Below are 56,617 nucleotides of genomic sequence, written 5' to 3'. Positions count from 1 at the left end.
TGGCAAATACACCAATGTGTATAAAAAGGACTGGCACTTCAACTGGGGACCGGGCAAGACCGTCGGTATCCAGAATGTGTTTGTCGCGCAAAAAGGCTATGGCCCGACCCTGGTGTTCGGCGACAGCGATGGCGACGCCTGGATGATGAAGGACTTTGCCGATACACGCCTGGGGGTGATCATCAACCGCCAGCAAAAAGGCCTGATTGGGGAGAACAGCCAGCAGGCGGCCGCCACCCTGGGCCGTTCGGACGCCCGCTTTGTGCTGCAAGGCCGGGACGAGCACACCGGCTGCTTCAACGCCGATGAAAAAACCTTGCGCTACGGCCACACCGAGGCTCGCTTACTCGCCTGAGCTCCGGCTGATTTGATGCCCGGCCCTGCGGCCAGGCATCAAGACCTCGATTACTTCGCCTGCTCCTCCGAAAACATCCGCACAACCTGCTGCGGAAACGGAATATCGATCCCCTTGGCCTTCAGACGGTCGCGCACCTGCTCATTGAACATGAACATGACATCCCAGTAATCCGGGGTATTGACCCACAACCGCAGGGACACCGTAATCGAGTGCGCTCCCAGCGTAGCGACCACCACCACCGGCGCCGGATCGGCCAACACCCGCCCATCCTTCGCCATCTCCAGCAGCACCTCGCGGGCCTCCTGCAGATTCGCCTGGAAGTCCACGCCGACATCGAACACCACCTTGCGGGTGGCCTGACGGTTGATGTTGGTGATGATGCCGTTCGACAGATTGCCGTTGGGCACGATCACCGTCTGGTTGTCACCGGTGCGCAGGATGGTGTGGAAAATCTGGATACTGTCGACCGTCCCGGTAATCCCTTGCGCGGTAATGGTGTCACCGATACGAAACGGCCGGAACAGCAGGATCAACACCCCACCGGCAAAGTTCGCCAGGCTGCCCTGCAAGGCCAAACCGATGGCCAGACCCGCGGCACCGATGGCCGCGACAAAGGAAGTAGTCTCCACACCGATCATCGAGGCCACGCTGACAATCAGCAGCACCTTGAGAATGATGTTCGCCAGGCTGCTGATAAACCCCTGCAACGTCTGGTCGGCATTGCGCAGCGCCAGCAACCGGCCCACACGGTGGGTCAGGTTGTTGATCAACCACCAACCGATGCACAGGGTGACGATGGCCAGCAGCACACGGCTGCCGTATTGCATGATCATCGGGATCCAGGCCTCGGAGGCCTTCACCAGGTGATCCACTTGTGCGTTCAAATCCATTGTTCTCTCCGGTTACCATGCGATGAGCCGGCGAAACGATGCCTGCCGCGCAGGGCGACCCACCGTTTCACCGTGGCTGGGCCCTCCGACGCCGATAACTCCCAGAGGTTCCCTGACAGCCTAGATCAGTCGCGGAAATTGTTGAATTGCAGCGGCACATCGAATTCCTTGGCCCGCAGGTTGGCAATCGCCTCCTGCAGATCGTCACGCTTCTTGCCGGTAACCCGTACCTGCTCGCCCTGGATGGCGGCCTGGACCTTGAGCTTGGCGTCCTTGATGTGCGCGACGATTTTCTTCGCGGTGTCCTTGTCGATACCTTCCTTGAAGGTCGCTTCCTGCTTCATCAGCTTGCCGGAGGCGTAGGCGTCCTTGATTTCCAGGCATTTGACGTCGATCTTGCGCTTGACCAGGGACATGCGCAGGATCTCCAGCATGGCTTCGAGCTGGAACTCGGCTTCGGCGGTCAAGGTGATGGTCTGCTCCTTGTCCTTGAACTCGAAGGAGCCTTTGCCCTTGAGGTCATAACGACGGTCCAGTTCCTTGACGGCGTTCTCGACGGCGTTGGTGACTTCGTGCTTGTCCAGTTCGGATACCACGTCGAACGACGGCATCGTATTTCTCCAAAATAAAATCGGCGCCGCTCAATACCGATGGAGCGCGCCTGGTTTGACGGTTAAAATCCGCGAGCATTATAGCGGTTCTTCCCACTCATTCACTTGTGAGTCACCCATGCCGAACCCGGATCTGAGCATTTTGCTGGTGAGTGATGAGAATCTGGCCAGCAGTACGCTGGGCAGCAGCCTCCAGCGCGCGGGTTATCAGGACATCCGTCAGGCCAATGACGGCGTCCTGGCACTGGAGCAACTCGACCAGCGGGCCGCCGGCCTGCTGATCTGCGCGGGAAGCGCAGGTCTGGCGCTTGCCGCCAAGGTCCGACAAAGGGACGAGATGAACGATCACAACACCTACGTGATCCTTATCAGCGACCAATCGCCCTCGATCCTGCTGGACGAGACCTCGGACAACGACATCGACGACCTGCTCGCCCCGGCCGATGTCGAGCGCCATCTGCTGACCCGGGTGCTCGCCGCCGACCGCCTGTGCAACACCTTGCAGCGTCTGCGCCAGGAAAACCGCCTGTTGCGCCAGAACATCGCCAGCCTCGAACAGCGCAATCTGGTGGACTCCCTGACCGGCCTGGGCAATGCCCGCTACCTGCGCCAGAAGCTCAGCGACAGCCTGCGCCAGGTCCAGGCCCGCGGCGGAGCCATCTGCTACCTGCTGATCGGGATCGAACAGGCCGAGTCGCTGCAACGCCAATATGGCAACGACCTCTACGACGAGCTGCTGCAAGCCATCGCCCGCCGCCTGCAACAACTGGTGCGGCCACTGGATGTACTGGCGCGCCTGGACGAGCGGCATTTCGTCCTGATGACCTTGCCGGCCGACCTGCAGGAATGCGCCCCGAGCAGCTTCAAGCGCCTGCATGAAGGCCTGAACCTCAAGACCTTCATGACCAACGCAGGTCCCATCGAGCTCAAGGCCGGCATCAGCCTGATCGGCCTGGACAGCAAGTGCTTCCCGCTGGACCCGCAAACCCTGTTCGATGAGTCCGAGCACCTGTTGCTCGAGTCCTATGCCGGCGGCGTGGTCAGCGCCAAACGCCTGCCGGCGCGTAGCTGATGAGCACCCACTGGCATGTACTGGGCGCCGGTAGCCTGGGTAGCCTGTGGGCCACCCGGTTGGCCAGGGCCGGCCTGCCGGTGACATTGATTCTGCGCGATGCGGCGCGGCTGGCGGCGTACGAAGCGGCAGGCGGCCTGACCCTGGTCGAACAGGGTCGGGAACAACGTTTTGCGATTCCGGCCGAAACCCTCGACAGCCCTGCGCCCATCCAGCGCCTGCTGGTCGCGTGCAAGGCCTACGATGCCGAGGCCGCAGTCACCCGCCTCGCGCCGCGAATCGCCCCCGGCGCAGAGCTGGTGTTGTTGCAAAACGGCCTCGGCAGCCAGGACGCGGTCGCGGCCCGCGCACCCCACGCCCGCTGTCTGTTCGCCTCCAGCACCGAGGGCGCCTTTCGCGACGGCGACTGGCGCGTGGTGTTCGCCGGTCACGGTTTCACCTGGCTGGGGGACGTTGCCCATCCGCAACCACCGTACTGGCTCGATGACCTGACACTGGCCGGCATTCCCCACGAATGGAACACCCAGATCCTCACCCGACTCTGGCGCAAGCTGGCGCTCAACTGCGCCATCAATCCGCTGACGGTGCTCTACGATTGCCGCAACGGCGGCTTGCTGGAACACCATTGTGAAGTCGCCACCCTCTGCGCCGAACTGACCGAACTGCTCGAATGCTGCGGCCAGCCGGCCGCCGCCCTGGACCTGCAGAGCGAAGTGGAACGGGTGATCCAGGCCACCGCGGCGAACTACTCCTCCATGCATCAGGACGTCACCCAGGGGCGGCGTACCGAGATCGGCTACCTGCTGGGTTATGCCTGCGCGGCGGCGGCCCGCCATCACCGCAGCCTGCCGCACCTGAGCCGCCTGTATAACCGGCTGGTGGCCCACCTGATGGCAAAGGGCGTGCCCAGCACCTGAGACATAAGCCGTCCCGCGCAAAAGACCGGGCCCAAGCGACGGTTTGATACACTTATGGACGGCACGGCAGTCGAACCCCGCCCGCCGCCATTCGCCTCTCGAAACAGGACAACCGATGCCTCTGCGCCAGCGCCTCGAAAACCTGCCGGTCGGCCAAAAACTTCTCGCCGCCCTACTGGTCCTGCTGACCACCGTATTACTGGTCGCCAACCTGACGTTCATCAGCGCCGCCTACTGGATCTCCCAGGAGAGCATGGCACCCCAGGCCTTGCAGACCATCGGCCGACTGATATCGAGCCCGAACCTGATCAGCCAGGCCCTCGACTCGCCGGAAGCCGCCGAAGCCCTGCTCAAGGAACTCGACAGTTACTCGCCGCTGCGCGCCGCCGCGATCTATGACGGTCCGGGCAATCGCATGGCGCAGCTGCAACACGGCGATCACCTGAAACTGCCGGAGCGCTTTCGCCATATCGAAGCCTGGCGCCTGACCGAGTTTCGCAGCAACCAGGTCATCGAGATGCCGCGCCCGGGCTCGGCGCCCGGACACCTGTTGCTGGTGGCCAGCAGCGAACTGCCGGTGGCGTTCTACACCGGCACCCTGACCGCCAGCCTCGGCATCCTGACCTTCAGTATCCTGCTGTGGCTGATCATCGCCCGCCAGATCAAGCGCCTGATTACCCGACCGATCCACGAACTCGAAGAGCTGTCGCGCCAGGTCACCCGGGAAGAGAACTACTCATTGCGGGCCTCGCGCGGCAACCACGACGAAATCGGCAGCCTGGCCGAAGCCTTCAATACCATGCTGTCGCGCATCGAGGCCCGGGAGCAGCAGCTCAAGCGCGCCCGCGATGACGCCCAGGGCGCCTACGACCAGGCCCAGGGTCTGGCCGAGGAAACCCGCCACACCAACCGCAAGCTGGAACTCGAAGTCCAGGTGCGCAGCAAGATCGAGAAAAAGCTCACGGGCTTCCAGAACTACCTCAACAGCATCATCGACTCCATGCCCTCGGCCCTGATCGCCCTGGACGAGCAACTCTATGTCACCCAGTGGAACCAGGAAGCCAGCGCCCTCTCCGGCACGCCGCTGGACGAAGCGCTGAACCAGCCGATCTTCCTCGCCTTCGAACCGCTCAAGCCGTTCCTGCCGCAGCTCAAGGAAACCGTCGAGCAACACAGCGTGGCGAAGATCGAGCGGGTGACCTGGATCAAGGACGACGAAGCCCGCCACTATGCCCTGACCTTCTACCCGCTGATGGGCGGCGCCGGACGAGGCGTGGTGATTCGCATCGACGATATCTCCCAGCGCCTGTCGCTGGAGGAAATGATGGTGCAATCGGAAAAAATGCTCTCGGTCGGCGGTTTGGCCGCGGGCATGGCCCACGAAATCAACAACCCCCTGGGGGCCATCCTGCACAACGTGCAGAACATCCGCCGACGCCTGTCCAAGGAGCTGCCGAAGAACCTCGAATACGCGCAACAGGCCGGCATCGACCTGGACACCGTCAACCGCTACCTGCAAAGCCGCGAAGTGCCGCAACTGCTCGACGGCATCCAGCAGGCCGGCGCGCGGGCGGCGAAGATCGTTACCCATATGCTCAGCTTCAGCCGGCGCAGCAACCGTGAAATGGCCCCTTGCGACCTGCCGGCGCTGATCGACCAGGCGGTGGAAATCGCCGGCAACGACTTCGACCTGACCATCGGCTTCGACTTCAAGGGCCAGGCGATCATCCGCCAGTTCGACCCGCAACTGGGCCCGGTCCCGGGCACCGCCAACGAGTTGGAGCAGGTGCTGTTGAACCTGCTGAAAAACGCTGCCCAGGCCATCCACCAACGCGAGGACGAACGCGAACCCGGGCGTATTACCCTGCGCACCCGCCTGAATCCACCTTGGGCAGAGATCCAGGTCGAGGACAACGGTGTCGGCATGCCGGAGCATATCCGCAAACGCACCTTCGAACCCTTCTTCACCACCAAGGAAATCGGCCAGGGCACCGGGTTGGGTCTGTCGGTGTCCTACTTCATCATCACCAATAACCATAAAGGCCAGATGGAAGTGCAATCGGCGCCGGGCGCGGGCACCTGCGTGACCCTGCGCCTGCCGTTGGCCGGTAGCCAGGCGGCGCTTCCCGAACTGAGCAAAGCGGAGTCTTGAGCATGGGTTTTCGTCTGTCGAAGATTTACACACGCACCGGCGATGCCGGGGAAACGGGACTGGGCGATGGACGTCGGGTGCCGAAGGACCATCCGCGGATCGAAGCCATCGGCGAGGTCGATATGCTCAACAGCCAGCTGGGACTGCTATTGGCCGGGTTGGCGGAACTGGTGGTGATTCATCCGGAGTTGAATGAGCTGATCGAAGTGCTGGCACCGGTTCAACATCGGTTGTTCGATCTGGGCGGTGAACTGGCGATGCCGACCTACCAGGCCCTCGATGCGGCCGAGATCCAGCGCCTGGAAACCGCCATTGATCGCTGGAACGAAGAATTGGGCCCACTGGAAAACTTCATCCTGCCGGGTGGCTCGATGCTGATTGCCCAGGCCCATATCTGCCGCAGCCAGGCCCGTAGCGCCGAGCGGCGTTGCCAGCAGTTGAATGCCGTTGAACCTTTGGGAGGGGTTGGCCTGGCTTACATCAATCGGCTGTCGGACTTGCTGTTTGTGGCGGCAAGGGTAATTGCACGGCGCGAGAAGATTGCCGAGATATTGTGGGAGGCGGCGAAGAAGCCGGTCTCCCACTGATCTAGAGCCTTGCTTATTGCGGCCAGAACGCCCGAATACCGGCCACGCCCTGTGCGCCGGTTTCCCAGGCACGCTGCAATTCGTTCGGCCCAACCCCGCCCAGCAGATACACCGGCTTGTTGAAGCCCGAGATCAACTGCCCGGCCAGCTCCCAGCCCAGCGGTTGCGCCTCCGGATGGGTCTGCGTCGGTTGCACCGGCGACAGCGTGACAAAGTCCACGCCCATCTGTTCGGCCAAGGCCAGCTCTTCAGCGTTATGGCACGAAGCGGCCAACCAGCGCTCCGCCGGCAACGGCCGCCCGGCACTGGCGTACTTGCGCAACTGCGCGGACGTCATGTGCCAGCCCGCCGACGGGAAATCCCCCAGCCACTCGAAAGGCCCCTTGAGCATCAGCTGTGCCTTGCCCGCACACAACCCCACCGCGTCCACCGCCAGGTCGCGGTACTTCGGGTCATAACCGTTGGGCGCCCGCAGCTGAACCAGCTTGATCCCACCGGCAATCGCCTTCTGGATCCCCTTGAGCAACTGCGGAGTCTCCAGGCCATCGGGAGTAATCAGATACTCCGCCGACAAACGGGCGGCGGCGACAATCGGCTGGTTGGCCGCCGGAAACTCGTAGTCCGCCAGCTCCCGCGCACTGACCCAAGCCAGCGGCTGGCCCTCGGCACCGTGGGGGTCGCCGGTAAAAGCCGAAACCTCCCAGACATCCAGCAAGACCTGCTTGTCCGGATAATCGTGCCGCACCTTGATCAACGGTCGGGCAGCACTGACCACGATGCCCAGCTCTTCCTGAAGCTCGCGGGCCAGGGCCACCTGGACGGCTTCGCCGTCCTCGACCTTGCCGCCGGGAAACTCCCAGAGACCGCCCTGGTGCTGGGTATCCGCCCGACGGGCAATCAGGATGCGACCGTCAACACCCCGGATGACCGCCGCCGCCACATGAACGCGTTTCACGTTGAAACCTCCTGCTCGAACCTGTGGATCAGGTGCGGTATTCCGCGTTGATCTTCACGTACTCGTGGGACAGGTCGGTGGTCCAGATGGTTTCACTGCACTGGCCGCGACCCAATTCGATACGAATGGTGATTTCTTCCCGAGCCATGACCGCCGAGCCCTGCTCTTCGGTGTAGCTCGCCGCACGAGCGCCACGGCTGGCGATGCAGACTTCGCCGAGGAACACGTCGATCTTGCTCACATCCAGGTCCGGCACACCGGCGCGGCCGACGGCGGCTAGGATACGGCCCCAGTTCGGATCGGAGGCAAACAGCGCGGTCTTGATCAGTGGCGAATGCGCCACGGTGTAACCGACATCCAGGCATTCCTGGTGATTGCCGCCGCCGTTGACTTCGACGGTGACGAACTTGGTGGCGCCTTCGCCGTCACGAACAATGGCCTGGGCCACATCCATGCACACTTCGAACACGGCCTTTTTCAGCGCGTCGAACAACGGCCCGCGAGCCTCGGTGATTTCCGGCAGCCCGGCCTGGCCGGTGGCGATCAGCATGCAGCAGTCGTTGGTCGAGGTGTCGCCGTCGATGGTGATGCGGTTGAACGACTTGTTCGCACCGTCCAGCATCAGGCTGTGCAGAACCTCACGGGAGACCTTGGCGTCGGTGGCGATGTAGCCGAGCATGGTCGCCATGTTCGGACGGATCATCCCCGCGCCCTTGCTGATCCCGGTGACGGTAATGGTCACGCCGTCATGCTGGAACTGGCGGCTGGCGCCCTTGGGCAGGGTGTCAGTGGTCATGATGCCGGTGGCGGCAGCGGCCCAGTTATCCACGGACAGGTCATCCAGGGCCGCCTGCAAGGCGCCTTCGATTTTCTCTACCGGCAACGGCTCGCCGATCACCCCGGTGGAGTACGGCAGCACGGCGCTTTCATCGACACCGGTCAGCTCGGCCAGCTTGGCGCAGGTCCGCGCGGCGGCGGCCAGGCCCGGCTCACCGGTTCCGGCGTTGGCATTGCCGGTGTTGGTCAACAGATAACGCACGTTGCCCTGGACGCGCTGCTTGGCCAGGATCACGGGTGCCGCGCAAAACGCGTTGAGGGTAAACACCCCCGCCACCGTGGAACCTTCGGCGCAGCGCATCACCACCACATCCTTGCGCCCAGGGCGCTTGATACCGGCCGAGGCGATACCGAGTTCAAAACCGGCAACCGGGTGCAACGTAGGCAAAGGACCAAGACCAACAGCCATGAATGCGCTCCTTTTAATGTGATATCTGCACTGCCGTCACAAGGGCAGTGTTTCAAATGGAAAAACGCCGCGACGGCTAATGCCGGTCGCGGCGCAGGTATTTCAGTATCCGGTAAAGACCTTAGCTGATCTGACCGTGGCAGTGCTTGTACTTCTTGCCCGAACCGCAGTAGCACAGTTCGTTACGGCCCAGCTTCTGCTCGTTGCGCACCGGCGCGGTGGCCAGGGCGACATCGACTTCTTCACCGAGGATTTCCGGCGCATCCAGGCCTGGGGCTTCAGCGTGCTCGAACTGCATGCGCTGGGCCAGGGCTTCGGCTTCCTGACGCAGGCGCGCTTCTTCTTCGATCGGATCTTCGCGACGCACCTGGACGTGGGAGAGGACACGAATCGAATCGCGCTTGATCGAGTCCAGCAGCTCGGAGAACAGGGTGAACGACTCGCGCTTGTATTCCTGCTTCGGGTTCTTCTGCGCATAACCACGCAGGTGGATGCCGTGGCGCAGATGATCCATGGTCGACAGGTGGTCTTTCCACAGGTCGTCGAGCACACGCAGCACGATCTGCTTCTCGAAGGTGCGCAGCGCTTCGGCACTGGCCTGCTCTTCTTTTTCGTTGTACGCCAGCAGCAGCTCGCTGAGCAGCTTCTCGCGCAGGGTCTCTTCGTACAGGTGATCGTCCTCGTCGAGCCACTGCTGGATTGGCAGTTGCACGCCGAAATCGTTCTGCAGGGCCGCTTCCAGACCCGCCACGTCCCACTGTTCTGGCAGCGACTGTGGAGGAATATGGGCGCTGACGGTGGCGTTGAGCACGTCCTGACGGAAGTCGGCGATGGTTTCACCGATATTGTCGGCGGCCAGCAACGTGTTGCGCATGTGATAGATCACTTTACGCTGTTCGTTGTTGACGTCGTCGAACTCGAGCAGTTGCTTGCGAATGTCGAAGTTGCGGCCTTCGACCTTGCGCTGGGCCTTTTCGATGGCGTTGGTCACCATGCGGTGCTCGATCGCCTCGCCTGGCTGCATGCCCAGGGCCTTCATGAAGTTCTTCACCCGGTCCGAGGCGAAGATACGCATCAGGCTGTCTTCCAGGGACAGGTAGAAACGGCTGGAACCGGCGTCGCCCTGACGACCGGCGCGACCGCGCAGCTGGTTGTCGATACGACGGGATTCGTGACGCTCGGAAGCGATCACCTGCAAGCCGCCCGACTCGAGCACCTGCTGGTGGCGTTTCTGCCAGTCGGCCTTGATCTGGGCGATCTGCTCAGGCGTCGGGTTTTCCAGGGCCGCCACTTCGACTTCCCAGTTACCGCCCAACAGGATGTCGGTACCGCGACCGGCCATGTTGGTGGCGATGGTCAGGGCGCCAGGGCGACCGGCCTGGGCGATGATTTCCGCTTCCTTCTCGTGGAACTTGGCGTTCAGGACCTTGTGCTCGATGTTCTCCTTATTGAGCAGGCTGGACATGTGCTCGGAGGTCTCGATGGTCGCCGTACCCACCAGCACCGGACGGCCCTGGGCCAGGGACTCCTTGATGTCGGTGATGATCGCCGCGTACTTCTCTTCGGCAGTGAGGAACACCAGGTCGTTGTAGTCCTTGCGCGCCAATGGCTTGTTCGGCGGGATGACCGTCACTTGCAGGCCGTAGATCTGGTGGAACTCGAATGCTTCGGTGTCCGCGGTACCGGTCATGCCGGACAGCTTGGTGTACAGGCGGAAGTAGTTCTGGAAGGTGGTCGAGGCCAAGGTCTGGCTTTCAGCCTGGATATTCAGGTTTTCCTTGGCCTCGATGGCCTGGTGCAGGCCCTCGGACAGGCGACGGCCGGGCATGGTCCGGCCGGTGTGTTCGTCCACCAGGACAACCTGGCCTTCCTGGACGATGTATTCGACGTTGCGGTTGAACAGCTTGTGGGCACGCAGGCCGGCATACACGTGGGTCAACAGGCCCAGGTTGTGCGCCGAATAGAGGCTCTCGCCCTCGGCCAGCAGGCCGACCTGGGTCAGCATCTCTTCGATGAACTGGTGACCGGCTTCGTTGAGCTCGACCTGACGGGTCTTCTCGTCGACGGTGAAGTGGCCTTCCTTGGTCACCACGCCTTCCACTTCCTCGACGTGCAGCTGGAGGCGCGGGATCAGCTTGTTGATCTCGGTGTACAACCGCGAGCTGTCTTCGGCCTGGCCGGAGATGATCAGCGGGGTGCGGGCTTCGTCGATCAGGATGGAGTCGACTTCGTCGATCACGGCAAAGTTCAGCTCGCGCTGGAACTTCTCTTCCATGCTGAACGCCATGTTGTCGCGCAGGTAGTCGAAACCGAATTCGTTGTTGGTGCCATAGGTGATGTCGGCGGCATAGGCGGCACGCTTCTCTTCCGGCGGCTGGAACGGCGTGACCACGCCGACCGTCAGGCCGAGGAATTCATAAAGCGGGCGCATCCAGTTGGCGTCGCGGCGGGCCAGGTAGTCGTTCACCGTGACCACGTGCACACCTTTGCCGGACAGCGCGTTGAGGTAAACGCCCAGGGTCGCCACCAGGGTTTTACCCTCGCCGGTGCGCATTTCCGCGATCATGCCTTCGTGCAAGGTCATGCCGCCGATCAACTGCACGTCGAAGTGGCGCATGCCCATGACCCGCTTGCCGGCTTCGCGGGCGACCGCAAAGGCTTCGGGCAGGAGTGTGTCGAGGGTCTCACCTTGGGCTATGCGGGCCTTGAACTCTCCGGTCTTGGCACGCAACTGCTCGTCCGAAAGGGCCACCATTTGCTCTTCGAAGGCATTGACGATCTGTACCGTCTTGAGCATGCGTTTGACTTCACGCTCGTTCTTGCTTCCAAAAAGTTTCTTTAACAAAGGCGCAAACATATCGGCAGGTTCTTCCACACATAGGGATGGAGGGCGGCCCCGTGAGTCGCCCGAGCAGCCCTCATGGCCGCATGCGAACGAGTATTCTACCCGGAAACGATGGTGAGGAAAGTGGCGTTAATCCACGATGCTGGCACAGCGCTGTGACGGGGCCACTCTAAAATAAGGTCTTTTTCCCGAACTTCAAGCCATCGAGTGCAGACGTTAACCGCGGACTTTAGGGCCAAAGACGATTCACATCAATGGCCGCGGGCAGAGCGGGCGCTTCTGCTACCATGGCGACTCTGTTTCTTCAGGTGTCTGAACCATGGCATTTCGCCCCCTCACGGCCCGGGCTCCCGCCGCCCTGCTTCGCGAAGCCAAGCCGCTGAAAGCCATTTTCGGCCATGCCCAACGCCTTGCGCATTTGCAGCGCCTGGTGGAAAGCCAACTGCAACCCGCCGCCCGCGAGCACTGCCACGTGGCGTCGTGGCGCGAAGGCAGCCTGTTGCTGATCGTCACCGACGGGCACTGGGCGACCCGCCTGCGCTACCAGCAAAAACGCCTGCAACGGCAATTACAGGCGTTCGAGGTGTTCGAGAGCCTGACCCGCATCCTGTTCAAGGTGCAGCCGCCGACCGTGCCCCAGGGCGCGGTGGGCCACACCATGGATTTGTCGGTGAGCGCAGCGCAAACCATCCAGGACACCGCCGACGGCATCAGCGACCCGAACCTGCGCGCCGCCCTGGAGCGCCTGGCCAGCCACGCCAAGCCCAAGACCTGAACCGGCGGCCTCGCCGCCTCCCCGACGACCTGATCGCCTGTTCCTGGAGGGCTTCAGCGCGCTCCATCCCGAGAAACCCGCCAGGGCTATCCGTCCGGCGGGACGCAGTTGCCCTGGTTAATCTTTGCGCCGACTCAGTCGATAGCAAGAGGACAACCCAGAAAACAATCAAAACAACAATCCGGCTTTCCCCCAAGAAGAGCCCCCAAGGAGCAGAGGAACAGCTTAGGTTCAACGCTGCCCAGCGCGCACCACCGGCCATCGCCTACCTGGACACCCAAAACTTCAGCGGACCTTGAACGCCATGAACAAAAACCTCAAATTCAGTCACAAGATCCTGCTGGCCGCGTCGCTGATCGTACTCGCGGCCTTTGCGCTCTTCACGCTGTACAACGATTACCTGCAACGCAATGCAATCCGCGATGACCTCAACAGTTATCTACATGAGATGGGGGGCGTCACCGCCAACAATATCCAGACCTGGCTGACCGGCCGCAGCCTGCTGATCGAAAACCTGTCCCAGTCGGTCGCCCTCAATGCCGACCCGGCCAACGTCTCCAACCTGCTGGAACAGAAGGCCATCACCTCGACCTTCATGGGCGCCTACCTGGGCAACAAGGACGGCAGCTTCATGATCCGTCCGGACAGCAAGATGCCCGACGGCTACGACCCCCGCGCCCGCCCCTGGTACAAGAGTGCCGAGAACAGCAGCGGCTCGGCCCTGACCGAACCCTATATCGACCTGGCGTCCGGGCAGTTGGTGATTTCCATCGTCAACACCGTGCGCAAGGCCGGCCAGAGCATCGGCGTGGTGGGCGGCGACCTGAGCCTGCAAGCCATTGCCGACAGCCTCAACGCCTTGAGTTTCGACGGTAACGGCTACGCCTTCCTGGTCAGCGCCGATGGCAAGATCCTGGTGCACCCGGACAAGGCCCTGGTGATGAAAAGCCTCAGCGACGCCTATCCCCAGGACACCCCGCGCATCGGCAACGAGATCAGCGAAACCGTGGCCAACGGCAAGACGCGCATCGTCGCCTTCGCCCCGATCAAGGGTTTATCTTCGGTAAGCTGGTATGTCGGCGTGTCCGTGGACAAGGACAAGGCCTTTGCGATGCTGAGCAATTTCCGCAGCTCGGCCGTGATCGCCACCACCATCGCCGTACTGATCATCATCGCCCTGCTCGGCCTGTTGATCCGTGCGCTGATGCAACCGCTGCACGTGATGACCCGTGCCATGCAGGATATCGCCGACGGCGAAGGCGACCTGACCCGGCGCCTGACGATCGAGTCCCAGGACGAGTTCGGGATCCTCGGTAGCGCCTTCAACCGTTTCGTCGAACGCATCCACACCTCGATCAGCGAAGTCTCCTCGGCAACCCAACAGGTCAACGAAGTGGCCCTGCGGGTGGTCAGCGCCTCGAACTCGTCGATGCTCAACTCCGATGAACAGGCCAGTCGCACCAACAGCGTCGCCGCGGCCATCAACCAGCTGGGTGCCGCCGCCCAGGAAATTGCCCGCAATGCCGCCCAGGCCTCGAATCAGGCCAGCGACGCCCGTGGCCTGGCCACGGACGGTCAGCAGGTGGTGGAGCGCAGCATCAAGGCCATGCACCAGTTGTCGGAAATGCTTGCCACATCAAGCACCAACATCGAGTCGCTGAACAGCAAGACGGTGAATATCGGGCAGATTCTCGAAGTGATCACCAGTATTTCCCAGCAAACCAACCTGCTGGCCCTCAACGCCGCCATCGAGGCGGCCCGGGCCGGTGAGGCCGGACGCGGCTTTGCGGTGGTCGCGGACGAGGTGCGCAACCTGGCTCATCGCACCCAGGAATCGGCGCAGCAGATCCAGACCATGATCGAAGAATTGCAGGTTGGCGCCCGAGAATCGGTCGGCACCATGGGCCATAGCCAGCGCCACAGCCTGGAAAGTGTGGAAATCGCCAACCTGGCCGGCGAACGCCTGAGCAGCGTGACCCAGCGGATCAGCGAGATAGACGGCATGAACCAATCCGTCGCCACGGCCACCGAAGAGCAAACCTCGGTGGTCGAGTCGATCAACGTGGACATCACCGAGATCAACACCCTCAATCAGCAAGGTGTGGAGAACCTGCAGTCAACCCTGCGGGCCTGTACCGACCTGGAACAGCAGGCTGCGCGATTGAAGCAGCTGGTGGGCAGTTTCAGGATTTAAGCGACGCAGAAGAGTCTGCGGGCTTGTCTGCTTCGGACTCTTCCTGCAACTGCTGCCAGAGTTCGGCGGCACCGGGAAACTCGGTGCCGTCTTCAGGAGTCATTGCGTCGGTGTCGTAACGGCTCAGACAGCCCTCACCCACGGTCGGCGGCGCCTTGGAGGTTGCCTTGTCGAGTGGATCGCTCATCGCCACAACTCCAGGCCCGTCAACGGGCTGTCAGAACACCACGGTCTTGTTGCCATGCACCAGCACACGATCTTCCAGGTGATAACGCAGGCCACGGGCCAGCACCATCTTCTCGACATCGCGACCGAAACGCACCATGTCTTCGATGCTATCACTGTGGCTGACACGGACCACATCCTGTTCGATGATCGGCCCCGCATCCAGCTCTTCGGTTACATAGTGGCAAGTTGCCCCAATCAACTTCACGCCACGCAGGGACGCCTGATGATAAGGCTTGGCACCGACGAACGATGGCAGGAAGCTGTGATGGATATTGATGACCTTATGCGCATACTCGCGGCACAGTGCCGGCGGCAGGATCTGCATGTAGCGCGCCAGTACCACCACATCGGCTTCGTGATGTTTGACCAGGCGTGAGACTTCGGCAAACGCCGGCTCTTTGTCCTGCGGGTTCACCGGCACGTGGTAGTAGGGAATACCGTGCCACTCAACCATGCTGCGCAGGTCATCGTGGTTGGAAATCACGCAGGCGATCTGGCAATCCAGTTCGTCACTGTGCCAACGGTGCAACAGGTCCGCCAGGCAATGGGACTCACGGCTGGCCATCAACACCACGCGCTTCTTCTGCTCGGTGTCGGTGATGCGCCAGGTCATGGAAAATTCTTCGGCGATCGGGGCAAATGCCTCACGAAAGGCCTCCAGACCAAACGGCAGGCTGTCAGCACGAATCTCGTGGCGCATGAAGAACCAGCCACTGAGGTTGTCGGAGTGGTGACTCGCTTCGGTGATCCAACCGTTGTAAGACGCTAAAAAGTTACTGACTTTGGCAACGATGCCAACGCGGTCGGGGCAGGCAATCACCAGCCGGAAAGTGCGCATGGGGGGAGAACTCCAGAACTTCGCAAAGGTCGCCATTCTAGCCAGTACGGGAAAAAACTGCAGTATTCGTTGCACCGCCGGCCCACTCCTGTCCCGGCACCCGTTTCTCCCCTCGCTTGTAGTGGGCTTTCTCCGAGTGACGCGACGCAGCGCGCCGATAATTCAAACATCGTCACAACAAGACGGCTCTTGGCTCGCGCAGCAAAAACATCTAAGTCGGCGACAAGGACACACCTAAGTTTCAAATTAAATGCAATAAACCACCTATTAAATGTTTACTTGCTCAAATACTCTGACTACTATTGCGTCACTGTACCCCTGTCGTCCTGACTCAACATAAGGTAGTGTCCATGTCCCTGATCCAGAAATACCACGCCACCCAGGAAGCCATCAAAGAACTGCAAGCCCAAATGGCCGCCATGGAAAAAGACGGTGCCCTGAAAAAAGAAATGGAATTCGAAAGCAAACTGCGCACTCTGCTGGGCGAGTACAACAAGGCGCTGCCAGATGTCATCAACATCCTGGACCCACAGGCCAAAGCTGGCAAAGCCGTACGTGGCGCCGTGAAAACCACCGGCACCAAGCGCGCACGCAAGGTCAAGCAATACAAAAACCCGCACAACGGTGAAGTGATCGAAACCAAAGGCGGCAACCACAAGACTCTGAAAGAGTGGAAAGCCAAGTGGGGCGGCGACGTGGTTGAAGGCTGGGCTACCCTGCTGGGCTAAGCCAGGCCGGTCACGGACGCTATTCGCGACCTACAAAAAACGCCAGTTCACTGGCGTTTTTTTATTGTCCGCAATTTAATCGTCGGCGTGTTTAACCGACCGTCACGTTAAAGCGTGCGCACAAAGAGTGTGCATAGTCCTGCCACTGCTCCAGTACCTGACGCTGCGCTGGTGTTGCATTCGGCAAACACTTCATGAGGTGCTCGGTAAAATCCGCCAGGGTATTCGGCGCGCCCCACGCCGCCTCGGTCAGACGCTGTCGGCAGAATGTCCGCCAACGTTGTTGCTCTTCTTCACTCAGGCTGGTGGGAAAGTTGCGTGCCCGGTAACGAAATAATAATTCCGGCAACCGCTCATCATCGAAAGGCCATTGCCCGCGCGCCAACTGCTCGGGCTCCGCACTGCGAACTTGCTCACACAAACGCCGGTCGCGGTCGCCGATAAAGCCATCGTATAACTGCTGCTCCGGATCCTCGCTGGGGGCAAAATCTTCGCCGGCATAAAGGGCCTGGACTTTATCCCGCCAAACTTCCTGGGCCTCACTCAGTTGCTGGCGGCGCGCCTCATAAAGCGCCATGTCCAACTGCAAACGTTTCTGGTCTTCGCCACGCAATACCTTTAGCGGCGCCACCACCGGGCAACGATTGACATGAATCAACTTGAGCGGCACCGGCAGTTGTCCTTCGGCACGCGCCTCATGACGGATGTACAGCTGCTGGCGCAAGGTTTCGGCATCCAGATCGAATAACGGCTGCGGATCCTGGGATAGATCACAGACAATCAAGGCATTGCGGTTACGCGGGTGCCAGGCCAACGGCAGGACCACCCCCAGGTAATGACGCGCGGCCGAGAAGCGTCCGGAAATATGCACCATCGGCTGTAACAGACGAATCTGATCCATGACCCGCTGTTTGCTGCGCAACTGAAACAGCCAGTCATATAACTTCGGCTGTTTCTCGCGGATCAACCGCGCCAGAGCAATGGTGGCACGCACATCGGACAAGGCTTCATGGGCGTGACCATGATCAATGCCATTGGCCGCGGTCAGGCGCTCGAGCTTGAGGGTCACCCGTCCGTCCTCCTCGGGCCAGACGATGCCTTGCGGACGCAGTGCATAGGCCGCCCGCACCACATCGATCAGGTCCCAACGGCTGTTGCCACCCTGCCACTCCCTGGCATAGGGATCGAAAAAGTTTCGATACAGGCTGTAACGGGTGACTTCGTCGTCAAAACGCAAGGTGTTGTAGCCAGCACCGCAGGTCCCCGGAAGGGACAACTGGGCGTGCACGCGGGTCATGAAGTCGGCCTCGACCAAGCCCTGCGTGGCAAGTTGCCGCGGAGTGATGCCGGTAATCATGCAAGCCGCCGGGTGCGGCAGGATATCCTCGCTGGGCCGGCAATACAGGTTGACCGGCTCATCGATCTCGTTGAGCTCGGCATCGGTACGGATGCCCGCCACCTGCAAGGCGCGATCAGAGCGCGGGTTGATCCCGGTGGTTTCGTAGTCGTACCAGAAGATGGAGGTCACGGCGGGTTCCTGAACAGAAGACCGACGCAGTCTAGGCGCTCAGCGCCCCCTCGGACCAGCATCCCGTAACAACTGGGCGCAGCAACTTCGATACCGTTCATTACAGAGTTAAGTTGCTTAGCCAGGCGCCGCTGGCTAGGATCGGGCCTCTGTCCGCAAGGACCGGCCATCTTGTCGTCGATTTCAGCACCGAAAAGGAAGACTGCGCTGCAAACACCCCTGGACACCCACTATCGCGTCGAAACCCCGGAAGGTATCGACCTGCCCCTGCGTCCGGCCGGCCTGCCCGTGCGGGCAGTGGCGTTCGCCATCGACCTGGGCGTGCGCGGCGTGCTGCTCGGCGTGCTGCTGAGCAGCCTGATGCTGCTGGGCAAGCTGGGCCTGGGTCTCGGCTCGATCGTGCTGTTCCTGGTCAGTTGGTGGTACATGGTGCTGTTCGAAGTGCTGAACCAAGGCCGCTCGCCGGGCAAGCAGATGATGGGCCTGCGGGTCGTGCATGATGACGGCACGCCGATCGGCTGGGCCGCTTCCTTGACCCGTAACCTGCTGCGTTTTGTCGACATGCTGCCGTTCGGTTATTTCCTCGGCGCAGTCAGTTGCCTGCAACACCCGACTTTCAAGCGCCTCGGCGACCTGGCCGGCGGCACGCTGGTGGTCTATCGCGAACAGCCGTTGCCGCGTCCCAGCCTGCCCCAGGCGACACCCCGTAGCGCGCCCTTCATCCTGCATCTGGCGGAACAACGCGCCGTGCTGAGTTTCGCCGAACGCCAGGGCGACCTCAGCGCCGAACGCACCCGCGAACTCGCGGCGCTGCTGGCCACGCCCCTGGGCGTGCCGGCCTCCCGGGCCGCGGCTGAATTGAACGGCATTGCCCACGGACTGCTGGGCCCGCTATGAAACAGAGCCTCTTTGAAAGCCGCCATCAGCCCGAGTGGCAACGTTTTGCCCAATGGCTCGAGCAGATGGAGCGCGGCAAGGCGAAAGCCACCGACTTGCGCGAATTCCCAGCCCATTACCGCCGCCTGTGCCAACAACTGGCCCTGACCCAGGAACGCGGCTACAGCAGCCATCTGGTCGATGCCCTGCAACAGCTGGCCTTGCGTGGGCACCAGCAGCTCTATCGGCATCGCAGCCACCTCGGCGCCTCGGTGCTGGGGTTCGTCTTCGCCGGTTTCCCCCGCCTGGTGCGCGAACAATGGCCGTTCGTCCTGGTCGCCGGCGTGCTGTTCTTCGCCAGCCTGGGGCTGACCGGCCTGCTGATCTATCTGTTTCCGGACCTGGTCTACAGCATCGTCAGCCCGCAGCAGGTCGCCGATATGCAAGCCATGTACGACCCCGCCGCCAGTCGCCTGGGGCGCACCGTCGCGCGAGCCTCCAGTGAAAACTGGGTGATGTTCGGCTACTACATCATGAACAACATCGGCATTGCCTTTCAGACCTTCGCCGGTGGCCTGCTGTTTGGCCTCGGCAGCCTGTTCTTCCTGCTGTTCAACGGCCTGACCATCGGCGCGGTGGCCGGTCACCTGACCCAGATCGGCTACGGGCAGACCTTCTGGTCCTTTGTCATCGGCCACGGCGCCTTCGAACTCACCGCCATCGTCCTGTCCGGGGCCGCCGGCCTGCAACTGGGCTGGGCTCTGGTGGCGCCGGGACGCCTGTCCCGTGGCGAGGCCCTGCGCCTGAACGCGCAGAAAAGTATCCAGATGGTCGGCGGGGTGATCCTGTTCTTGCTGATCGCCGCCTTTATCGAAGCCTACTGGTCGTCCATGAGCCATCTCGCGCCACGGCTCAAATACACGGTGGGCGCGGGGCTCTGGCTGCTGGTGGGCGCCTATCTGCTGTTGGCCGGACGGAGCCAGCATGCGCCTGACTGACGCCAGCGTTGCCATTCGCCCCCGCAGCACCTGGGAAGCCATGGACCTCGGCGTGCTGCTGGCCCAGCAACATCGCGGCTTGTTGATGGGTTCCTGGGCACTGGTCACCTTGCCGGTCTTCGCCCTCCTGAGCCTGCTGCTCTGGGAACATCCCTCCATCGCCCTGTTGCTGTTCTGGTGGCTGAAACCGGCATTCGAGCGCTTGCCGCTGTACATCCTGTCCACGGCCCTGTTCGGCGATACACCCACCCTGAAACAGACAATCAAGGCCTGGCCGCGCCTGCTCAAGCCACAACTGCTGGCGAGCCTGACCTGGCGGCGCCTGAGCCTGAGCCGCAGCTTCACCTTGCCGGTGCAACAACTCGAAGGCCTCGACGGCCAGGCCCGCCAGCAGCGCCTGCGAGTACTCCTGCCCCAGAGCCTGAGCGCGGCGCGCTGGCTGACACTGATCGGCGCGCATCTGGAATATGTCCTGTGGATCGGCCTGATGGCGGTGTTCTATCTATTGTTGCCCCGGCAGATCGATATCGACTGGCACTGGCAGAAACTGCTGTTCGCCGCCCAGCACCAGTGGCTCTGGCTGGAACACCTGAGCAACGCCTTCTACGCGCTGATCCTGATCCTCTGGGAGCCGATTTATATCGCCTGCGGCTTCAGCCTCTACCTCAACCGCAGGACCGTGCTGGAAGCCTGGGATATCGAACTGATTTTCCGCCAGTTGCGCCAGCGCCTGCTGCCGGTGGTCGCCGCACTGCTGCTCGGCGTCGGCCTGTTGTCGATGCCCTTCGCGTCACCGGTCATGGCCGCCGAACCACCGGCACCAGACACACCAAGGCTGCTCAAGCAACCGCTGACCAGCCAGGCCTCCCAGGACGCGATCAAGGCACAGTTGCAGGCACCGCCGTTCAAGAACCCGGAAACCGTCACCCGCTGGCGACTGGGCGAAGCGTCCGCCAAGACTGGCGACAAAGCCTCTTCCGGCTGGCTGAAGGCCCTGCTGGAGCGTTTTGACAGCCGTATCGTCGGCACACTCGCCCAAAGCCTGGAGATTCTGCTCTGGGCGGCGCTGTTCGGCTTGCTGGCCTGGTTGGCCTGGCGCTATCGGAATGGCTTGCAAACCTTTGTCGGCCGGCGCCCGAAGCCACGGGCCAAAGCCGTCCCGAGCGCCACGCCGCAACTGTTCGGCCTGGCGCTGGACATCGACAGCTTGCCCGGTGATATCGCCGCCAGCGCCGAGGCCCTCTGGCCCCAGCAGCCGCGCGAAGCCATGAGCCTGCTCTACCGTGGCCTGCTCAGCCGCCTGCTGCATGACTACCAACTGCCCTTGAAAAGCGCCGATACCGAAGGCCAGGTCCTCGAACGGCTCGGTCAGTTACCGGAACCCGCTCTGCTGGCCTTCAGCCAGGAACTGACCCGCCACTGGCAGAACCTCGCCTACGGCCATCGCCTGCCAACAGCCCACCAGCAACAGGCGCTGTGCGAAAACTGGCGACAGTTGTTCGGTCCGGGAGCCGTCCGATGAACCGGCGCCTGTCCTGGCTGATCGGCCTGGCACTGCTGGTGGTACTCGCAGGCGTCGGCCTCTACCTCTATCACAAGGCCACACCCTACACAGAGGTCATCGATCACGGCCCTTCGCCCGAAGCCCGCGCCAACCCTTACCTGGCCGCCGAGCAGTTTCTGCGCCAGCGTGGCCTGAAAGTCACCCATGCCAACAGCCTGGATATCCTGCCCGGCCTCGACCCGCGCGGGCAGAACCTGATGCTGCTGGGCGAGCGCTCGAACATGACCCCGCGCCAGGCCGACCAGTTGCTCAACTGGGCCCGGGCCGGCGGACGGCTGCTGTTCGTCGCCGAGGCCCTGTGGAATCCCAAGACCGGCAGCAGTGGCGACCTGCTGCTCGACCGCGTGCAGTTGCACCAGTTGCTGAGCAAGGACCTCAAGGGCGACGGCCCGGAACCGGAAGACGAGCGTTACCCGCTGTTGACCCGCATGTACCTGGAAGACGAAGACGCTCCGGCCTACTTCAGTTTCGACACCGCGTTCCACTTGTCCGACCCGAAGAACCTGGCGCAATCCTGGGCCAACAGCGCCACCTCCACCCACTTGATGCAACTGGAGTACGGCGCCGGTACGGTCACCGTGCTGACCGACGCCGACCTCTGGACCAACCACGCCATCGGCCGTTACGACAACGCCTGGCTGCTCTGGTACCTGGCCCAGGACAGCGACGTGACCCTGCTGTTCAATACCGACCACGACAACCTGCTCACCCTGTTGTGGCGCTACTTCCCCCAGGCCCTGGTCGCCCTCGCCACCCTCCTCGGCCTGTGGTTGTGGCATGTCGGCCTGCGCCAGGGACCGCTGCAGGCCCCGGCGTCCCGGGCGCGCCGACAATTGCAGGAACACCTGCGGGCCAGCGCCGACTTCCTGCTCCGTCGCAGCGGCCATGAAGCCCTGCTACAGGCCTTGCAACAGGACATCCTGCGCCGGGCCCGCAAGCGTCACCCCGGTTTCGAACGACTCGGCGTTGCCGAACAATGGCAGGTGCTCGCGCGCCTGACCCGCCAACCCACCAGCGCCATCAGCCAGGCCTTGCGCCCGCGACCCAGGCAACGCCTTTCCAGCGTCGACTTCAGTCGCCAGGTCGCCCACCTGCAAACCCTCAGGAATGCCCTATGAGCGAACAACAAGCCGAACCGACCAGCCCGGTTGACGCCGAGGCCCATGCCCAACAGCAGCGCCATCGCGCCAGCCAATTGGCCCAGGCGGTGCGCCACGAACTGCAAAAGGTGCTGATCGGCCAGGACAGGGTGATCGACGACGTGCTCACCGCACTGATCGCCGGCGGCCATGTGCTGCTCGAAGGCGTCCCCGGGCTGGGCAAGACCCTGCTGGTGCGGGCCCTGGCGCGCTGCTTCGGCGGCGACTTCGCCCGTATCCAGTTCACCCCCGACCTGATGCCCAGCGATGTCACCGGCCATGCGGTCTACGACCTGCAGACCGAACAGTTCAAGCTGCGCAAGGGCCCGCTGTTTACCAACCTGCTGCTGGCGGACGAAATCAACCGTGCCCCGGCGAAAACCCAGGCGGCGCTGCTCGAAGCCATGCAGGAACGCCAGGTCACTCTCGAAGGTCGCGCCCTGCCCATCGCCCAGCCGTTCATGGTGCTCGCCACCCAGAACCCGATCGAACAGGAAGGCACCTATCCGCTGCCCGAGGCCGAACTGGACCGTTTCATGCTCAAGCTGCGCATGGACTACCCCGATGCCCAGCAGGAGCTGGAGATGGTCCGCCAAGTGACCCGCTCGACCAAGGCCGACATGCTCGAAGTACAACCCCTGCGCACTCTGTTGCAGGCCAAGGATGTATTGGCCTTGCAGCGGATCGCCAGCGAGTTGCCGCTGGACGAGCAGGTCCTCGACTACGCCGTGCGCCTGGCCCGGGCCACCCGCAGCTGGCCGGGCCTGACCCTCGGTGCCGGACCGCGGGCCTCCATTGCCCTGGTTCGCGGCGCCCGGGCCCGAGCCTTGCTGCGCGGCGGTGAATTCGTGATCCCGGACGATATCAAGGGCTGCGCCCTGGCCGTACTGCGGCATCGGGTGCGAATCGCCCCCGAGCTGGATATCGAAGGGCTGTCGGTCGACCAGGTGCTCAAGCAACTGCTTGACCAGGTCCCGGCACCGCGCCAGTGAGGCCCGCGCGTCCATGAGACCTTCACGGCTGCTGTTGATCTGGCTGGGCGTCCTGCTGGCGCTGGGCATTGGCCTGGGCACCCTCGGGGCCCTGGGCGTCGAGCTGCCCGAGCGCCTTGGCTCGATTGGCTGGGGCTTGCTGCTGGCCTTGCTGCTGTTGAGCCTGCTGGATGGGGCTCGACTCAGGCGCTTGCCCTCGCCGCACGTGAAACGCAAGCTGCCCGGCAGCCTGGCATTGGGACGCTGGGGCGAAGTGCACCTCGAACTCAGTCACGACCACCCCACGCCCCTGCGAGTGCAGCTCTTCGATCACGTTCCCGATGGACTGGCGTTCGCCAACCTGCCCCAAGCCATCACCTTGCAACCGGGCGAAGGCAGCGAGCTGAGCTATCGCGTGCGGCCCTTGAGCCGTGGCCATTTTCGCTACGCGCGTTGCGAAGTCAGCCTGCCCAGCCCGCTGGGCCTGTGGTCCGAGCGACGCTACCTGGCGCTGGCCGATGCGACCCGTGTCTACCCGGATTTCGCCCGCCTTTATGGCGCCCAGTTATTGGCCGTCGACAACTGGCTCAGCCAACTCGGCGTACGCCAACGCCAGCGTCGCGGCCTGGGCCTGGAATTCAACCAGTTGCGCGAATTTCGCGAAGGCGACAGCCTGCGTCAGATCGACTGGAAAGCCACTGCCCGGCAACGCACGCCGATTGCCCGGGAATACCAGGATGAGCGCGACCAGCAGATCGTCTTCCTGCTCGATTGCGGGCGGCGGATGCGCAGCCAGGACGGTGAGCTCGCGCACTTCGACCATGCCCTCAACGCCTGCCTGTTGCTCAGCTATGTGGCCTTGCGCCAGGGCGACGCGGTGGGCCTGTGCACCTTTGCCGGCGAGCAGCCGCGCTTTCTCGCCCCGGTCAAGGGCCAGGGTCAGCTCAATGTGTTGCTCAACAGTGTCTACGACCTGAACAGCACCCAGCGCCCGGCGGACTACCAGGCCGCCGCCAGCCAACTGCTGGCCCGACAGAAACGCCGGGCCCTGGTGGTACTGGTGACCAATCTGCGCGATGACGACGATGAGGCACTGCTGACCGCCGTCAAACGTCTTGGCCGCCAACATCGGGTGCTGGTGGCCAGCCTGAGGGAAGAAGTGCTCGACCAATTGCGCCAGGCGCCGGTACAGACCCTGCCTGAAGCCCTGGCCTACTGCGGCACCTTAGATTACCTGAATGCCCGGGCCACTCTTCATGAACGACTGGCCGCCCACGGCGTACCGGTACTCGACGCCCGCCCGAGCGAACTCGGGGCCGATCTGGTCAGCCGCTATCTGAGTTGGAAAAGAGCCGGAACCCTTTAGGACCCCAGCCCTGAAGTCCCGCGCTAAGCGGAAGCCTCCAACGGATGGAAGCTGAAGTAGTGCTGCAACGCCGCCACCAGTTGCAGATACTCAGGGGATGACTCACCCAGCGTAAACCCCGAGTCGTAATAACCGGGAGTGGTCTCCTCATGGCACCACAGACAGCGGCCGGTCAGATCAATCATTTGCTGGGTGCCATCGCTGAGTGGCAGCTTCAGTTGCAGCTCGAACTCGGCGTCGACCAGCAAGGGTAACTGACTGATCAACATCAGCCCCTCTTCGCAGACATTGCCCAGGTAGCCAATGGGCTTGCCGGTATAACGATTGAACACTTGCAGAAAATAAGGCAGTTGATGCCGCTCGATTCGACGGTCAGTAGGCATGGCAATGATCGCTGTATAGGCCATTCAGCATGGCTGCGCTAATGCTTCGGAGCAGACGAACGGTCCTGCTCTCCCTTGGCCTCGGCGCGATAACGGCAAATCGCCTTGTCGCAAACATCTACCGAGCCATGGTTTTCAATTCAAAAGAATTGATAAAACTGAAACCATACACTCAAAGACTAGCGCAAAGCTGGCAGAGAGCCAGCTGATATTTCAACCATCATGACAAAGCGGCGAACTACAAAGCGGCGGGACTCGGCTGAGCCGGCATTGCCCCCTCAGCGTGTCCCAGCTGGCGCAAGGTTTCCAGGCGCGCCCGAGCGCGGTATGCATACTCGCTGTAAGGGTATTGGGTGAGGATGAACTGATAGGTCTGTATCGCGTCGACGAACAGTTTCTGGCGCTCCAGGCACTGGCCGCGCAGCATCGACACTTCCGGCTGGATGTACTGCCGGGTACGGCTCTCACGGTCAACCTTGGACAACTGCAGCATGACGTCTTCACAGTTGCCGCGATCATAGGACCGATAGGCATTGTTCAGATGGCTGTCCATCGACCAGCGGGTGCAACCGACCACACTGGCTGCCAGGGCTAAAACGAGCAAAATTCGCATGGGGGGTCTCCTGTTCTTGCTAGTGTATCGACCCGCTGGCGAAAATCTCCAGAGTGTTCGCCAAACAACCTATTCGAAAAAAATCATTCGCTGAAAAGTAGTGCAAATGAACAATGACTACAGCAGAGGAGCATAGTAGCCTTTCGCTGCGCTTGAACTCAGGAGTCTCTGCATGTCCGTTCGTCGTACTAAAATCGTCGCCACACTGGGCCCGGCCAGCAACTCGCCGGAAGTTCTCGAACAGCTGATCCTCGCTGGCCTGGACGTTGCCCGTCTGAACTTCTCCCACGGTACTCCCGACGAGCACAAGGCTCGTGCCAAGCTGGTGCGCGACCTCGCGGCCAAGCACGGGCGCTTCGTCGCGCTGCTGGGTGACCTGCAGGGCCCGAAGATCCGTATCGCCAAGTTCGCCAACAAACGTATCGAACTCAAGGTCGGTGATCACTTCACCTTCTCCACCGGCCATCCGCTGACCGAGGGCAACCAGCAGGTCGTCGGTATCGACTACCCGGACCTGGTCAAGGATTGCGGCGTCGGCGACGAACTGCTGCTCGACGACGGCCGCGTGGTCATGCGCGTTGAAACCGCGACCGACACCGAGCTGCACTGCGTGGTGTTGATCGGTGGCCCGCTGTCGGACCACAAAGGTATCAACCGTCGCGGTGGCGGCCTGACCGCCCCGGCCCTGACCGAAAAAGACAAGGCCGACATCAAGCTCGCCGCAGAAATGGAAGTGGACTACCTCGCGGTATCCTTCCCACGCGACGCCGCCGACATGGAATACGCCCGTAAGCTGCGCGACGAGGCCGGCGGTACCGCCTGGCTGGTGGCGAAGATCGAACGTGCCGAAGCCGTGGCCGACGACGAAACCCTCGACGGCCTGATCATGGCCAGCGACGCGGTGATGGTTGCCCGTGGTGACCTCGGTGTGGAAATCGGCGACGCCGAACTGGTGGGCATCCAGAAGAAAATCATTCTGCATGCGCGTCGCCACAACAAGGCGGTGATCGTTGCGACCCAGATGATGGAGTCGATGATCCTCAACCCGATGCCAACCCGCGCCGAAGTGTCCGACGTAGCCAACGCCGTACTGGACTACACCGACGCCGTGATGCTCTCGGCCGAAAGTGCCGCCGGTGCCTACCCGCTGGAAGCGGTGCAGGCCATGGCGCGTATCTGCGTCGGCGCTGAAAAGCACCCGACCAGCAAGACCTCCAGCCACCGTATCGGCAAGGTCTTCGAAAGCTGCGACCAGAGCATCGCGCTGGCGGCCATGTACACCGCCAACCACTTCCCGGGCGTCAAGGCGATCATTGCCCTGACCGAAAGCGGCTACACGCCGTTGATCATGTCGCGGATCCGTTCCTCGGTACCGATCTACGCGTTTTCCCCGCACCGTGAAACCCAGGCCCGCGCGGCCATGTTCCGTGGCGTCTACACCGTACCGTTCGACCCGGCCTCGCTGCCGCCCGAGCAAGTCAGCCAGGCTGCCGTGGACGAGTTGCTCAAGCGCGGCGTGGTCGAGCAAGGCGACTGGGTCATCCTGACCAAGGGCGACAGCTACCACACCATCGGCGGCACCAACGGCATGAAGATCCTGCACGTGGGCGACCCACTGGTTTGATCCTCGCAACCCAGCCGTAAAAAAGCCCCGCCTCTCGCAAGAGGACGGGGCTTTTTCATGCCTGGGAGAAAAACCGCCGCGGAGGCCGTGTAGGCTTTTTCTTTTTTCACTGTAGTGTCGGCACATAGATCAGCTGACAGGCTAGCCTTGTCACTTGACCGCCGGATGCACACCAAAGCCTCGGCAAGGAGAAGCGCTATGAAAGACCGAAACTGTCCTCCCATCACCCGCCCCCCCTTCAGCCGGATGATGGACATCCAGATGATCGCCACAACACTGGGGGGCGCCAGCCTGGCCGGCATGCTCTTCCCCAACATGGGAGGTGCACTGCTGGCAGGCTTGCTGCTGGGCGCCCTGGCCGGATTATGGGTCACAACACCCACCTGACACTACCGACCCAAGGAAGGGTGCCATGACACTGGAACAGACCTCTTATTCGATTATCGCCGGCCTGATTCTTATCGCCCTCTATCTGGGACGATCCCTGTATTACCGAAAACCCGCGGAACTGATCCACGCGGTGATTATCATCACCGCCTGCCAGGGAGTCGTGGCGGCCATCGCGCTGGGTTCACTGACCTATTTTTCCAGCGCCCACGAACTGGGGATTTTGCGAGAACAGAAGGACAGTATCCTGGTCGGCGCACTGGCGCTGACGTGGGTGTCGGTGATCTCTGCCTATTCGAGTCTCATGCAACCCGGGCATCGAGCAAAGTCGTCCGGGAAACCTTGACGCTCAACGCCGGGTCATGAAACCCGAAAGCGCCGTAATCGCCTCGGGCGAGCGCAGCCGCTGGATAAACAACACAGCTTCAGCCTCGACCACCTGGCGCAGTTGCTCGCGATCCGGGTCCTTCATCAATTGCTTGCTGACCTGCACCGCCGCCGAGGCCAGTTGATCGAAGCGCAGCGCCACTTCCCGCGCCTTGGCCAGCGCCAACTCGCCACTGGGCAAGGCCTCGGTGGCCAGGCCCCAGGTCGCCGCCTGCTCGCCGCTGAAGCCCTCGCCCAGCAGCAGCAACTGCGCCGCCCGGGCATGACCGAGCAGACGCGGCAGCAACAGGCTGGAGCCGAATTCAGGGCATAACCCCAGATTGACGAACGGCATGCGCAGACGGGCATCGGCGCTGACATACACCAGGTCGCAATGCAGCAGCAACGTCGTACCGATCCCCACGGCCGGGCCCGCAACAGCCGCAATCACCGGCTTGCGGCAATCGAGCAGACTACGCATGAAGGCAAAAACCGGGCTGTCGAGAGCACTCGGCGGCTCTTCGAGAAAGTCGGCGATATCGTTGCCGCTGGTGAAACACTCACTGCTGCCGCAGATCAACACTGCATTGATCTCGGGATCAGAATCCGCCTCCCGCAGCGCCTCGCCCAACTGGCTGTACATGGCGCGGGTCAGGGCGTTTTTCTTGTCAGCACGGTTCAGGCGCAAGGTCAGCAGGCTGCCTTGGCGCTCCAGCACAATCGCGTCAGTCATTGGAACTCTCTTGTTGTGGGGACCCGGCGCTCAGGCGTGCGGCGCGAACACATCGGCCAACAGTTGATTGCGCGGCAGCCCGGACAGGTACAGACGTTTGGCAAACGCCTCGACACTCGCCGGGGCACCACAGAGTAGAGCTTGGGTTTGCCGGGAGACAAGACGCAGTTTGGCCAGAAAGTCCGGCAGTTCGGCCCCCGTCACATAGTCGACGCTCAGGTTGGGAACCTGCACGGCCAGTTCATTCAGCGCCGAAGCCAGATAATGCTCGGCACCTTCGTGAGCCAGGTGAACCAGACGGATCGGCCCCTCATGGCCTTGGCGCAGCGCCTCGCGCAACACTCCCCATAACGGCGCCAGCCCTGTACCAGCCGCCAGCAACCAGAGCGGCCGGGTATGCCAGTCCGGGTCGTAATGCAAGGCTCCGCCACGCAATTCGCCCAGGCGAATCGGCGCGCCGAGTTGAAGCTGTCGCGCCGCATCGCTGAAGGCGCCGGGCTGCCGGCAATCAAGATGAAACTCCAGGTAGCGGTCCTCTTCAGGCAAGCTGGCCAGGGAATAAGGCCGGGCGACGCCCTGTTCCGTCCACAGCACCAGATGCTGGCCAGCGCTGTAGCGCAAGGGCCGCTCGGGCAGCAGGCGCAGACGCAGGACCGTCGGGCTCAGCCATTCCAGCTCAGCCACCGTTGCCGACAAACCGTCACGACGCGGGTCGAAGACCTCGACCTGGAGGTCTTCGCGCACCTGGCACTGACAGGCCAGCCGCCAGCCGCGCTCGCGCTGGGCGAAAGCCAGGGCCTCCGGCCGGTTGTCCTGCGGCTCGCCGTATACGCAACGTACCAGGCAAGCATGGCAACTGCCCGCCCGGCAGCTGTAGGGCACCGCCACGCCTGCCTGGTTCAAGGCATCGAGCAGGTTGCTGCCGGCCGCCACCGACCAGCCCCGTTCGCCCACCCGCAGCTCAGGCATCGGTGTATTCCCAGGCCGCGCAGCAACGATTACGGCCGTCACGTTTGGCGCGGTAGAGCGCCTGGTCGGCGCGCTGCAAGGCATCGTCGAGGTCGTCTTCCACTCCCACCAGCGTCATGCCGACCGACAGGCTCAGGTTACTCACCGCCATCCCCATCAGTTCCACCTGGGTAAAGGCCAGACGCAAGCGCTCGCAACAGGAGGTCAGGCGCTCGGGATCGGCATTGGGCAACAGCAACACGAATTCTTCTCCACCGTAGCGCGCCAGCACATCGCCGTCGCGCACACAGGCCATGGCCACCGCGGCGAACGCCTGCAAGACCTGGTCGCCGGCGGCATGCCCGTGCATATCGTTGATCCGCTTGAAATGATCGAGGTCGATCAAGGCCAGGCCATGGACCACATCCGCGTCCATCAGCTCCAGTTCACGGGAAGCCAGGCGCAGGAAATGCCGTCTATTGTACAGCCCGGTCAGTTCATCGGTCGCCACCAGGTCTTCCAACTGGCGCATCATCCCGCGCAGGGTGTCCTGGTGGGCCTGCAAGGCAAAGCGGCGCTGGCGCATACGCTGACGGGAGGCTTGCACATAGCTGGCGTAGAGACACAACCACAGCAACACGACGAACAGCACGCACACCTGCAGCAACGCCAGACCCGGGTCCGGCAACTGGAAGTGGTAACCCTCCCAGAGATTAAGCGCGGCAAACGAGAAGAACACCAGCGCCGCACAGCGCACGAACTTGCGTTGCGGCAGATGAAACATGCCGAACAGCAGCACCAACGGATAAAACACCAGGAAGGCGCCGCGGGCCTGTTCGAGGTTGGCCATCAGGTAGGTCTGCCAACCCAGGCCTATGAGCACCTGCAGCTCGGTCAGGCTGGGATCGCGAAAATGCCGGTTGCGGCCACTGATAAACAGCCAGCCGAGTACGCCCTGGCTGAGAATCACCAGGCCGCTGCCTATCAGGCCCGTGGTTACGCTGGCCTCATAGTTATCGGTGAAAATCGCTACCCACAACAGCGACAACAGCAGTAGATAGGTGCCGGCAGCCAGGGCAAAGCGTTTGCGTAACAGAGTCTGTATGGCTTTATGGGTCAATCTTTGACTCACTTTGCGCTGAGGGCTCAAGGGGTTTCCTTCCCGTACAGGCCACTTGCCACTCTAGTGATCTGGATCAAAAATAACTATTCAATTTTTTGCCACTCGTACACTTTAATCTGGACGAGAGGACAAGATAAGGACGCAAGAAAAGTGCCGACGCTCCTGCGACCTTGGTTTGACCACTGACGGATGTGCCGGGCTCAAGGGCGGGTTATACTGCCGCGCCTTATTTTGTGCCGGTCATGCGTGCCCGGCCCGCCTCAAAAGATGTTTTCGACAGACCAGATGCAAACCGGTCGCAAACACCTTATTTCCATGTTCCCGTCTTTATAGAGGAGCGCGACCCATGACCGTGATCAAGCAAGACGACCTGATACAGAGCGTTGCCGACGCCCTGCAGTTCATTTCCTACTACCACCCCGTGGATTTCATCCAGGCCATGCACGAGGCCTACCTGCGGGAAGAGTCGCCGGCGGCCCGCGACTCCATGGCCCAGATCCTGATCAACTCGCGCATGTGCGCCACCGGCCACCGGCCGATCTGCCAGGACACCGGGATTGTCACCGTGTTCGTGCGCGTGGGCATGGATGTGCGCTGGGACGGTGCCACCATGGGCCTGGACGACATGATCAACGAAGGCGTGCGTCGCGCCTACAACCTGCCGGAAAACGTCCTGCGCGCTTCGATCCTGGCCGACCCGGCCGGCGCGCGCAAGAACACCAAGGACAACACCCCGGCGGTCATCCATTACTCCATCGTTCCGGGTAACACCGTGGAAGTGGACGTCGCGGCCAAGGGCGGCGGCTCCGAGAACAAGTCGAAAATGGCCATGCTCAACCCGTCCGACTCGATCGTCGACTGGGTGCTGAAGACGGTGCCGACCATGGGTGCCGGCTGGTGCCCACCGGGCATGCTCGGCATCGGCATCGGCGGCACCGCCGAGAAAGCCGCGGTCATGGCCAAGGAAGTGTTGATGGAGTCCATCGACATCCACGAGCTGAAGAAGCGTGGCCCGTCCAACCGCATCGAAGAAATGCGCCTGGAGCTGTTCGAGAAGGTCAACCAACTGGGTATCGGTGCCCAGGGCCTGGGTGGTTTGACCACCGTGCTCGACGTGAAAATCATGGATTACCCGACGCACGCGGCGTCCCTGCCGGTGTGCATGATCCCCAACTGCGCCGCCACCCGCCACGCGCACTTCGTGCTCGACGGCTCCGGCCCGGCCTCGCTGGAAGCGCCACCGTTGGACGCCTACCCGGAAATCGTCTGGGAAGCCGGTCCGTCGGCCCGTCGCGTCAACCTCGACACCCTGACCCCGGAAGACGTGCAGAGCTGGAAGCCGGGCGAAACCGTCCTGCTCAACGGCAAGATGCTCACCGGCCGCGACGCCGCGCACAAGCGCATGGTGGAAATGCTCAACAAGGGTGAAACCTTGCCGGTGGACCTCAAGGGTCGCTTTATCTACTACGTCGGCCCGGTTGATCCGGTGCGTGAAGAAGTGGTCGGGCCGGCCGGTCCGACCACGGCAACGCGCATGGACAAATTCACCCGGCAGATCCTCGACCAGACCGGCTTGCTGGGCATGATCGGCAAATCCGAGCGCGGCCCGACCGCCATCGAAGCGATCAAGGACTACAAGGCCGTGTACTTGATGGCCGTGGGTGGCGCTGCCTACCTGGTCGCCCAGGCGATCAAGAAATCCAAGGTCGTGGCCTTTGCCGAACTGGGCATGGAAGCGATCTACGAGTTCGAGGTCAAGGACATGCCGGTGACGGTCGCGGTCGATTCCAAGGGCGAGTCGGTGCATATCACCGGTCCGGCCATCTGGCAGAAGAAGATCCACGACAGCCTGGCGGTGGAAGTGCAGTAAGCGCTTTTGTTGCAGGAATAGAAGCGGCCCGGTTGATCCGGGCCGCTTTTTTATTGCCTGCGATCTTGGGGAACACGCGGTACCTGTAGGAGCTGGCCTGCCGGCGATGAGGCCCTTGAGCCTTGCGGTGCTTGATCGTCCGCCATCGCCAGCAAGCCGGCTCCCACAAAGTTTGTGCGCCACCGCAAAAGATCGCCGTACCCAGAAGCCTGAGCTGGCTTGCCAGCGATGGCGATGCCAGGCTCACCGCCGCACCTCTTCGTAATCGGCATCCTCCAGCCATATAGCATCCCATAATGGGTAGTCCCGTATCCGCTTTACCAAACCAGCGCGCAGCGGGTTGGCAATAATGTAGCGGGCAACGGCCAGCAAATCTTCCTCGCGGCGAATGGCACGGTCGTGAAAGCCTTTTTGCCAAAGCCGTCCCGAACGTCCCAGTCGGGCATTGATCTCTCGTGCGCTCCTCGACTTGGTCGCGAGCATCAACTCCGACAAGGTGCTGCTTTTCAGCTCGATCAACCAGTGAAAGTGATCCGGCATAACGACCCAGGTCAGGGAGTCGGCCAAGCCTTCGGCTTGTGCCTGACGAAATTGCTGCACCAGCAACCTGCCCGTTTGCCAGTCGGCGAGAACCGGTCTGCGGTCCTCGATAACAGCGGTCAGAAGGTAGATTTGCCCGGACTGCGAATAGCGTCCAGTGCGCAGTTGGCTGGAGTGAGGTGGCGTGGGCAATCCATTGCCCTCCCGTAATTGTGGGTGTTCACAGGAAAGTTAGTACGCGACAAGAAAAAATGAAAAATGGCTCTGGTTCTGAATGTGTCTGTACCTCCGCCATCGCAGGCAAGCCAGCTCCTACATGGACCGAGGCAACCACGATACTTCGCGGCCATGCGCAGCCTTTGTGGGAGCCGGCTTGCTGGCGATGGCGGACGATCAAGCACCGCAAAACTCAAGGACCTCATCGCCGGCAAGCCTGCTCCTACATGGACCGAGGCAACCATAATACTTCGCGCCATGCACAACCTTTGTGGGAGCCGGCTTGCTGGCGATGGCGGACGATCAAGCACCACAAAACTCAAGGACCTCATCGCTGGCAAGCCAGCTCCTACATGGACCGAGGCAACCATGATACTGCGGCCATGCGCAACCTTTGTGGGAGCCGGCTTGCTGGCGATGGCGGACGATCAAGCACCACAAAACTCAAGGACCTCATCGCCGGCAAGCCTGCTCCTACAGCGCTTCTTCGACGCCGTTCGGATTATCCGGTTTACAAGCATTTCGGGGGACCATCGGATCATCGCTGATCGGCAGGTTGTAGTGGGCGAAAACCCGGTCGACAACCGCGTTGAGTTTCAAGTCTGCGCAAACAGGTGGGTTGAGTGTAACTTTGAACATGACGTCCTCCGGAGTAGTGGAATCGTCATCCATCGCGGCTAAACGAAGTGGGTGGAGACTGTACGCGGGTTAGCAGACCGGGACTCCAGGAACCCAGCGCGCCCACAGTCACCACCGCCCGCATGCACTCGCGCAACCTCCACCACTCAGCCAAGCCTCAACCTCGCGAAGACAGTTGATTGATCGCCTTGGGATCGAGAATCGGCTGCGGCCCACCATTTCGGGCCACCGCCAACATCGCCCGGCCAATGGTTTCGGTGGTCTGGATGGTGTCCGGCCACAACCGCCGCAACACACTCATCAACGGCCCGGCCAGCGTGTAGACCGCCTGGTAGAGCGCAGTCTTGGAGCGCACGCCATGCAACGGCTGGATCGCACCGGGACGCATCAGGTAAACCGCCTTGAACGGCAAGCGTTGCAAGGCGTTTTCGGTACGGCCCTTGACCCGCGCCCACATGCTGCGGCCCTTTTCACTGCTGTCGGTGCCCGCCCCCGTGACATAGACAAAGGTCATGTTCGGATTGAGCCGCGACAAGGTCTCGGCCGCGGCCAGCGTCAGGTCGTAGGTCACCCGGGTGTACTGCGCCTCGTCCAGGCCCACCACCGAGATACCCAGGCAGAAGAAGCAGGCATCAAAGCCCTGCAACTCGGCCTCGATACCCTGGTAGTTGAACAGGTCGGCGTGCACCACCTGGCTGAGCTTCGGATCGGTCTGGGTCACCGGCGTACGGCCAATGACCCGGACCTGCTGCACATCGCCCGCCAGCAGGCATTCACGTAATACACCCTGGCCGACCATGCCGGTGGCACCGAACAACAAGACGTTCATGGACGACCTCTCAATGGGTTGGAAATGCTGGCAGCTCGACAGGAGCACTGTAGTCGGCGGCGCGACTGACCTCCAGCCAACGCTCGCCCGCCTCGGCACGGGCGGTCTCGGCCTGCTCGCAGTACTGCAAGGCATCGTTGCCGATCAACAGGTGCAGCGGCAGTTGCTCGTGATAGGCCAGCTTCAGCAGGATCTGCGCAATCCGATCCGGATCGCTCGGCTCATTGCCGGCGTAGGTACCGAGCAATTCCTGGATCGCACCGACGCTAGGCAGGTAGTCGTCGATGATCGTGGGTGTGCCCTGGCCTGCACGCACCGCCCAGTTGGTACGCATGCCACCCGGCTCCACGGCACAGATCCTGATCCCCAACGGCGCCACTTCCTGCGCGACCACTTCGGTAAAACCACCCACCGCCCACTTCGCCGCCTGATAGGCGCTGAGCCCGGGCATGCCCAGACGCCCACCCACGGAGGAGATCTGCAGGATGTGCCCGCTGCGTTGCGCGCGCATCACCGGCAATGCGGCGCGGGTCACGTTGACCACGCCAAAGAAATTGGTCTCGACCTCGGCGCGGAACGCCTCTGCCTCCGTCTGCTCGAAAGGGGCGAGATGACCGTAACCGGCATTGTTGACCAGTACGTCGAGCCGACCAAAGGTATCGACCGCCACCTTCACCGCCGCTTCAGCCGCCGCTGCATCCGTGACATCCAGAGCCACCACCCGCACCTGATCGCCATAACGCGCCACCAGATCATCCAGCCGCCGTGGCTCCCGCGCCGTCGCCACCAGGCGTTCCCCCGCCGCCAGTACCGCCTCGGCGACATTGCGACCCAAACCGCTGGCACTGCCGGTAATCAACCAGACCTTAGACATGCTTGTACTCCTTACGACTATTGAGATTAATGTTGAGTGAGCACTCACTCATTTTCAACGCAAAGCTTCAATACAAGAAACAGCCTCGCCTACTCCTTGGCGGTAGCACTCCAGAACGCCTGGAAACCGGCTTCGGCATAACGCTCGGCCTGGTCGGGTTCGCGGCGGATAAAGTCGATGGTGGTATCGGCCAGGGCGCCCATGATCGCCGAGACAAACGCCGCCGGCTGGTCGCGGAACAGGCCGCTGGCAATGCTTTCCTGCATCATCTCGTTGACCTCGCAGAAGTCCTGCATCCCCAGCAACTTGCTCTGTTCGGTAACCTGCGCGGACATTCCGAGCAAAGCCACCACCTTGCGTTTCTGCGGTTCGGCGACGCCCCAGTCGACATAACTCTGCCAGGCGTGCCGGGCGCGCTTCTTCACCGTTTCCGTGCGCGGGTAACCGGGCATCATCACATCGCGCAACTCGGCCTTGATATGCAGGTAGAGTTCGTTGAGCAACACGTCCTTGGAACTGAAGTAGTTGAACAAGGTGCCCTCGGCGACCCCGGCGAGCCGGGCGATCTTCAGCGTCGGACAACCCAGGCCCTGCTCGGCGAACACCTCGATGGCGGCACTGAGGATGGCGTTGCGTTTGTCTTCACTTTTGGGACGGGCCATGGGGAGCAGCGTTCAACTTATAAATGAGTAATCACTCAATTAAACCTGTCTGAACGCGGGTTTGCAAGCCCGCTGGTCGTGACAGCGCCCTCCCCGACCGGGGAAGGCGCTGGGTGATGGGGTTTTGCCTCAGAACGCGCTGCGGAAAATCTCTTCGATCTGCCGCTGATCCGCCGCCCGTGGATTGGTCAGGCCGCAAGCGTCCTTCAGGGCATTGGTGGCGAGGATCGGGATGTCCTGCAACTTGGCGCCCAACTCCCGCAGACCGGCCGGAATCTCGACATCCTTGGCCAGACTGCGAATCGCCGCAATGGCCGCCTGGGCACCCTCCTCGGCACTCATGCCACGAATGTCGGCACCCAGCGCCTTGGCCACATCACTCAGGCGTTGCGGGCAGACCAGCGCATTGAAACTCTGCACATGGGGCAGCAGCACCGCATTGCACACGCCATGGGGCAAGTCGTAGAAGCCGCCCAACTGGTGCGCCATGGCATGCACGAAACCCAGCGAGGCATTGTTGAACGCCATGCCCGCGAGGAACTGCGCGTAGGCCATGCTTTCCCGGGCCTGCAGGTCGGCGCCATCAAACACGGCCTGGCGCAGGTTGGCGCTGATCAGTTCAATGGCTTTGATCGCGCAGGCGTCGGTGATCGGCGTCGCCGCCGTCGACACATAAGCTTCGATGGCATGGGTCAGGGCATCCATGCCGGTAGCGGCGGTCAGTCCCTTGGGCATGGCGACCATCAGCGCCGGGTCGTTGACCGACAGCAACGGCGTGACGTTACGGTCGACAATCGCCATTTTCACGTGGCGCGATTCATCGGTGATGATGCAGAAACGGGTCATCTCGCTGGCGGTACCGGCGGTGGTATTGATGGCCACCAGCGGCAGTTGCGGCTTGGCTGAGCGGTCGACGCCTTCATAGTCGCGGATATGCCCGCCATTGGTGGCGCACAGGGCGATGCCCTTGGCACAGTCATGGGGCGAGCCGCCGCCCAGGGACACAATGAAATCGCATTGGCCAGCCTTGAGTGCCACCAAGCCCTTCTCGACGTTGTCGATGCTCGGATTCGGTTTGGCGCCATCGAACACGACCGAATCGATATCCTGCATCGCCAACAACCCGGCAATCCGTGCGGCGACGCCGGCCTTGGCCAGCCCGACGTCGGTAACGATCAGCGCTTTGCGAAAGCCATGCTTGCGGATCGCGCCCATGGCTTCGTCCAGGCAATCAATGCCCATGATATTCACGGCGGGAATAAAAAATGTGCTGCTCACAGTAGGTCTTCCTTTAGCTGACGGACTCCCGTCAGCTTCAGTCGAAGACCCACCCCTGACCTTGACCTGACGCAAGGAAAACCTGGATCCACAACACCGTTTGTCAGGCGCCGTTTATCTGGATCAGCCCACGTCGGCGATAAGCCTCGATATCAACGCCAAAGGCCCCGGACGAACAGACCTGGCGAATCGCATAGGGCCGGCCCATGGCATCGAAGGTGCTGTCGGCCAGATCGATAAGCTTCTCCGGGCAGCGCCGCTTGTCGGCTCCGAGAACACGCAACAGACGCGGCTTGAGTCGATTGCAGGGCGGCGCGCCGAGGATGATCGCGACTTCGTCATTGGTCATCTCGACGATTTCGCCGCTGGGATACAGGCCGATCAGGCGAATGAACGCGCTGACAATCTGCTCGTCGAAATGGCTGTTGGCCGCTTTGAACAGGATGCGCAGGGACTCGAGGGTCGAACGCCCCTTGCTGTAGACCCGGTCACTGCTGATGGCATCATAGGCGTCAGTCACCGCGACGATCCGCGCATAAAAGGGAATCCCTTCGGCGCTCAAGCCACGGGGATAGCCCATGCCGTCCAACCGCTCATGGTGCGACAGCGCCACCTCGAGCGCCGCCACCGGCACACCGGCTTGGCTGGCGAGCAAGGTATAACCTTCCATGGCGTGGCTTTTCATGATGGCGTACTCCTGATCCGTCAACGCCGACGGTTTATTCAGGATTTCGCTTGGCACCTTGAGCTTGCCGACATCGTGGAGCATGGCACCGACCCCGATCTCCTCCAATTCCACAGCCGGCAGGCCCAACTCGCGACCCAGGGCAATGGACAGCATTGCCACCCGCAGCGAATGCTCGGCGGTGTAATCGTCCTGGAACTTGATGCGGGTCAGCCAGAGCAAGGCCGAGGGGTTGCGCAGGATACTGTCGACGCAATCCTTGACCACGGCTTTCACCGCGTCGACCTGAATCGGCTCGCCCATATCCACCGCCTCGAGGATGCGCCAGGACTGCGCCCGGGCCGAGCCCCAGGCGAGCTCGGCCCGGGCCATTTCAACGTTGAAGTCGACCGGCTCCGCGAGTGCCGCGCATGCAGTCGCGCATTCAATCGGGGTTTCGACCGACAGCCCATGGGCCCCGGCGGCACTGGCAATATCCACCCAGGCATACTCGCAGTTCTCGCGCAGCAGTCGCAGTTCCTCCTCGCGGCGTATACGGAACTCACGAAAGGAAAAGGTGGTTTCCTCCCACGGCCGATCCAGTGCTTCGATCTGCATGCCGATGGCCAGCCGGGCCACCTCGATCTTGATACAGCCTTTACAGATATCCGGGTCCATTTCACGTCTCCGAACGGATGCGTCAAATAAAGAGTCGGGGGCGACCGCCAGGGACTCAAATCGAGAACTGCGTGACCACCTTGTTCAATTCCACCGCGAGCTTGGACAGCTCATGACTGGCCGCCAGGGTCTGGCTCGCCGCCGATGAGCTCTGGATCGACAGGTCGCGGATACTGATCAGGTTCTGGTCCACCGACCGGGCGACCTGGGCCTGCTCTTCGGAAGCGGTCGCGATCATCAGGTTGCGGTCGTTGATCTCGCTGATGGCCTGGGCAATTTCGGACAAGGCCGAACCGGCTTCATGGGCAATCAACAGCGTCTTGTCCGCCTCTTCATTACTACGTTGCATCGAGACCACCGCCTGCCCGGTCCCGTTCTGGATGGCACCGATCATCTGTTCGATTTCCTGGGTTGAAACCTGGGTACGGTGCGCCAGGGCCCGCACCTCATCAGCAACCACGGCAAAGCCACGGCCCTGTTCACCGGCCCGGGCGGCTTCGATGGCGGCGTTGAGCGCCAGCAGGTTGGTCTGTTCGGCGATGGCCCGGATCACATCCAGCACCTTGCTGATGTTCTGGGCCTGCTGCGCCAGGGATTCGACTTCCTGCCCGGTGGCCTTGACGGTCGAACTCAGGGTTTCGATGGAGGCAATCGTGCGATGCACACGGTCCGCCCCGGTACGGGTCGAGACTTCGGAACGCTGGGTGGACTGCGAGGCCGCCACGGCATTGCGGGCCACTTCCTCGACCGCCGCGGTCATTTCATTGACCGCCGTGGCGGCCTGGTCGGTCTCCAGGCTCTGGCGTTGAATACCGCGATTGGACTCGCCGGTCACCGCGCTCATTTCTTCCGCGGCCGACGCCAACTGCGTGGAGGAGTTACTGATATGCCGCAGGGTATTTTTCAGGCTGGCCTGCATGGCCGCGGTCGAGGCCTGCAGCTCGGCCAATTCGTCCTTGCCGTCCACCTGTACTTCGGTGCGCAGGTCGCCCTCGGCGATCTTCCGGGTCGAGCCGAGCAACAAGCGCAACGGGCCGGTCAGGCTGCGGGTAAAGATAATCGCCAGCAATACCGTCAAGACGCAAGAAACGACAATGATGGCGATAGTCAGATAAAAACCGCCGTCGAACTGCTGCTGGGCCGTGATACCGGACTGCACGGCACCATCGTCATTGATTTTTTCCAGCGCCTCGATGTTGGTTTGCAGCTCATTGACCAAAGGCGGGATCACGTTATTGAGCAGAACAAGCGCCGCTTCGGCTCCCTTCTCGCTGGCGATCTGCAACGTCTCGGCGAGTTTCTGCTCATAGAGGTTGGCATTACGTTGTACCGCCTCGTAGACCGCTTGCTCCTCGGGGCTCGAGACCAGCGGTGCATAGGCCTTGATCTGCTGATCGAGTGTGGCCTTAAGTTCCTGGATACGGGCGGCTTCGGTCTGTTTCATCTGGGCATCGGTGGCCGTGACCAACCGAAAGCTCTCCAGGCGTATCCGATAGAAGGTCAACTCGACCCGCCCGGCCTGTCGCAGGCTGGCCATCCAGTTGTCCTGCAAGTCGACCGCCGCCTCGCGAATCAGATGCATTTTCCATAACGCCAGCACGCCCAGGGCAATCAACAGCAGTGTGACAAAGGCAAAACTCAGAAAAGCGCGTGTGGCTATTTTCAGGTTTCTGACTGACATATCGATCACCCTTTATGTGGCATTCCATTGCACTGGAAAAAACACCCAAAAGAGATATCACTACGATATCACCGGAAAAGACACCCCGTGGAAAAAATCTCCCGGCACGGAATGAGGAAATGACTCTAGAGGGCCCGTGTTAAAGTCCGCCGCTGATCCTCCTCAGATTTGGCAACCGACGAATGGCAACGATGGAACTCCAGGCATTTGATACAACGTTAGAAGACTGGAACGCCCTGCGCGCCGAAATCGCCTGCAGCGGCCTGTTGATCGGCAACGGCGCGAGCCGGGCAATGTGGCGGGCATTTGCCTACGACTCGCTGTTCGAGCTGGCCCAGACCACCCGTAACCGTCCGCTGGGGCTGAGCGAGCTGGCGGTGTTCAAGGCCCTGGAAACCAGCAACTTCGAACAGGTGCTCAGCGCCCTGAAAAGCACCATCCGGGTCAATGCGGCGCTGACCATCAGTTCGTCGTCGCCGCGCAATCGCTACTTCGCGGTCAAGGAAGCGCTGATCCATGCGATCCGCTCGGTGCATATCCCCTGGATGCGGGTGCAGCCCGAGAGCCTGGCGCTGATCAATGCCGAACTGAGTCGCTACCGCACCCTTTACTCGACCAACTACGACCTGCTCACCTACTGGGCGATCATGCAGGCACCCGAGCCGTTCGACGATCTGTTCCGCACGGACGACTCGACCTTCGACCTGGGCGACCTTGATGCCCGTGGCACCCGCGTCCTGTACCTGCACGGCGGCCTGCACCTGGTGAAGAACCTCGACGGCAGCACACGCAAGCTGACCTCCTCGGAAAGCACCCTGCTGGGCAGTTTCGCGATCAATACCCTGGGCGATGTGCCGTTGTTCGTCAGCGAGGGGAATGCGCAGGACAAGCTCAAGGCGATCCGTCATTCGGATTACCTGTCGTACTGCTACGGGCAACTGGCCGGGCATCAGGACGCCCTGTGCATCTTCGGCCACAACCTCGGCGCGCAGGACCGGCATATCGTCCAGGCCCTGCTGGATGCGCGAATCCAGACCCTGGCGATTTCGATCTACCCACGCAGCCAGGCCTTTATCCAGCATCAGAAGCGCCACTTCACCCAGCTGTTCGAGGGCCGGGAAGTGACGCTGCGGTTTTTCGATGCCAAGAGCCATCCGCTGGGTAACCCGCAACTGCTGGTCCCTCCCGAGGCCTGAGATACCCGCCCGATGAACAGCAGGAAGTCGTCAGAATGAGCCGCGTCATCGACATCACACTCGATGGAAACAGCATCGATGCCCAGGCCGCGAGCTGGTTCGCCCGTCACCGCGACACGCCCGAACAGTCACCGGACAGGGCGTTCGAAGAATGGCGGGCAAAGCCGGAGCATGCCCGGGCCTATGCCGAGTTCGAAGCACTCTGGGCGGACCTGGCGCAACTGCGCCAACTGAACCAGCCGGCGTTGCCGGCCCCCCGGCGCAAGAACCTCTGGCGACCGGCCCTGGCCACGGCGGCCGCGCTGCTGTGTGCATTGCTGAGCGCCAATCTCGGCGCACCAAACACCCCGTACCGGCATCAGGTTGCCGCCCATGCCCAGGGCACCCGTACCCTGAAGCTGCCGGACGGCAGCACCCTGTACATCAACGCCAATACCCGACTGCGCATCAACTTCCGCTCCCGGCAACGGGATATCTACCTGGATCAGGGCCAGCTCTACCTGGAAGTGGCCGCCGACAAGGAACGCCCATTGTGGGTGCATGCCGGCAACGCCCGGGTGCGAGTGGTGGGCACCGCTTTCGATGTGCGCCGCGGCCAGCGCCAGTTGGTGGTCAGCGTCGCCCACGGCCAGGTGGCTTTCGAGCCGGAAGGCGATCCGAGCAGCGCCACCCTGCTCGAAGCCAGGCAACGGGCGATCTTCGACTACGCCAAAGGTACGCTGCAACAGCAAACCCTGAGCAGCGAGGAAGTCGCCGATTGGCGCAGCGGCCACCTGACCTTTCGCAACCGCGAACTGGCCAGTCTGCTCGATGAACTGAGCCTCTACCGCAGCAAACCGGTGCAACTGGCGGACGGCCCGCTGGCGCACTTCAAGGTCTCCGGCAACCTCGACGTGACAGACCCGGACGCTCTGCTCAATGCCCTGCCCGCCTTGACCCCGGTGAAAACCGTGGCCCTGGACGATGGTCAGGTCAGGATCGAAAGCCGCAAATAGCCGCCGGCCCGGATCGTGTTATTTTTCACCCCGCGTTCGAACGGACCACACTGAGTTCCGTTACCTGGGCCCGACGCTGGCTCAGGTAGCGGGTGCAACTGACCCGCAGGAAGGAGGCGAAATTCAGCACCTCCCCGCGAAAGTCCATCACCTCTTCGTAGAGCCGGGTGATCAACTGGTTGGTGGTCATGCCGTCGGCCTCGGCGATCTCGCCGAGGATGTCCCAGAACTGGTTTTCCAGGCGCAAGGTGGTCACCACGCCACGGATGCGCAGCGAGCGGGAACGCGATTCGTAGAGAATCGGATCGGCCTTGACGTAGAGCTCACACATGACCCAACCCTCCCTTACAAGGTGATCCTGGTACCCAGCAACCCGAGGAACGCCGCCAACCAGCTCGGATGCGCCGGCCAGGCCGGAGCGGTGGCGAGGTTGCCCTGGACGTGGGCCTGGGTCACTTCGATATCGATATAACGACCACCGGCCAGCCGCACTTCCGGAGCACAGGCAGGATAGGCGCTGCACTCACGACCGTCGAGAATCCCCGCCGCCGCCAGCAACTGCGCGCCATGACAAACCGCGGCAATCGGCTTGCCGGCGTGGTCGAAGGCCTGCACCAGTTGCAGGACTTTGTCGTTCAGCCGCAGGTATTCCGGCGCACGGCCACCGGGAATCAGCAACGCATCGTAGTCGGCGGCATCGACCTTGGCGAAATCAAAGTTCAGGGCGAACAGATGCCCCGGCTTTTCACTGTAGGTCTGGTCGCCCTCGAAGTCATGGATCGCGGTGCGCACGGTCTGGCCGGCGCTTTTGTCCGGGCACACCGCATGCACCTGGTGACCGACCATCAGCAGGGCCTGGAACGGCACCATCACTTCGTAGTCTTCGACGTAATCGCCAACCAGCATCAGAATCTTTTTCGCGGCCATGGGGTGAACTCCTCTGGTTAAACACTTGGGCAGACAAGAGTAGTCAAGGTAGACCCTATACACGCAGGCGGGTAATCACCGGCTACTACGCAGGCGGTCCCACGAAAAACTGTATGGACAACTCTCTACCCAGCTGTAGCGGCGAGCCGTCGGAGCTTTATGGCTAGATGACAGTCCCTGTTTCCCTGATGACTGGCCAACGTTTATGTCCTCCCGTGAAAACACCGGCATGCTGCTCGGCCTGCTGGGTGTAGTGATCTTCAGCCTGACCCTGCCCTTCACCCGCGTCGTGGTGCAGGAAATCCATCCGCTGCTCAACGGCCTCGGTCGCGCCCTGATCGCCGCCATTCCCGCGGCGGCGCTGCTGCTGTGGCGCCGGGAAAAGTGGCCGACCTGGCGCCAGGTCAAAGGCCTGTCACTGGTGATCATCGGGGTCATCCTGGGTTTTCCGGTGCTCTCGGCCTGGGCCATGCAGACCCTGCCGGCCTCCCACGGCGCCCTGGTCAATGGCCTGCAACCCTTGTGCGTGGCGTTGTACGCGGCCTGGTTGTCCCACGAGCGGCCATCGAAGGCCTTCTGGGCCTGCGCGGCCCTGGGCAGTGCGCTGGTGCTGGGTTATGCGCTGATCAGCGGGGCCGGGAGTATCCAGCCCGGTGACCTGTTGATGATCGGCGCCATCGCCCTCGGCGGCCTGGGCTATGCCGAGGGTGGACGCCTGGCCCGGGAGATGGGCGGCTGGCAGGTGATCTGCTGGGCGCTGGTGCTGTCGGTGCCGATCCTGATCGGCCCGGTGCTGTACCTGGCCTGGCAGCACCAGGGCGCGATTTCCGCCAAGACCTGGTGGGCCTTCGGTTATGTGGCGTTGTTCTCGCAGTTTCTCGGCTTTTTTGCCTGGTACGCCGGGCTCGCCCTGGGCGGTATCGCCCGGGTCAGCCAGATCCAGCTGTTGCAGATTTTCTTCACCATTGCCTTTTCGGCGCTGTTCTTCGGCGAACACGTCGAGCCGATTACCTGGCTGTTTGCCGGTGGCGTGATCATTACCGTGATGCTCGGGCGCAAGACCAGCGTCCGCCCGGCGCAACCGGGCGGTTTGCCGGCGGGGGTTCAGCTCAAGTAGCCGTCGGCCCGCAGCAGGGTTTCCAGGCAGTGCTCGTGGATGTGATAGAACGCCTTCAACTCCTCGATCTTCACCAACAATTGCGCCGGGTCCACAGGCTCGGCGCGCTTGACCGCGAGGATCATCTTGTTCTTGTTGGTGTGTTCCAGGGAAATGAACTCGAAGACCTTGGTCTCGTAGCCGCAGGCTTCCAGGAACAGTGCGCGCAAGCTGTCGGTGACCATCTCCGCCTGCTGCCCCAGGTGCAGGCCGTATTGCAGCATCGGCTTGAGCAACAGCGGGCTCTGGATCTGCAAGCGGATCTGCTTGTGGCAGCACGGCGAGCACATGATGATCGCCGCGCCGGAGCGGATACCGGTGTGGATCGCATAGTCGGTGGCGATATCGCAGGCATGCAAGGCGATCATCACCTCCAGCTCGCTCGGCGCCACGCTGCGCACATCGCCGCATTTGAACACCAGCCCAGGATGCTCCAGGCGCGCCGCCGCCGTATTGCACAGGTTGACCATGTCTTCGCGCAACTCGACCCCGGTCACCTGGCCTTCGACCTGCAAGGTATTGCGCAGGTAATCGTGGATGGCAAAGGTCAGGTAGCCCTTGCCCGAACCGAAGTCCGCGACCCGCACCGGCTGGTCGAGCTTGATCGGCGAGTGGCTCAGGGCATGGGAAAACACTTCGATAAATTTGTTGATCTGCTTCCACTTGCGCGACATCGCCGGAATCAGCTCGTGCTGCGGGTTGGTCACCCCCAGGTCGGTAAGAAATGGCCGGCTGAGTTCCAGATAGCGATTCTTCTCGCGATTGTGCTCGGCGGACGGCACTTCCCGCGTCTGCTGGGCCTTGCCCTTGAACAGGGTGCTCTTGCCCTTCTTGCTGTACTCCAGTTGCACTTCGTCGGTGAGTGACAGCAGGTGGGCGTTCTTGAAGGACGCCGGCAGCAGCCCGGCGATGATCGCCTGGCCTTCGGAAAGGGCGAAGTTCTTGGTGATATCACGGGTCTTGTAGCGATAGACAAAGGACAGGCACGCCTGCTCCTTGACCGTCACCTGCTTGATGATCAGCCGTTGCAGGTCCGCTTCGTCGCCCACGTACTTGGCCAGCACCAGCTTGATAAAAGCGTTCTGCGCCAGACCGGTCTCGAGCAACTCGAGAAACTGTGCGTGATGGTCCGGCACGGACTGGGCGGGGGTTGCAGTAGCTGACATGTAAAGGGCGCCTCGGGCGTGCGGGAGTCGGATCAGGGAATAGCGGCTATTGTATCAGCCCAACAGGACCAACCGGTTAGGCAACTCGTTGCGTGCCTGGGTCACCGGCACATGAGACTTGAGCAGTTCGCCGCAGGACTCGATGCAGCTGATAAAGCCCTGCAAGGTCTGCCCCTGTTTGACCCGCTCGGTGAAGGCCTTGACGATGGGCTCCCAGGCGCTGTTGTCGAGCCGTTTGGAAATGCCCTTGTCCACCAGGATTTCGACATAACGCTCAGCCTCGCAGACAAAAATCAGGACACCGGTACCGCCAACGGTATGGTGCAGGTTCTGTTCGAGAAACTGCCGCCGGGCCAGGTTCGATGCCCGCCAGTGCCGCACCGAACGCGGAATCAGCCGGCTGGTGATCGACGGGATGCGGAATACCAGGCACAACACGATAAAGCTGCTCCACTGCACTGCCAGCAGGCTGTGGCTGTTCAGCCAGCCGAAGACGAAGTTGAGCAGCCCGGGGACCAGCAGCGCCGCCAGGCTGGCCCACAGCAACGGGATATAGGCATAGTCGTCGGCACGCCGCGCCAGCACCGTCACCAGTTCCGCATCGGTCTGCTGCTCGACCCGGGTAATCGCTTCGGCAACCTGCCGTTGTTCGTATTCAGTCAGTAAGGCCATGGTTGTGCACACTCTCTAATAATGATGGATTACCAACTGCCCGATGATCCGCCGCCACCGAAACCGCCACCGCCACCGCTGAAGCCACCGCCGGAACGTCCGCCACCGCCGCCGCCAAAACCTCCCGAGCCGCCCCTGGGGCCATAGCCCATCAGTTGCATCATCGCGCAGATCAGCACGAAGAGAATCATGAGGAAGCCGATCAGTACCGGGTGCCGAGATCCGAAATCCCCTTCGGGCTCGGTTTTCTCCACCATCGGACTGCCCAGGACCTTGAGCATCGCGTCGACCCCGGAACTGATGCCGCTGGAAACATGGTCGCGTTTGAACTGCGGCACGATCAACTGGTTGATGATCAGGGATGACTGGGCGTCGGTCAGGCGGTCTTCCAGGCCATAACCCACTTCAATGCGCACCTTGCGCTCGTCCCGGGCGACGATCAGCAGCGCGCCGTTATTCTTGTCCTTCTGGCCGATGCCCCAGTGACGCCCCAACTGGTAACCGTAATCCTCGATGGTCGCGCCTTGCAGGTTCGCCACGGTGACCACCACGATCTGCTCGCCGGTGGCCTTCTCATGGGCCTGCAACTGCTGATTCAAGGCCTCGCGCACCGGCGCGTCGATCATCTGGGCGCTGTCCACCACCCGCCCGCTCAATTCGGGAAACTGCAAATCGGCCCTGGCCGTCAGTGCCAGCGTGCAGAGCAACAGCCACAGGGCACCTTGGAAAATACGCATGCCTACCTCGTTCGTGATGAAGCAGGATCGAGCGCTGCCACAATTCAGCACGGCAACGCCCATCGGGTTACTGGAACTTCACCTGCGGTGCTTTATCGGCGTCCTGGGCGGTCGCCTCGAACGTCGGGCGCAACGGCAGGTTGCTGTACATCAGGCTATGCCAGAGGCGGCCGGGAAAGGTGCGGATCTCGGTGTTGTACTTTTCCACACTGAGGATGAAGTCACGTCGCGCCACACTGATACGGTTTTCCGTGCCTTCGAGTTGGGACTGCAGGGCCAGGAAGTTCTGGTTTGACTTCAGATCCGGGTATCGCTCCGAGACCACCATCAGACGACTGAGGGCGCCGGTCAACTGGCCCTGGGCGTCCTGGTACTGCTTGAGTTTCTCGGGATTGTCCAGGGTGCTGGCATCGACCTGGATCGAGGTGGCCTTGGCCCGCGCCTCGACCACCGCGGTCAGGGTTTCCTGCTCCTGTTTGGCGTAACCCTTGACCGTTTCCACCAGATTCGGGATCAGGTCCGCGCGCCGCTGGTACTGGTTCTGCACCTGAGCCCAGTTGGCCTTCACCTGTTCGTCATAAGTGGGAATATTGTTGATGCCGCAGCCGGCCAACAACGTCGCCAGCAATGCCAGTACGGCAAATCTGCAACTCGAACGTAAGCCCTGTTGTGCCTGCATGCTCGAAACCCTCCTTGAAACGTTAAAAAGAGAAAAATCCCAGGATTTTTCGTACGCGGGACTCAGGCATAATCCGCCACCGCCACTGGAATGTGTGAAGCCAATCAGCTAAAAGATGCCCAGCGCGAAAAACAGTTCACAACTGTGCTGGATTATTAGCACAACAAGAGTCGCTCCCTATAACTAAACAGCCCGGCCAGTGCGCAACGATTGATCGCCGGACCGGGCCCCCGAGATAATCATTCATGAAGAAGCTGTGTTTGCTGGGCCTCGCTATTGGCCTGGCCAGTCTCCCGGTAGTGGCTGACACAAAGCCCGCCTCCCTGGAAAACAAGGACGCTTTCATCGCCCAGTTGATGAAGCAGATGACCCTCGAGGAAAAGATCGGCCAATTGCGTCTGATCAGTATTGGCCCGGAAATGCCCCGGGAACTGATCCGCAAGGAAATCGCCGCGGGCAACATCGGCGGCACCTTCAACTCCATCTCCCGCCCGGAAAACCGTCCGATGCAGGACGCTGCCATGCGCAGCCGGTTGAAGATCCCGATGTTCTTCGCCTATGACGTGATCCACGGCCACCGGACCATTTTCCCCATCAGCCTGGGCCTGGCGTCGAGCTGGGACATGGACGCCATCGGCCATTCCGGACGCATCGCCGCCCAGGAAGCCAGCGCCGACAGCCTGGACATCACCTTCGCGCCGATGGTCGATATTTCCCGCGACCCGCGCTGGGGCCGGACCTCCGAGGGCTTCGGCGAGGACACCTACCTGGTCTCGCGCATCGCCCAGGTGATGGTCCACGCCTACCAGGGCAAGAGCCCGAGCGAACCGGACAGCATCATGGCCAGCGTCAAGCACTTCGCCCTCTATGGCGCGGTGGAAGGCGGTCGCGACTACAACGTGGTCGACATGAGCCCGGTGAAAATGTACCAGACCTACCTGCCGCCTTATCGCGCCGCGATCGACGCCGGCGCCGGCGGGGTGATGGTTGCCCTGAACTCGATCAACGGCGTGCCCGCCACTTCCAACACCTGGCTGATGCAGGACCTGCTGCGCAAGGACTGGGGTTTCAAGGGCCTGGCGGTGAGCGACCACGGGGCGATTTTCGAACTGCTCAAGCATGGCGTTGCCAAGGACGGTCGCGAGGCGGCCAAGCTGGCAATCAAGGCCGGCATCGACATGAGCATGAACGACTCGCTGTATGGCAAGGAGCTGCCGGGGCTGATCCAGTCCGGCGAAGTGCCGCAGAGCGACCTGGACAACGCCGTGCGTGAAGTGCTCGGCGCCAAGTACGACATGGGCCTGTTCAAGGACCCGTACCTGCGTATCGGCAAGGCCGAGGATGATCCGGCCGACACCAATGCCGAAAGCCGCCTGCACCGCAGCGATGCCCGCGACATGGCACGCCGCAGCCTGGTCCTGCTGAAGAACCAGGGCCAGACCCTGCCACTGAAGAAGTCGGCGAAGATCGCCCTGGTCGGCCCGCTGGCCAAGGCCCCGATCGACATGATGGGCAGCTGGGCCGCCGCCGGCCTGCCGGCGCAATCGGTCACCCTGTATGACGGCATGAGCCGTGCCCTGGGCGACAAGGGCCAACTGGTCTATGCCCGCGGCTCGAACATCACCGCCGACAAGAAGGTCGTGGATTACCTGAACTTCCTCAACTTCGCGGCGCCGGAAATCGTCGATGACCCGCGCCCGGCGCAGCAGATGATCGACGAAGCAGTCAAGGCCGCGGAGCAGGCCGACGTGGTGATCGCCGCGGTGGGCGAGTCGCGGGGCATGTCCCACGAGTCGTCGAGCCGTACCGACCTGAACATCCCGGCCAGCCAGCGTGAACTGATCAAGGCCCTCAAGGCCACCGGCAAGCCGTTGGTACTGGTGCTGATGAACGGCCGTCCGCTGACCATCGGCCACGAGCAGGACCAGGCCGCTGCCGTGCTGGAAACCTGGTTCAGCGGCACCGAAGGCGGCAACGCCATTGCCGACGTACTGTTCGGCGACTACAACCCGTCGGGCAAGCTGCCGATCACCTTCCCGCGCTCGGTCGGCCAGGTGCCGATGTACTACAACCACCTGACCATCGGTCGTCCGTACACCCCGGGCAAGCCGGGCAACTACACCTCGCAGTATTTCGACGAGGAAAACACCCCGCTGTACCCCTTCGGTTATGGCCTGAGCTACACCGACTTCAGCCTGAGCGACATGGCGCTGTCTTCGACCACGCTGAACAAGAGCGGCAAGCTCGATGCCAGCATCACGGTGAAGAACACCGGCAAGCGTGATGGCGAGACAGTGGTGCAGCTGTATATCCAGCAGGTCGCCGGTTCCATGATCCGTCCGGTCAAGGAACTGAAAAACTTCCAGAAGGTGATGCTCAAGGCGGGCGAGCAGAAGGTCCTTCACTTCAGCATCGACGAGGAAGACTTGAAGTTCTACAACACCCAGTTGAAGTACGCCTCGGAGCCGGGCAAGTTCAACGTGCAGATCGGCCTGGACTCCCAGGATGTGACGCAGCAGAGTTTCGAGTTGTTGTAAGCCCTGCCACTGACCGCTCTTGTGGGAGCGGTGCTTGCCCGCGAAGCTTTTGGCGACCTCAAGGTCCCTTTCGCGGGCAAGCTCCGCTCCCACAAGTCAGCGCCTAGCTGATTCGACATGCTATCTTTCCCGCCCCTCCCCAGCCTGTCGTTGCCCGTATGTCGCCGCTTCCTCGTCCCCTGCGTCTGGCGTTCTACACTCTGCTGATTGTCGCCGGTACCGTCCTGGCCGCCGGCTGGGCCGTGCATCGCGCCGAACAACAGGCCCTGGTCGACGACGCCTCGCGGGGCAAGATGCAACTGACGCTTTACGCCAACGCCCTGCACACCCTGATCGAACGCTACCGCGCCCTGCCTGCCGTGCTCGCCCTCGACCCGCAATTGCGCGCGGCCCTGGCCGGCCCCATCGATGCGGCAGAACAGGACGCCCTGAACCGCAAACTGGAACGGATCAATGGCGCGGCGCGCTCTTCCACCCTGCAACTGCTGGATCGCAATGGCCTGTCGGTGGCTGCCAGCAACTGGAGCCTGCCGAGCAGCTACGTCGGTCACAACTACGGCTTTCGCCCTTACTTCAACCAGACCCGTGTCGAAGGCAGCGGGCACTTCTATGCCGTGGGCGTGACCAGTGGCATTCCCGGTTATTTTCTCGCCAGCGCGGTAACCGGCGACAACGGCGAATTCCTCGGCGCCATGGTGGTGAAACTGGAGTTCCCGGAACTCGAGCGTGAGTGGAGCAAGGGCAACGACACCCTGCTGGTCAGCGATGCCCGCGACATCGTGTTTATCGCCAACCAGCCCGGCTGGCGCTATCGCCTGCTGCGCCCGCTGCGCGACAATGACCGCAGTGAAATCGGCAGCACCCGGCAATATGACAAGCAATCCCTCAGCCCCCTTGAATACCGCCCCTTGCGAATGTTCGGCGACAACAGTTACCTGACCCGGGTCGACGGCCCGGACGGCAGTGCCGACTACCTCTGGGAGTCGCAGCCACTGCCTCCGGAAGACTGGACCCTGCACCTGCTGCGCAAACCGCAGATGGCCGCCGAGGAACGACGCAATGCCGCACTCGCCGGTGCCGGCCTGTGGCTGGCCCTGGTGTTTCTGCTGCTGTTCCTCAGCCAACGCTGGCGCCTGGCGCGCCTGCGCCAACGCAGTCGCGAAGAGCTGGAGCGTCTGGTGGAGGAACGCACCCGCGACCTGCGCACCGCCCAGGACGGTCTGGTGCAATCGGCCAAACTGGCGGCGCTGGGGCAGATGTCCGCCGCCCTGGCCCATGAAATCAACCAGCCGCTGACCGCCCAGCGCATGCAATTGGCGACCTTGCGCCTGCTGCTCGACCACGGCCGGATCGAGGACGCCTACCAGGCCCTCGCCCCCCTGGATCAGATGCTGACCCGCATGGCGGCCCTCACCGGTCACTTGAAGACCTACGCCCGACAAAGCCCCAGCGGCCTGCGTGAGCCCCTCGACCTGGCCGGCGTGGTCGATCAGGCGTTGCAACTGCTCGACCCGCGTCTGCGTGAAGACGCGGTCAGCACGGTGCTGCACCTGACCCGCCCGGCCTGGGTCCGGGGTGACGCGATTCGTCTGGAGCAGGTGCTGATCAACCTGTTGCGCAATGCCCTGGATGCCATGCACGACAAACCGCTCAAGCGCCTGGAAATCCGTATCGAAGCCCGCCCACCGGTATGGCTGCTGACCGTGGGCGACAGCGGCGGTGGGATTGCCGAGGAACACCTGGGCAAGGTCTTCGACCCGTTCTTCACCACCAAACCGGTAGGCGATGGCCTCGGCCTGGGCCTGGCGGTGTCCTACGCCATCGTCCATGAACTGGACGGTCGCCTGAGCGTCGACAATCGCCACGGCGGCGCCCACTTCAGCCTGACCCTGCCCATTGCCCCGGAGATGGACACTCGATGAACGCCGTGATCGTGGTCGATGACGAAGCCAGCATCCGCACGGCTGTCGAGCAATGGCTGAGCCTGTCGGGTTTCCAGGTGCAGACCTTCAGCCGCGCCGAAGAGTGCCTGGCACAACTGCCCCGGGATTTCCCCGGGGTGATCCTCAGCGACGTGCGCATGCCCGGCATGGGCGGCCTGGAATTGCTGGCGCGTTTGCAGGCACACGACAGCGATCTGCCGGTGATCCTGCTGACCGGTCACGGCGACGTGCCCATGGCGGTGGAAGCCATGCGCGACGGTGCCTACGACTTCCTGGAAAAACCCTTCAGCCCGCAGACCCTGCTCGCCAGCCTCGCCCGGGCCATGGAGAAACGCCGCCTGGTGCTGGAGAACCGCCAGTTGCATCAACAGGCCGATCACCGCTCCCGACTCGAGCGCAGCCTGCTGGGGGTTTCCCGCAGCCTGCAAACCCTGCGCCGGCAGGTGCTGGAGCTGGCGGCGCTACCGGTCAACGTGCTGATCCGTGGTGAAACCGGCAGCGGCAAGGAGCTGGTTGCCCGTTGCCTGCATGATTTCGGGCCGAGGGCCGCCAAGCCGTTTGTCGCCCTCAACTGCGCGGCGATTCCCGAGGCCTTGTTTGAAGCCGAGTTGTTCGGTCACGAAAGCGGAGCTTTCACCGGGGCCCAGGGCAAGCGTATTGGCAAGCTGGAATACGCCGATGGCGGCACCTTGTTTCTCGACGAGATCGAAAGCATGCCGCTGGCCCAGCAGGTGAAGCTGCTGCGGGTGTTGCAGGAGCAGAAGCTGGAGCGGCTGGGTTCGAACCAGAGCATCGCGGTGGACCTGCGTATCGTCGCGGCGACCAAACCCGACTTGCTGGACGAGGCCCGGGCCGGGCGCTTTCGCGAGGACCTGGCCTATCGGCTGACGGTGGCGCAGTTGCGCCTGCCGCCGTTGCGCGAGCGTCGCGAAGATATCCCGTTGTTGTTCGAGCACTTCGCCTACGGTGCGGCCGAGCGCATGGGGCGACCCTCGACGCCATTGAGCGGACCGCAGTTGAGCCGCCTGTTGAGCCATGACTGGCCGGGTAATGTGCGGGAACTGGCCAATGCCGCCGAACGTTCGGTACTCGGCCTGGGTGAGCCGGAGCCTGACGCAATCGATCCGGGCCAATCCCTCGCGGCGCAGCAGGAGGCCTTTGAAGCGCAATGCCTGCGTTCGGCACTGACCCGGCACAAGGGCGACGTCAAGGCAGTACTCGAAGAGCTGCAACTGCCACGCCGCACCTTCAATGAAAAGATGCAACGTCATGGCCTGGCGCGCGAGATGTTCCTCAAGGACGACTGAACCCCTGCCTGGAAAACACCGCCTATCAACCTGTGGGAGCGGAGCTTGCCCGCGAAGCTTTTAGCGTTCTCAAGGGCCTATTCGCGGGCAAGCTCCGCTCCCACAGGTTGTGCCGTGTTTGTCTGGTTCATGTTTCATCCAGCACATCCCGCATCGGCGATTTTCCGCTTATTGATTTATCGCCCATGAGCGGATTTCCGCTCACCCAATCCCGCCACCCCTTCTAAACCGGGCCTTCCACCGTTGGCACAGCTCCTGCTATAGCCCTGGCAGGCTGCGCTCGCGCGCGCTCCACAAAAACAATGACTCGAAGGTTCCCTGATGGAAAACTCCTCTACCCTGCCCCTGGGGTCGGCGGCCGCGCCGGCCAAAGAAAGAACCACCTCCAGCCGTCTGAAATCGATCTTCAGCGGTTCGGTCGGCAATATGGTCGAATGGTACGACTGGTACGTCTACGCCGCGTTTTCGCTGTACTTCGCCAAGGTCTTCTTCCCCAAGGGCGACACCACCGCCCAGCTCCTCAACACCGCCGCGATCTTCGCCGTGGGCTTCCTGATGCGCCCGATCGGCGGCTGGCTCATGGGCCTGTATGCCGACCGCAAGGGCCGCAAGGCCGCGCTGATGGCCTCGGTCCTGCTGATGTGCTTCGGCTCCCTGATCATCGCCCTCACCCCGGGCTATGAAACCATCGGCGTCGGCGCCCCGATCCTGCTGGTGGTCGCCCGCCTGATGCAGGGCCTGTCGGTCGGCGGCGAATACGGCACCTCGGCCACCTACCTCAGCGAGATGGCGACCAAGGAACGTCGCGGCTTCTTCTCCAGCTTCCAGTACGTGACCCTGATCTCCGGCCAACTCATCGCCCTGGCGGTGCTGATCGTGCTGCAACAGACCCTGACCACCGAACAGCTGCAAGCCTGGGGCTGGCGGATTCCGTTCGCCATCGGCGCCCTGTGTGCCGTGGTCGCGCTCTATCTGCGTCGCGGCATGGAAGAAACCGAATCCTTCACCAAGAAGAAAGAAGAACCTAAAGAAAGCCTGATGCGCACCCTGATGCGTCATCCCAAGGAGCTGATGACCGTGGTCGGCCTGACCATGGGCGGCACCCTGGCGTTCTACACCTACACCACCTACATGCAGAAATATCTGGTGAACACGGTCGGCATGAGCATCTCCGACTCCACCACCATTTCGGCGGCGACGCTGTTCCTGTTCATGTGCCTGCAACCGCTGGTCGGTGCGCTGTCGGACAAGATCGGCCGGCGGCCGATCCTGATTGCCTTCGGTATTCTCGGCACACTGTTCACCGTGCCGATCCTCAGCACCCTGCACACCATCCAGACCTGGTGGGGCGCGTTCTTCCTGATCATGGCGGCGCTGATCATCGTCAGCGGCTACACCTCGATCAACGCGGTGGTGAAGGCCGAGCTGTTCCCCACTGAAATCCGCGCGCTGGGCGTCGGCCTGCCATATGCCCTGACCGTCTCGATCTTCGGCGGCACGGCGGAATACATTGCGCTGTGGTTCAAGAGCGTCGGCATGGAAACCGGCTACTACTGGTACGTGACGGCCTGCATCGCCTGTTCATTGCTGGTATATGTGACCATGAAGGACACCCGCAAGCATTCGCGGATCGAGACCGACTGAGTAACCTGGAAACCGGCGATATACCCCGGTCTATTGCCGTACTCAAAACCTTGTAGGAGCAGGGCTTGCCCGCGAAGCTTTTGGCGCTCTTGAGGCCCCTTTCGCTGGCAAGCCAGGCTCCTACAAGGTTCGGCGTTGTTTGCAAGACCGCGTTCCCCCATTCACTCACGTCCTTACAGGGCGATCCCGGCGCATTTCTGTGCAATCGCAAAAGAATTATCGGCATTAATAGCCAGTTAATTTCCAAGCGACATTCTGAACCTACGTTAAATCGACCTGGCCCCGGCCCCTTGGCATCACGTTGCATGCCGACCTTTTCTGGCGCCATACATATCGATTTATACGATTGATTTAAGCGTTTATTTGCGCTTTTTAATCAAATTTACAAGCGTAAAATCACTTCCACACCCACTGAACAAAACGAACACCTTCAGGAGCAACCACCATGAAAACCAAACTGATCCTCGCCCTGGCCCTCTCGGTACTGGCTGCCAACACCTTCGCCGCCGATGGTTATGACCGTACCGGCTCTGCCACTTTCAATGCCAGTGCAAGCGCTGCTCTTGCCTCCGATGGCTTTGATCACACCGGCACCGCTGGCGCAGTCGCCTCCGACGGCTTCGATCACACCGGCACCGCTGGTGCAGTCGCCTCCGACGGCTTCGATCACACCGGCACCGCTGGCGCAGTCGCCTCCGACGGCTTCGATCAC

At 62.1% G+C, this 56,617-nt stretch carries 52 protein-coding genes and 1 pseudogene (1 of these 53 only partly in view); 26 read left to right on the top strand and 27 right to left on the bottom strand.

The features are described from left to right. A protein-coding gene (locus HX830_RS09815; protein ID WP_177099951.1) for a haloacid dehalogenase-like hydrolase crosses the window boundary here: on the top strand, positions 1 to 355 show its 3' portion. It extends 842 nt beyond the left edge of the window; 355 of the gene's 1,197 nt are visible here — the last part of the coding sequence; the start codon falls outside the window, past its left edge; its stop codon occupies positions 353 to 355. 50 nt (positions 356 to 405) lie between these two features. Here the strand turns inward: HX830_RS09815 and HX830_RS09810 are convergent, their stop codons facing one another. Next, positions 406 to 1,248 carry a mechanosensitive ion channel family protein gene (locus HX830_RS09810; RefSeq protein WP_152738150.1) on the bottom strand — a complete coding sequence of 281 codons (843 nt, stop codon included), beginning with the start codon at positions 1,246 to 1,248 and terminating at the stop codon, positions 406 to 408. A 125-nt stretch (positions 1,249 to 1,373) separates the two neighbouring features. Then, positions 1,374 to 1,859 carry a YajQ family cyclic di-GMP-binding protein gene (locus HX830_RS09805; RefSeq protein ID WP_103496674.1) on the bottom strand — a complete coding sequence of 162 codons (486 nt, stop codon included), beginning with the start codon at positions 1,857 to 1,859 and terminating at the stop codon, positions 1,374 to 1,376. 118 nt (positions 1,860 to 1,977) lie between these two features. Between HX830_RS09805 and HX830_RS09800 the strand changes: the two genes are divergently transcribed. The 4 genes from HX830_RS09800 to HX830_RS09785 all read left to right on the top strand — a co-directional run bounded on the left by HX830_RS09800 (position 1,978) and on the right by HX830_RS09785 (position 6,587). After that, positions 1,978 to 2,931, top strand: a complete 954-nt coding sequence (locus HX830_RS09800; RefSeq protein WP_103496673.1) for a diguanylate cyclase domain-containing protein — start codon at positions 1,978 to 1,980, stop codon at positions 2,929 to 2,931. Further along, on the top strand, positions 2,931 to 3,848 hold the full coding sequence (locus tag HX830_RS09795) for a putative 2-dehydropantoate 2-reductase (protein WP_152738147.1): 918 nt from the start codon (positions 2,931 to 2,933) through the stop codon (positions 3,846 to 3,848). Before HX830_RS09800 ends, HX830_RS09795 begins: the two co-directional genes overlap by 1 nt. Before the next feature lie 115 nt (positions 3,849 to 3,963). Next, the gene (locus HX830_RS09790) at positions 3,964 to 6,000 is read left to right on the top strand and encodes a sensor histidine kinase (protein ID WP_103496671.1); all 2,037 of its coding nucleotides are present in this window, start codon (positions 3,964 to 3,966) and stop codon (positions 5,998 to 6,000) included. A 2-nt stretch (positions 6,001 to 6,002) separates the two neighbouring features. Next, positions 6,003 to 6,587, top strand: coding sequence for a cob(I)yrinic acid a,c-diamide adenosyltransferase (locus HX830_RS09785; protein WP_103496670.1), 585 nt, complete (start codon positions 6,003 to 6,005; stop codon positions 6,585 to 6,587). Positions 6,588 to 6,600: 13 nt separating this feature from the next. Here the strand turns inward: HX830_RS09785 and HX830_RS09780 are convergent, their stop codons facing one another. From HX830_RS09780 to secA, 3 genes are all read right to left on the bottom strand, one after another. After that, entirely contained in the window at positions 6,601 to 7,542 is a 942-nt protein-coding gene (locus tag HX830_RS09780; RefSeq protein WP_177099949.1) for a Nudix family hydrolase, read from the bottom strand. Between the two features lie 28 nt (positions 7,543 to 7,570). Further along, on the bottom strand, positions 7,571 to 8,788 hold the full coding sequence (gene argJ, locus HX830_RS09775) for a bifunctional glutamate N-acetyltransferase/amino-acid acetyltransferase ArgJ (protein ID WP_103496668.1): 1,218 nt from the start codon (positions 8,786 to 8,788) through the stop codon (positions 7,571 to 7,573). A 121-nt stretch (positions 8,789 to 8,909) separates the two neighbouring features. Further along, on the bottom strand, positions 8,910 to 11,645 hold the full coding sequence (gene secA / locus HX830_RS09770; protein ID WP_103496667.1) for a preprotein translocase subunit SecA: 2,736 nt from the start codon (positions 11,643 to 11,645) through the stop codon (positions 8,910 to 8,912). A gap of 307 nt (positions 11,646 to 11,952) precedes the next feature. On the opposite strand from secA, the gene HX830_RS09765 reads away from it, so the two are divergent. Continuing rightward, entirely contained in the window at positions 11,953 to 12,408 is a 456-nt protein-coding gene (locus tag HX830_RS09765) for a DUF721 domain-containing protein (RefSeq protein ID WP_152738144.1), read from the top strand. A gap of 304 nt (positions 12,409 to 12,712) precedes the next feature. Next, positions 12,713 to 14,602 (top strand): methyl-accepting chemotaxis protein, encoded by a 1,890-nt coding sequence (locus tag HX830_RS09760; RefSeq protein ID WP_152738141.1) that lies wholly within the window; start codon positions 12,713 to 12,715, stop codon positions 14,600 to 14,602. Here HX830_RS09760 and HX830_RS09755 read toward each other — a convergent pair. After that, positions 14,592 to 14,789 carry a hypothetical protein gene (locus HX830_RS09755; RefSeq protein ID WP_152738138.1) on the bottom strand — a complete coding sequence of 66 codons (198 nt, stop codon included), beginning with the start codon at positions 14,787 to 14,789 and terminating at the stop codon, positions 14,592 to 14,594. The two genes, HX830_RS09760 and HX830_RS09755, sit on opposite strands and share 11 nt — an antisense overlap. Positions 14,790 to 14,819: 30 nt before the next feature. Then, on the bottom strand, positions 14,820 to 15,668 hold the full coding sequence (purU, locus tag HX830_RS09750; RefSeq protein WP_103496663.1) for a formyltetrahydrofolate deformylase: 849 nt from the start codon (positions 15,666 to 15,668) through the stop codon (positions 14,820 to 14,822). Positions 15,669 to 16,018: 350 nt separating this feature from the next. Between purU and mvaT the strand changes: the two genes are divergently transcribed. Further along, positions 16,019 to 16,396 carry a histone-like nucleoid-structuring protein MvaT gene (gene mvaT / locus HX830_RS09745; RefSeq protein ID WP_040070505.1) on the top strand — a complete coding sequence of 126 codons (378 nt, stop codon included), beginning with the start codon at positions 16,019 to 16,021 and terminating at the stop codon, positions 16,394 to 16,396. Positions 16,397 to 16,487: 91 nt separating this feature from the next. Here the strand turns inward: mvaT and sbcB are convergent, their stop codons facing one another. Next, positions 16,488 to 17,924 carry an exodeoxyribonuclease I gene (sbcB, locus tag HX830_RS09740; RefSeq protein ID WP_177099947.1) on the bottom strand — a complete coding sequence of 479 codons (1,437 nt, stop codon included), beginning with the start codon at positions 17,922 to 17,924 and terminating at the stop codon, positions 16,488 to 16,490. 171 nt (positions 17,925 to 18,095) lie between these two features. On the opposite strand from sbcB, the gene HX830_RS09735 reads away from it, so the two are divergent. Genes HX830_RS09735 through HX830_RS09710 form a run of 6 tightly spaced genes read left to right on the top strand, consistent with a single transcriptional unit; the run spans position 18,096 to position 24,838 of the window. Next, complete coding sequence (locus HX830_RS09735; RefSeq protein ID WP_152738132.1) at positions 18,096 to 18,821, top strand: RDD family protein; 726 nt, start codon at positions 18,096 to 18,098, stop codon at positions 18,819 to 18,821. Next, on the top strand, positions 18,818 to 19,798 hold the full coding sequence (locus HX830_RS09730; RefSeq protein ID WP_152738129.1) for a stage II sporulation protein M: 981 nt from the start codon (positions 18,818 to 18,820) through the stop codon (positions 19,796 to 19,798). The genes HX830_RS09735 and HX830_RS09730 overlap by 4 nt, the downstream gene beginning before the upstream one ends. Next, the gene (locus tag HX830_RS09725; protein ID WP_152738127.1) at positions 19,785 to 21,320 is read left to right on the top strand and encodes a DUF4129 domain-containing protein; all 1,536 of its coding nucleotides are present in this window, start codon (positions 19,785 to 19,787) and stop codon (positions 21,318 to 21,320) included. The genes HX830_RS09730 and HX830_RS09725 overlap by 14 nt, the downstream gene beginning before the upstream one ends. Beyond that, the gene (locus tag HX830_RS09720) at positions 21,317 to 22,480 is read left to right on the top strand and encodes a DUF4350 domain-containing protein (protein ID WP_152738125.1); all 1,164 of its coding nucleotides are present in this window, start codon (positions 21,317 to 21,319) and stop codon (positions 22,478 to 22,480) included. The genes HX830_RS09725 and HX830_RS09720 overlap by 4 nt, the downstream gene beginning before the upstream one ends. Continuing rightward, positions 22,477 to 23,493 (top strand): AAA family ATPase, encoded by a 1,017-nt coding sequence (locus HX830_RS09715; protein WP_152738123.1) that lies wholly within the window; start codon positions 22,477 to 22,479, stop codon positions 23,491 to 23,493. The genes HX830_RS09720 and HX830_RS09715 overlap by 4 nt, the downstream gene beginning before the upstream one ends. 13 nt (positions 23,494 to 23,506) lie before the next feature. Beyond that, positions 23,507 to 24,838, top strand: a complete 1,332-nt coding sequence (locus HX830_RS09710) for a DUF58 domain-containing protein (protein ID WP_177099945.1) — start codon at positions 23,507 to 23,509, stop codon at positions 24,836 to 24,838. 23 nt (positions 24,839 to 24,861) lie between these two features. On the opposite strand, the gene HX830_RS09705 is transcribed toward HX830_RS09710, so the two are convergent. Both HX830_RS09705 and HX830_RS09700 read right to left on the bottom strand, forming a co-directional pair. Then, a complete protein-coding gene (locus HX830_RS09705; RefSeq protein WP_103496684.1) occupies positions 24,862 to 25,221 on the bottom strand; it encodes a PilZ domain-containing protein in 360 nt (119 codons plus the stop codon). A 238-nt stretch (positions 25,222 to 25,459) separates the two neighbouring features. Further along, positions 25,460 to 25,834 (bottom strand): tetratricopeptide repeat protein, encoded by a 375-nt coding sequence (locus HX830_RS09700; protein ID WP_103496655.1) that lies wholly within the window; start codon positions 25,832 to 25,834, stop codon positions 25,460 to 25,462. A 172-nt stretch (positions 25,835 to 26,006) separates the two neighbouring features. Between HX830_RS09700 and pyk the strand changes: the two genes are divergently transcribed. From pyk to HX830_RS09685, 3 genes are all read left to right on the top strand, one after another. After that, positions 26,007 to 27,458: a pyruvate kinase gene (gene pyk / locus HX830_RS09695; protein WP_152738119.1), complete on the top strand. Its 1,452-nt coding sequence runs from the start codon at positions 26,007 to 26,009 to the stop codon at positions 27,456 to 27,458. A gap of 198 nt (positions 27,459 to 27,656) precedes the next feature. Then, on the top strand, positions 27,657 to 27,845 hold the full coding sequence (locus tag HX830_RS09690; protein ID WP_152738117.1) for a hypothetical protein: 189 nt from the start codon (positions 27,657 to 27,659) through the stop codon (positions 27,843 to 27,845). A gap of 25 nt (positions 27,846 to 27,870) precedes the next feature. Continuing rightward, positions 27,871 to 28,191, top strand: a complete 321-nt coding sequence (locus HX830_RS09685; RefSeq protein WP_152738115.1) for a hypothetical protein — start codon at positions 27,871 to 27,873, stop codon at positions 28,189 to 28,191. A 3-nt stretch (positions 28,192 to 28,194) separates the two neighbouring features. On the opposite strand, the gene HX830_RS09680 is transcribed toward HX830_RS09685, so the two are convergent. The 3 genes from HX830_RS09680 to HX830_RS09670 are packed head-to-tail and all read right to left on the bottom strand — an operon-like array spanning position 28,195 to position 31,012. After that, the gene (locus tag HX830_RS09680; RefSeq protein WP_103496651.1) at positions 28,195 to 28,944 is read right to left on the bottom strand and encodes an enoyl-CoA hydratase; all 750 of its coding nucleotides are present in this window, start codon (positions 28,942 to 28,944) and stop codon (positions 28,195 to 28,197) included. Between the two features lie 30 nt (positions 28,945 to 28,974). Further along, complete coding sequence (locus HX830_RS09675) at positions 28,975 to 29,913, bottom strand: iron-sulfur-binding ferredoxin reductase (RefSeq protein WP_152738113.1); 939 nt, start codon at positions 29,911 to 29,913, stop codon at positions 28,975 to 28,977. After that, positions 29,906 to 31,012 (bottom strand): GGDEF domain-containing protein, encoded by a 1,107-nt coding sequence (locus tag HX830_RS09670; protein WP_152738110.1) that lies wholly within the window; start codon positions 31,010 to 31,012, stop codon positions 29,906 to 29,908. Before HX830_RS09670 ends, HX830_RS09675 begins: the two co-directional genes overlap by 8 nt. 349 nt (positions 31,013 to 31,361) lie before the next feature. Between HX830_RS09670 and HX830_RS09665 the strand changes: the two genes are divergently transcribed. Beyond that, complete coding sequence (locus HX830_RS09665) at positions 31,362 to 32,885, top strand: fumarate hydratase (protein ID WP_100938784.1); 1,524 nt, start codon at positions 31,362 to 31,364, stop codon at positions 32,883 to 32,885. 243 nt (positions 32,886 to 33,128) lie between these two features. On the opposite strand, the gene HX830_RS09660 is transcribed toward HX830_RS09665, so the two are convergent. From HX830_RS09660 to HX830_RS32720, 8 genes are all read right to left on the bottom strand, one after another. Then, positions 33,129 to 33,617: an REP-associated tyrosine transposase gene (locus tag HX830_RS09660; protein ID WP_177099943.1), complete on the bottom strand. Its 489-nt coding sequence runs from the start codon at positions 33,615 to 33,617 to the stop codon at positions 33,129 to 33,131. A gap of 498 nt (positions 33,618 to 34,115) precedes the next feature. Then, a complete protein-coding gene (locus HX830_RS09655) occupies positions 34,116 to 34,280 on the bottom strand; it encodes a hypothetical protein (RefSeq protein ID WP_177099941.1) in 165 nt (54 codons plus the stop codon). 157 nt (positions 34,281 to 34,437) lie between these two features. Next, positions 34,438 to 35,109, bottom strand: a complete 672-nt coding sequence (locus HX830_RS09650) for an NAD(P)H-binding protein (RefSeq protein WP_103496645.1) — start codon at positions 35,107 to 35,109, stop codon at positions 34,438 to 34,440. A 10-nt stretch (positions 35,110 to 35,119) separates the two neighbouring features. Further along, complete coding sequence (locus HX830_RS09645) at positions 35,120 to 35,983, bottom strand: oxidoreductase (protein ID WP_152738098.1); 864 nt, start codon at positions 35,981 to 35,983, stop codon at positions 35,120 to 35,122. An 89-nt stretch (positions 35,984 to 36,072) separates the two neighbouring features. After that, positions 36,073 to 36,645: a TetR/AcrR family transcriptional regulator gene (locus HX830_RS09640; RefSeq protein ID WP_103496643.1), complete on the bottom strand. Its 573-nt coding sequence runs from the start codon at positions 36,643 to 36,645 to the stop codon at positions 36,073 to 36,075. 129 nt (positions 36,646 to 36,774) lie between these two features. Next, positions 36,775 to 37,923, bottom strand: coding sequence for an L-threonine dehydrogenase (gene yiaY, locus HX830_RS09635; protein ID WP_177099939.1), 1,149 nt, complete (start codon positions 37,921 to 37,923; stop codon positions 36,775 to 36,777). A gap of 103 nt (positions 37,924 to 38,026) precedes the next feature. After that, a complete protein-coding gene (locus tag HX830_RS09630; protein ID WP_177099937.1) occupies positions 38,027 to 39,265 on the bottom strand; it encodes an HD domain-containing phosphohydrolase in 1,239 nt (412 codons plus the stop codon). A gap of 55 nt (positions 39,266 to 39,320) precedes the next feature. Next, positions 39,321 to 40,946, bottom strand: coding sequence for a methyl-accepting chemotaxis protein (locus HX830_RS32720; protein WP_152738092.1), 1,626 nt, complete (start codon positions 40,944 to 40,946; stop codon positions 39,321 to 39,323). A 191-nt stretch (positions 40,947 to 41,137) separates the two neighbouring features. On the opposite strand from HX830_RS32720, the gene HX830_RS09620 reads away from it, so the two are divergent. Then, positions 41,138 to 42,142, top strand: a complete 1,005-nt coding sequence (locus HX830_RS09620) for a DUF4917 family protein (RefSeq protein ID WP_152738548.1) — start codon at positions 41,138 to 41,140, stop codon at positions 42,140 to 42,142. A gap of 35 nt (positions 42,143 to 42,177) precedes the next feature. Beyond that, the gene (locus tag HX830_RS09615) at positions 42,178 to 43,137 is read left to right on the top strand and encodes a FecR family protein (protein ID WP_177099935.1); all 960 of its coding nucleotides are present in this window, start codon (positions 42,178 to 42,180) and stop codon (positions 43,135 to 43,137) included. A 25-nt stretch (positions 43,138 to 43,162) separates the two neighbouring features. On the opposite strand, the gene HX830_RS09610 is transcribed toward HX830_RS09615, so the two are convergent. Continuing rightward, positions 43,163 to 43,468: a ribbon-helix-helix domain-containing protein gene (locus HX830_RS09610; protein WP_103498159.1), complete on the bottom strand. Its 306-nt coding sequence runs from the start codon at positions 43,466 to 43,468 to the stop codon at positions 43,163 to 43,165. A 14-nt stretch (positions 43,469 to 43,482) separates the two neighbouring features. Beyond that, complete coding sequence (locus HX830_RS09605; RefSeq protein ID WP_103498158.1) at positions 43,483 to 44,064, bottom strand: DJ-1/PfpI family protein; 582 nt, start codon at positions 44,062 to 44,064, stop codon at positions 43,483 to 43,485. A gap of 205 nt (positions 44,065 to 44,269) precedes the next feature. Here HX830_RS09605 and HX830_RS09600 point away from each other — a divergent pair, with 205 nt between their 5' ends. After that, on the top strand, positions 44,270 to 45,181 hold the full coding sequence (locus HX830_RS09600) for a DMT family transporter (RefSeq protein ID WP_177099933.1): 912 nt from the start codon (positions 44,270 to 44,272) through the stop codon (positions 45,179 to 45,181). On the opposite strand, the gene HX830_RS09595 is transcribed toward HX830_RS09600, so the two are convergent. The 4 genes from HX830_RS09595 to HX830_RS09580 all read right to left on the bottom strand — a co-directional run bounded on the left by HX830_RS09595 (position 45,169) and on the right by HX830_RS09580 (position 48,474). After that, entirely contained in the window at positions 45,169 to 46,386 is a 1,218-nt protein-coding gene (locus HX830_RS09595) for a class I SAM-dependent methyltransferase (RefSeq protein ID WP_177099931.1), read from the bottom strand. The genes HX830_RS09600 and HX830_RS09595 overlap by 13 nt on opposite strands. A 54-nt stretch (positions 46,387 to 46,440) precedes the next feature. Then, entirely contained in the window at positions 46,441 to 47,058 is a 618-nt protein-coding gene (locus tag HX830_RS09590; RefSeq protein WP_152738080.1) for a TPM domain-containing protein, read from the bottom strand. A 29-nt stretch (positions 47,059 to 47,087) separates the two neighbouring features. Continuing rightward, a complete protein-coding gene (locus tag HX830_RS09585; protein ID WP_177099929.1) occupies positions 47,088 to 47,795 on the bottom strand; it encodes a TPM domain-containing protein in 708 nt (235 codons plus the stop codon). A 67-nt stretch (positions 47,796 to 47,862) separates the two neighbouring features. Then, positions 47,863 to 48,474, bottom strand: coding sequence for a LemA family protein (locus HX830_RS09580; protein WP_177099927.1), 612 nt, complete (start codon positions 48,472 to 48,474; stop codon positions 47,863 to 47,865). Between the two features lie 245 nt (positions 48,475 to 48,719). Between HX830_RS09580 and bglX the strand changes: the two genes are divergently transcribed. The 5 genes and pseudogenes from bglX to HX830_RS09555 all read left to right on the top strand — a co-directional run. After that, a complete protein-coding gene (bglX, locus tag HX830_RS09575; RefSeq protein WP_177099925.1) occupies positions 48,720 to 51,011 on the top strand; it encodes a beta-glucosidase BglX in 2,292 nt (763 codons plus the stop codon). Positions 51,012 to 51,169: 158 nt separating this feature from the next. Then, positions 51,170 to 52,933, top strand: coding sequence for a sensor histidine kinase (locus tag HX830_RS09570; protein ID WP_103498151.1), 1,764 nt, complete (start codon positions 51,170 to 51,172; stop codon positions 52,931 to 52,933). After that, positions 52,930 to 54,261: a sigma-54-dependent transcriptional regulator gene (locus tag HX830_RS09565; protein ID WP_177099923.1), complete on the top strand. Its 1,332-nt coding sequence runs from the start codon at positions 52,930 to 52,932 to the stop codon at positions 54,259 to 54,261. The genes HX830_RS09570 and HX830_RS09565 overlap by 4 nt, the downstream gene beginning before the upstream one ends. A gap of 321 nt (positions 54,262 to 54,582) precedes the next feature. Further along, a complete protein-coding gene (locus HX830_RS09560; RefSeq protein ID WP_103498149.1) occupies positions 54,583 to 55,905 on the top strand; it encodes an MFS transporter in 1,323 nt (440 codons plus the stop codon). 445 nt (positions 55,906 to 56,350) lie between these two features. After that, positions 56,351 to 56,617, top strand: a pseudogene (locus HX830_RS09555) (hypothetical protein); the annotation flags it as partial.

The sequence above is a fragment of the Pseudomonas gingeri genome, from assembly GCF_013385425.1.
Lineage (GTDB): Bacteria > Pseudomonadota > Gammaproteobacteria > Pseudomonadales > Pseudomonadaceae > Aquipseudomonas > Aquipseudomonas gingeri_D.
Note: the sequence above shows the minus strand (reverse complement) of the source record. Positions and strands in the feature narration are given on the sequence as shown.

What these genes read in the sequence shown, in the direction of transcription:
- HX830_RS09810 (WP_152738150.1), bottom strand. Translation starts at nt 1,248, where the DNA reads ATGGATTTGAACGCACAAGTGGATCACCTGGTGAAGGCCTCCGAGGCC.
- HX830_RS09805 (WP_103496674.1), bottom strand. Translation starts at nt 1,859, where the DNA reads ATGCCGTCGTTCGACGTGGTATCCGAACTGGACAAGCACGAAGTCACC.
- HX830_RS09800 (WP_103496673.1), top strand. Translation starts at nt 1,978, where the DNA reads ATGCCGAACCCGGATCTGAGCATTTTGCTGGTGAGTGATGAGAATCTG.
- HX830_RS09795 (WP_152738147.1), top strand. Translation starts at nt 2,931, where the DNA reads ATGAGCACCCACTGGCATGTACTGGGCGCCGGTAGCCTGGGTAGCCTG.
- HX830_RS09790 (WP_103496671.1), top strand. Translation starts at nt 3,964, where the DNA reads ATGCCTCTGCGCCAGCGCCTCGAAAACCTGCCGGTCGGCCAAAAACTT.
- HX830_RS09785 (WP_103496670.1), top strand. Translation starts at nt 6,003, where the DNA reads ATGGGTTTTCGTCTGTCGAAGATTTACACACGCACCGGCGATGCCGGG.
- argJ (WP_103496668.1), bottom strand. Translation starts at nt 8,788, where the DNA reads ATGGCTGTTGGTCTTGGTCCTTTGCCTACGTTGCACCCGGTTGCCGGT.
- secA (WP_103496667.1), bottom strand. Translation starts at nt 11,645, where the DNA reads ATGTTTGCGCCTTTGTTAAAGAAACTTTTTGGAAGCAAGAACGAGCGT.
- HX830_RS09765 (WP_152738144.1), top strand. Translation starts at nt 11,953, where the DNA reads ATGGCATTTCGCCCCCTCACGGCCCGGGCTCCCGCCGCCCTGCTTCGC.
- HX830_RS09760 (WP_152738141.1), top strand. Translation starts at nt 12,713, where the DNA reads ATGAACAAAAACCTCAAATTCAGTCACAAGATCCTGCTGGCCGCGTCG.
- HX830_RS09755 (WP_152738138.1), bottom strand. Translation starts at nt 14,789, where the DNA reads ATGAGCGATCCACTCGACAAGGCAACCTCCAAGGCGCCGCCGACCGTG.
- purU (WP_103496663.1), bottom strand. Translation starts at nt 15,668, where the DNA reads ATGCGCACTTTCCGGCTGGTGATTGCCTGCCCCGACCGCGTTGGCATC.
- mvaT (WP_040070505.1), top strand. Translation starts at nt 16,019, where the DNA reads ATGTCCCTGATCCAGAAATACCACGCCACCCAGGAAGCCATCAAAGAA.
- HX830_RS09730 (WP_152738129.1), top strand. Translation starts at nt 18,818, where the DNA reads ATGAAACAGAGCCTCTTTGAAAGCCGCCATCAGCCCGAGTGGCAACGT.
- HX830_RS09725 (WP_152738127.1), top strand. Translation starts at nt 19,785, where the DNA reads ATGCGCCTGACTGACGCCAGCGTTGCCATTCGCCCCCGCAGCACCTGG.
- HX830_RS09720 (WP_152738125.1), top strand. Translation starts at nt 21,317, where the DNA reads ATGAACCGGCGCCTGTCCTGGCTGATCGGCCTGGCACTGCTGGTGGTA.
- HX830_RS09715 (WP_152738123.1), top strand. Translation starts at nt 22,477, where the DNA reads ATGAGCGAACAACAAGCCGAACCGACCAGCCCGGTTGACGCCGAGGCC.
- HX830_RS09710 (WP_177099945.1), top strand. Translation starts at nt 23,507, where the DNA reads ATGAGACCTTCACGGCTGCTGTTGATCTGGCTGGGCGTCCTGCTGGCG.
- HX830_RS09705 (WP_103496684.1), bottom strand. Translation starts at nt 25,221, where the DNA reads ATGCCTACTGACCGTCGAATCGAGCGGCATCAACTGCCTTATTTTCTG.
- HX830_RS09700 (WP_103496655.1), bottom strand. Translation starts at nt 25,834, where the DNA reads ATGCGAATTTTGCTCGTTTTAGCCCTGGCAGCCAGTGTGGTCGGTTGC.
- pyk (WP_152738119.1), top strand. Translation starts at nt 26,007, where the DNA reads ATGTCCGTTCGTCGTACTAAAATCGTCGCCACACTGGGCCCGGCCAGC.
- HX830_RS09690 (WP_152738117.1), top strand. Translation starts at nt 27,657, where the DNA reads ATGAAAGACCGAAACTGTCCTCCCATCACCCGCCCCCCCTTCAGCCGG.
- HX830_RS09685 (WP_152738115.1), top strand. Translation starts at nt 27,871, where the DNA reads ATGACACTGGAACAGACCTCTTATTCGATTATCGCCGGCCTGATTCTT.
- HX830_RS09680 (WP_103496651.1), bottom strand. Translation starts at nt 28,944, where the DNA reads ATGACTGACGCGATTGTGCTGGAGCGCCAAGGCAGCCTGCTGACCTTG.
- HX830_RS09675 (WP_152738113.1), bottom strand. Translation starts at nt 29,913, where the DNA reads ATGCCTGAGCTGCGGGTGGGCGAACGGGGCTGGTCGGTGGCGGCCGGC.
- HX830_RS09665 (WP_100938784.1), top strand. Translation starts at nt 31,362, where the DNA reads ATGACCGTGATCAAGCAAGACGACCTGATACAGAGCGTTGCCGACGCC.
- HX830_RS09655 (WP_177099941.1), bottom strand. Translation starts at nt 34,280, where the DNA reads ATGTTCAAAGTTACACTCAACCCACCTGTTTGCGCAGACTTGAAACTC.
- HX830_RS09650 (WP_103496645.1), bottom strand. Translation starts at nt 35,109, where the DNA reads ATGAACGTCTTGTTGTTCGGTGCCACCGGCATGGTCGGCCAGGGTGTA.
- HX830_RS09645 (WP_152738098.1), bottom strand. Translation starts at nt 35,983, where the DNA reads ATGTCTAAGGTCTGGTTGATTACCGGCAGTGCCAGCGGTTTGGGTCGC.
- HX830_RS09640 (WP_103496643.1), bottom strand. Translation starts at nt 36,645, where the DNA reads ATGGCCCGTCCCAAAAGTGAAGACAAACGCAACGCCATCCTCAGTGCC.
- HX830_RS09630 (WP_177099937.1), bottom strand. Translation starts at nt 39,265, where the DNA reads ATGGACCCGGATATCTGTAAAGGCTGTATCAAGATCGAGGTGGCCCGG.
- HX830_RS32720 (WP_152738092.1), bottom strand. Translation starts at nt 40,946, where the DNA reads ATGTCAGTCAGAAACCTGAAAATAGCCACACGCGCTTTTCTGAGTTTT.
- HX830_RS09620 (WP_152738548.1), top strand. Translation starts at nt 41,138, where the DNA reads ATGGAACTCCAGGCATTTGATACAACGTTAGAAGACTGGAACGCCCTG.
- HX830_RS09615 (WP_177099935.1), top strand. Translation starts at nt 42,178, where the DNA reads ATGAGCCGCGTCATCGACATCACACTCGATGGAAACAGCATCGATGCC.
- HX830_RS09610 (WP_103498159.1), bottom strand. Translation starts at nt 43,468, where the DNA reads ATGTGTGAGCTCTACGTCAAGGCCGATCCGATTCTCTACGAATCGCGT.
- HX830_RS09605 (WP_103498158.1), bottom strand. Translation starts at nt 44,064, where the DNA reads ATGGCCGCGAAAAAGATTCTGATGCTGGTTGGCGATTACGTCGAAGAC.
- HX830_RS09600 (WP_177099933.1), top strand. Translation starts at nt 44,270, where the DNA reads ATGTCCTCCCGTGAAAACACCGGCATGCTGCTCGGCCTGCTGGGTGTA.
- HX830_RS09595 (WP_177099931.1), bottom strand. Translation starts at nt 46,386, where the DNA reads ATGTCAGCTACTGCAACCCCCGCCCAGTCCGTGCCGGACCATCACGCA.
- HX830_RS09590 (WP_152738080.1), bottom strand. Translation starts at nt 47,058, where the DNA reads ATGGCCTTACTGACTGAATACGAACAACGGCAGGTTGCCGAAGCGATT.
- HX830_RS09585 (WP_177099929.1), bottom strand. Translation starts at nt 47,795, where the DNA reads ATGCGTATTTTCCAAGGTGCCCTGTGGCTGTTGCTCTGCACGCTGGCA.
- HX830_RS09580 (WP_177099927.1), bottom strand. Translation starts at nt 48,474, where the DNA reads ATGCAGGCACAACAGGGCTTACGTTCGAGTTGCAGATTTGCCGTACTG.
- bglX (WP_177099925.1), top strand. Translation starts at nt 48,720, where the DNA reads ATGAAGAAGCTGTGTTTGCTGGGCCTCGCTATTGGCCTGGCCAGTCTC.
- HX830_RS09570 (WP_103498151.1), top strand. Translation starts at nt 51,170, where the DNA reads ATGTCGCCGCTTCCTCGTCCCCTGCGTCTGGCGTTCTACACTCTGCTG.
- HX830_RS09565 (WP_177099923.1), top strand. Translation starts at nt 52,930, where the DNA reads ATGAACGCCGTGATCGTGGTCGATGACGAAGCCAGCATCCGCACGGCT.
- HX830_RS09560 (WP_103498149.1), top strand. Translation starts at nt 54,583, where the DNA reads ATGGAAAACTCCTCTACCCTGCCCCTGGGGTCGGCGGCCGCGCCGGCC.